The following is a 57293-nucleotide window of genomic DNA, read 5'->3' as shown; positions in this document are numbered from 1 at the left end:
AGACCTTGTCCCCCAGCATAAGCTCAATATCGCGCCGAGCCATGGAGCCGATTTTCTTCAGCATGGATCCGCCTTTACCGATTATAATGCCTTTTTGGCTGTCACGCTCCACCATGATAGTCGCTCGGATATGGACCTTGTCCGTCTCCTCGTCTCGCTTCATACTGTCAACAACCACCGCGACTGAGTGGGGAATTTCCTCCCGCGTCAGCATCAAAACCTTCTCCCGAATCATCTCTGACACTAGAAAGCGCTCTGGATGGTCGGTAATCTGGTCTTCTGGGAAATACTGGAAGCCTTCCTCCAAATTCTCACTGAGGATGTCAACCAGACGGGAAACATTATTACCCTGCAGGGCTGAAATCGGCACGATTTCTTTGAAGTCCATCTGCTGACGGAAATCATCAATTTGCGCTAAAAGCTGATCCGGATGGACTTTATCAATCTTATTAACCACCAAAATAACTGGCACCTTAGCCGCTTTCAAGCGCTCGATAATCATGTCATCGCCCTTGCCACGCGGCTCATCAGCCGGCACCATGAAGAGGACAGTATCCACCTCACGCAGGGTACTGTAAGCTGCTTCTACCATGAAATCACCTAGAGCCGTCTTGGGCTTGTGGATTCCCGGCGTGTCGATAAAGACAATCTGCTCCTTATCCGTCGTGTAAATCCCCATAATTTTATTGCGTGTGGTCTGAGCCTTATCGCTCATGATGGCAATCTTTTGCCCCATAACATGATTCAAAAAGGTTGATTTCCCAACATTAGGACGTCCTAAAATAGCTACAAAACCTGATTTAAAAGTCATTATTTTACCTCTATTATTTCCATAAAAACAGCAGAAAATCGGCAGTCTCCCCCGATTTTCAAATCTTTAAAAAATCCAATCCCAAATCTTGGGAACAAAAATAATCAGTCCCGTCACAACAGCAAAGCCAGACACGACCAGAACAGCTCCCGCCGCCATATCCTTGGCATTCTTTGCCCGCATAGAAAAGTGGTAATCGCTGGCCAGATCCACGACATTTTCAATAGCAGAATTGACAATCTCAAAGGCAATGACCAGAAAAATGCTCAAAAAGAGAAAGAGCCATTCTATCGCGGACAAGTCAAAAATCAGTCCCGCAACTATCACTGCCAAAGCCGAAATGACATGCTTGCGCAGATTGCGCTCCTCTTTAAAGGCTGTAAAAATACCGGTTAAAGCAAATTCCAGACTCGAGACCACATCTCGGTTTTTCCATTTGCGTTTGTTATTTCCTTGTGAGTCCATAAGCAGTTAAAATTTCTTCCTGTAAACCAAACATTTCTGCTTCTTCTTCCGGCGTATAGTGATCATAGCCGTTGATATGCAGAAAACCATGCACTGCCAAAAAGCCCATCTCCCGCTCAAAGCTGTGGCCGTATTCTTCAGCCTGCTCACGGGCCTTGTCCACTGAAATGAACAGCTCGCCGATATAGGCGTCAAAATCTTCCAGCATCTCAGCTAGCTCAGGGTGGTCCAGTAAATCCTCCTCGTCAACAGCGATGTCCAGCTCAGGCTTATACTCCAAGCTAATCACATCCGTCGGCCGATCCGTATCTCTATATTCTAAGTTGAGTTCATGACTGCGCTCATTGCTGACAAAAGTCACAGCCATTTCCTTCTTTTCTTTGCCCGTTTTCTGGGCCGCAAACTCCAAAATTTCCTGAGTCTGTTTAAGAATCTCTTCCGAAACCTGACCCGTTTCATCTACCATTTCGATATACATATCTTACCCGCTTTGCTAGTATTACCTTATTATATCATATTTTGGCTCACTTTAGGGAGACGAGGGCAGGGTTTTGGAAAATAGCAGAGCAGATTTGTCAACCTCTCACCGCAAAGACAAAAGCAGCTATTTTTATTTTGTCCCTCCTCAAAACTTTGCCTTTCACTACTTACTATCATTGACAAAAAGAAAAGGCTGGGAAAACCCAACCTTATCCTACAAGATGCTAATTGCCGGGATCGAACCGGCGACCTCATCCTTACCATGGATGCGCTCTGCCAACTGAGCTAAATCAGCGTACCTATCTAATATATCATGTAGATAGGTGCTTGTCAATATCCTTTCTCATTTTTTTACAAAATAATCTTCCTTAGTCAGATAGTAATGGATCCGCGTCACAATGCGGCCTTTCTCATGCTTGTCTAGTGATGCGTAAGGCTCTTCGTGGGAATATTTCATACCAGACTTGACCATAACCCTGCCAGATTCTGGATTGTCCACATCGTGCAGCGCCACAAGTTTGTTCATCCCGATTTCCTCAAAAGCCAGCTTGATGACTGCGCGGTTGGCCTCTGTCGTGTAGCCCTGATTCCAGTATTTTTTATTGATTACATAGTCGATAGCCGCCGTTTTCAAGTCCAGCCTGATCTTATGCAGATCAATCGTCCCGATGAATTTGCCGCTATCTTTCAATTCTATTCCCCAGCGCCCCAGAGGATTGGCCAGATAAAAGAGAGCGATATTATTGCGTGTTTCTTCCAGGCTTTTATTTGTCTCAAAAGTATAGCGAGTATTTTCCTCCTCCGAAGCATACTCAAACATCGCCGAGGCATCGTCCAAGGTCACCGGACGCAGAATCAGCCGCTCAGTTTCCAGTCTGGCATGATGAGCCAGTTTGACATAGATATTTTCCATCAGGACCTCCTAGATTTTCTTAACAGAATAGCACAATTCACTGATGAAAGCAAACCACTCTGATTTTTTCTTGATTTTTGAAACGTTTTCCTATACAATAAAAACATCTTAAAAAAGGAGCATATTTTTTATGTTAATCGGTATTCCAAAAGAAATCAAAAACAATGAAAATCGTGTAGCTCTGACACCAGCTGGTGTTCATAGTCTCGTTGGCAAAGGCCATGAAGTTCTGATTGAGACGAATGCTGGTCTGGGATCTGGCTTTGCCGATGCTGACTATGAAAAGCAAGGTGCAAAAATCGTCTCTACTGCTGCAGAAGCTTGGGCAGCTGAGCTCGTGGTCAAGGTCAAAGAACCTCTGGCAGCTGAATATGGATTCCTCCGTGATGACCTCTTGCTCTTTACCTACCTGCATATGGCTGCCGCTCCTGAGCTAGCAGATGCTATGACTAGTGCTAAGACAACTGGTCTGGCCTACGAAACTGTTCGCGATCAAGATGGACAACTGCCACTCTTGGTACCTATGAGTGAGGTAGCGGGCCGGATGGCTGTCCAAATCGGAGCCCACTTCTTGACTAAGAGAGAAGGCGGATCTGGCGTACTTCTCGGTGGTGTACCGGGCGTTCCGAAAGGGAAAGTTACCATCATCGGCGGCGGTGTTGTAGGAACTCATGCTGCTCGCATTGCTCTAGGACTAGGTGCCCAAGTGACTATTCTGGATATCAGCGCTAAGCGTTTGTCTATCCTAGAAGATGTCTTTGGCCATCAAATCCAGACCCTCATGTCTAATCCTTTCAATATCGAAGCCAGCGTTCGAGAAGCAGATGTCGTGATCGGTGCTGTTCTTATCCCTGGAGCCAAGGCTCCGAAACTGGTAACAGACGATATGGTTAAGCAAATGCGTCCAGGCTCTGTTATTGTAGACGTAGCCGTTGACCAAGGCGGTGTCATTGAAACAGCCGACCGAGTGACGACCCACACCGAGCCTGTCTATGAAAAACACGGTGTCCTCCACTATGCAGTTGCTAATATCCCTGGGGCCGTAGCCCGTACCTCTACTATCGCCCTTACTAATGTCACCCTTCCTTATGTGGAGGCTTTGGCAGGGAAAGGCTTCAAACAAGCCATTGCAGATGACCAAGGCCTGCGCCAAGGTGTCACAACCTACCAAGGTCACATCACCAGTCAACCAGTTGCAGAAGGTCTCAACAAAGACTACACATCTATTGACGAACTCGTTTAGTTGAAAATTTCAACTTTAAAATCAATCCCACAAAAAAGAGCAGAAATAAATCTGCTCTTTTCGTATGTTATTCTGTTTCTTCTATATCTGATTCACTAGCTTTAACAGGAGCTGGTTCGTAAGCTCTAATAATCTCCGCTACCACTGGATGACGAACGACATCCTTAGCTGAGAAATGGACAAAGTCAATCTGCGAAATGTTTTTCAATTTCTCTTGAGCGTCAATAAGCCCAGATTTGACATTGCGAGGCAGATCGACCTGACTGATGTCTCCATTGACAATCATCTTGGACTGAAAGCCCAGACGTGTCAGAAACATCTTCATCTGCATGATGGTGGTATTCTGTGCCTCGTCCAGAATCACAAAGGCATCATCCAGCGTCCGCCCACGCATATAGGCTAAAGGTGCAATCTCAATGATTTCTCGCTCCATAAGGCGCGTCGTCTGGTCCTTGCCCAAAATCTGATACAAGGCATCATAGACCGGACGCAGATATGGATCCACCTTCTCCTTAAGGTCACCAGGCAGAAAGCCCAGACTCTCACCAGCTTCAACCGCTGGCCTTGTGAGGATAATTCGCTTGACCTGCCCACGCTTGAGAGCTGTCACGGCCAAGGTCACCGCCAGAAAGGTCTTCCCTGTTCCGGCTGGCCCGATACCAAAGACAATATCATGATTTTTAACACTGTCAACATAGATCTTCTGCCCCAGAGTCTTGACCCGAATCGGCTTGCCATAGCTGTCCTTGATGATTTCTTCTTCGTAAAGAGCTACAAACTTATCAATTTCATCATTTTTGACCATGGTAATGGCTGTCACAACATCGGGTGTGCCAATTGTCATGCCACGATTGACCAAGACCAAGAGAGCCTGAATGACCTTTCGAGTCTCCTCGCAGGCAGCCTCCGTACCCAAAATCTGCACAATCTCGGTTCGGGCATGGATGGTTACCTTCAATTCCTGCTCCATTAGGCGCAGATGGCGTTCATTAGAGCCAAAAAGATGAAAGGCATCATCTGGATGGCCCAGTTGCAATTCTACTGAATGTTCCTGCAAACAAAGAACCTCTCTATTTTTTTTATTAAATGAATTACCTTTATTATATCAAAGCAAGCAGAAAATGACTATCCCTAGCCACTATCCACTTAATGGGCTTGATATTCTTCCCAAATAGCATCAAACTCGCCAAGGTTAAAGGAAAAATTTGCATGCTCCTCTAGAAATCGACTGACCTCATCAAAATCATCCGTATGCTTGGGAAAGGCTGTATCCTGAAAAGCCAAATCCGCCAAAATAGCCTTTGGCTCCTTGCTCTTAGGATTGCGCTCTGTCATCAGCCAGCTGTAAAAAGATTTTCTCATAAGTTCCTTTCATTTCTTTAAGATCGTATCCTTCCAGGCATAAACTCTAGATACGTGATTCTTTATCCTCACACCAACTCCGTTCCAGTCGGGTCCTGCTTGATTTTACCAGCCTTCATCAGCCCACCCAGAGCTTTTTTAAACTGGCCTTTGGAAATGCCAAAGGTAGCCTTGATGTCGTCTGGTGAAGACTTATCGTTCAAGGTCATGAAGCCGCCATTGCTCTCCAGATAGGTCAGAATCATCTGGGCATCGTTTTCCAGCATTTCAAAGGAACGAGGCTTGAGGGAGAGGTTAAGCGTGCAGTCTACTTCACGGAAGCCAATCACCCGTGCGTCCAAGACCTGCCCGAGACGAGGCTCTGCATAACGCTCGCTTGGATGAATGAAGCCCAGCATATTATTCTCCGGCAGGTAGACAAAAGTGCCAGAAAGCTTGAGCCGATAAACGATGGCTGGCCAGTTTTGATTTTGCATGTTATTGTAGGCAGGACGGGCCAGACGCTGGAAATCCTCCTGATAAGCCAGTTGGCCCCAGATACGGTCTTTCTTATCTACTTCCAGACGGATATAAAGGCGGTCACCCTTTTTTGGCCAGAGTTCCTTGATTTCTGGCAAGATGTCAAGTGACACAACGATTTGCTTGTCCGGCAGACCAGTATCGACAAAGACGCCTAAATCCTTGCGGACCTCCGTTACTGTTCCCCAGCCAAACTGGTCTTGAGTAGCTGTCACTTCAATAGTTGTCAAGCGAAGCTTCTGCTTCATATCGCTGTAGGCAAAGCCTTTGACAGACTGACCTAGCTCATGCGCTCCCTCTTCCTTAGAAAGAGCGTAAACCTGACCATCCTTTTGAACAAAGTAAAAGCGATCATTTTCATCCGTGATGATACCCACAATGAAGCTGGCAAGATTTGTATTCATATAGACCTATTTTCTACCTTGCTTCTTCAAACCGAGCAAGGATTTTTGATGTTAAAACAACTCAGTCAGCCAAAGCCAACTGAGTTTTGATTCTGATAAAAATGTTAAACTTCTAAAAGTTCTTTTTCTTTATTTGCTGTCATCTCATCGATATGTTTGACAGCATCGTCCGTTACTTTTTGAATATCCTTTTCCAAGGTCTTCAAGTCGTCTTCAGTGATTTCTTTAGCTTTTTCTTGCTTCTTAGCTTCGTCCATAGCATCGCGGCGAATGTTACGGATAGCAACTTTAGCATTTTCACCGACCTTTTTCACTTCTTTAGCTAAGTCACGGCGAGTTTCCTCTGTCAGAGCTGGAATGACCAGACGAATCACAGAGCCATCGCTGGCTGGCGTAATCCCGAGGTCAGAAGCATTAAGCGCGCGCTCAATGTCCTTGATAGAAGACTTGTCAAAAGGTGTCACCAAAAGAACACGCGCTTCCGGAATCGTAATCGATGCGATTTGGTTGAGCGGAGTTTCTACTCCATAGTACTCGACATGGATGCGGTCCAAAAGGCTGGCATTAGCGCGGCCTGCACGGATGCTACCAAATTCACGAGCCAGACTTTGGTGCGAGTGGGTCATTCTTTCTTTTGCTTTTTCTACAATTGCATTTGCCATGAGTTTCTAATCTCCGTTCTTATAATTTATTTGATACTGTTGTTCCGATTTGCTCACCGATAACAACGCGTTTGATATTGCCCGTCTCATTCATGTTAAAGACAACCAAGTCAATATCATTGTCCATAGACAAGGTCGAAGCCGTTGAGTCCATAATCCGCAGTCCCTTGCTGATGACATCTCGGTGAGTCAGCTCATCAAACTTAACAGCGGTCTTGTCTTTCTTAGGATCGGCATTGTAAACACCATCCACACCATTTTTAGCCATAAGAATCGCATCTGCTTCAATCTCTGCTGAACGTAAGGCAGCGGTTGTATCAGTTGAAAAATAAGGAGAACCAATACCAGCACCGAAAATGACGATACGGCCTTTTTCCAGATGACGAAGAGCCCGACCTCGGATATAAGGTTCAGCTACCTGCTGCATAGCAATCGCAGTCTGCACGCGCGTATCTACACCGACTTGCTGCAGCGAATCCGCCATTACCAGCGCATTCATGACAGTGCCTAACATACCAGTATAATCGGCCTGCACACGATCCATACCCGCTTCTGCTGCCGGCTCACCCCGCCAAAGGTTTCCACCTCCGATAACCAGAGCAATCTGAACTTCCAAATTGTGAACTTCTTTGATTTCTTCCGCCATCTTCTGAACGGTTTGAATATCAATACCAACGCCTTTTTCACCGGCAAGAGCTTCACCCGACAACTTAATCAAAATACGCTTATACTTAGGTTCTACCATTTTTTTACTCCTTATTTTATCTGTACTATTTTACCACATTTTGAGATTTTTATATAGTTAAATCACCGAAATTTTTCTTTTTTCCTTTTTGTAAAATAGCAGAGCAGATAAGCTCATTTCACAGAAAAACCAGCCCTATCATCAGATAGGACTGGGAATAAATACTTTAATCATCTTTTGCTAGGTCTACTCACTGCTTGAGCGACTGTTTCTTTTCTCGCTTAGCCAAGATTGGCAGGATGACACCCAGACTGATTAAGACGATTGGGGTCAAAATATTGGTCAAGAGAGAGAATTGCCAGCCAGCAGGGTCTGTAGCATAGTCTACTTTGGGAACCATCCCTAAAATGCAGGCAAAGGCTGTAAAGAGGAAACACCAAGCTCCGATGGCAAAACCAACTTTTGGATTTTTGGTAAATTTGTACTCTGCATTCTTGTACTTCTTCCAGGCCTTATTTAACATCATGAAGGCAAGGAAAACCCAGAGATACCGCATTGGCATAACGATAGAGTTGAGATTGGTCATCCATTTGACCAGACCGTCAATTTCTTTGATTCCAAAGATAGGCAGAATAATCAAGAAGCTAACCAAAATCCCTGTCAAGATGTAACCGTTAATGAGGACTCCTTTTGATGTCCGCTTGCGCAGCCAGCTTGGGACAAACTCTTCATCAGCATTATTGAGCATGATTTGCAGCGGAGCGTCGATAGAGAAAGCCAGTGCTGCAATCTGTCCAACCATATTGGTCAGGGCATAGATGACTACTAGTACATTGCCCACTCCCCAGTAGTTGCCCAGCTTTTGGAAGGCTTGATAAGCGCCGTTTCGCATCAAATCCTCAGGAATATTGCTGCCATCAAAAAGCATGCCCATAGCTAGAGAACCCAAGATAGCAGAAGCACCAACCATGACAGCCATAACAATCATCCCCTTTGGAAATTCCTTGGCTGGATTGCGTGTTTGATTAACGTAAGGAGAGATTTTCTCTGCTCCACCGACCGCAAAGACTAAGAGAGAGATAGTCGTGAAATAAGAAAAATCAAAGTTGGGAATATAGGTGCTGAGCTTATCCATATTGGCCGTCGCAAACTGCATGTCAGGCTTGATAAAAGGCGCCCCGACCGCTAAAAGAACGAAGAGGAAGGACATAATCAGCATGGCACTGCCAGCTAGCCCCCCAATCACCTTGAGAGTTGACAGTCCCTTGGTAGACAAGTAGAGAAAGGCACCGAAAATCAGCAAGCTAAGAATAACGATCCAGTGAATATCAAGACCGCTCAAAAAGTCTCCATTCCCCTGAATAGCCCAGCCCAGCGGAATCAAAACTCCCTGTGGCTTTTGAGCCAGATAAGGAATATGCACCACCCAGTAAGTCCAGGCCGCAAAATAAGCCAGCCGCTTGGTAGAGGTTTTCTCCACCCAGTCACTGACACCGCCTCCACTCTCCTTGAAAGTTGATCCAAGCTGCCCCACGATGAGGGCATAGGGAATAAAGTAAATTGCAAGGATAAGAATCCAAGAAACAATTACCGAAATGCCCTGCTGGGAATAGTTGTTTACCACATTTCCCAGACCCCAGACCATATTAAAAGCAATCAGAGATACCATCAGCCAGGTTAGCTGGTTCTGATCTTTTTTCATGACACCGTCTCCTTTTGTTATAAATTAAATTGATTCTATAACATTATAACATGTTTCTTTGCAATTGTAACCGCTATCATCATTTTTATTTCAAAAAAAGAACGACCCGAAGGCAGTTCTATTCAAATTCTTAAAGTGAGTTTACGTCAACCTTGATACCAACACCTTGTGTAGTAGTGATAGTCAGGTTCGTTACGTAAGTACCTTTAGCAGTAGCTGGTTTCGCTTTTTGGATTGTGTCGTTGAAAGCTTTGAAGTTTTCAACCAACTTGTCAGCTTCAAATGAAACTTTACCAATGATAGCTTGTACATTACCTGCACGGTCTGCACGGTAAGTAATCTTACCACCTTTAGACTCTTCAACTGCTTTTGCAACGTCCATTGTTACTGTACCAGTCTTAGGGTTTGGCATCAAGTTACGAGGTCCAAGGACACGTCCAAGGCGACCTACAAGTGCCATCATGTCAGGTGTAGCGATTACTACGTCAAAGTCCAACCAACCGTCGTTGATTTTTGCAACCAGGTCATCTTCACCAACGAAGTCTGCACCAGCAGCTTTCGCTTCTTCTGCTTTAGCACCACGTGCGAAAACAAGAACGCGTGAAGTTTTACCAGTTCCGTTTGGCAATACCATTGCGCCACGGATTTGTTGGTCAGCTTTCTTAACGTCGATGTTCAAGTTGTAAGCAACTTCTACAGTTGCGTCGAATTTTGCAAAGTTAGTTTCTTTTGCAAGTGCTACAGCTTCTTCTACGCTGTATGCTTTTGTGCTGTCGATTTTTTCAAGAGCAGCACGAAGTTGTTTGCTTTTTTTAGCCATTTTATCTTTCTCCTTGTAAGTGGTTCAATCGATTTTCATCTCCCACGTCACTCGTCAATCTGATCAAGTGTAGTGCGGGCAAATGGGATGAGCGTTATTGATTAGTCAACAACAGTGAATCCCATAGAACGAGCAGTACCTTCAATCATACGCATTGCAGACTCGATGTTTGCAGCGTTCAAATCTGGCATCTTAGTTTCAGCAATTTCTTGTACTTGCGCACGAGTAACTGTTGCAACTTTCGTCTTGTTTGGTTCACCAGAACCTTTTTCAACACCTGCAGCTTTCTTCAAAAGAACAGCAGCTGGTGGAGTCTTAGTCACGAAAGTGAATGATTTATCTTCGTATACTGAGATAACAACTGGAATAATCATACCAGCTTGGTCAGCTGTACGAGCGTTGAACTCCTTAGTGAATCCCATGATGTTGATACCGGCTTGACCAAGCGCAGGACCAACTGGTGGAGCTGGAGTAGCTTTACCAGCAGGGATTTGCAATTTTACAAGTTTTTCGACTTTTTTAGCCATTTTTAAATCCTCCTTTGTGGTTTTGGCGGTAAATAAAGATTTTTACCTCCCACAAGTATGCTTTTCGCATACCTTTCTATTATACACTAAACTTTGTTAAATGCAAAGAATTTTATCTTCTTTTTTGAATTTTTTGTGGTAAAATAATCTTATGACACTATTAAAGATTGCTTCGATTTTATTTATCTTTTTAACTTTGATTTTAACCACTATTACAGTGCGAGTTTTTCAATTAAGAAAATACGGTTTAAACTTTGCGGACTTGGCTTTTCCGCTTTTTGTTGTGGAATTTTATATCATTTCAGACAAGGCCTACTATCATAGCTTGCTGCCCCAGCTGACCCTAGCTCTCTCAGTTCTCACTATCGCTATCACCATCTATTTTCTCAAGAAAAAACGAAGCTTCTACTATCCTAAGTTCTTTAAGTTCTTCTGGCGGGCTGGTTTTCTTTTGACCTTCTTCATGTATCTAGCCATGGTCATCGGACTCTTTTTGTAACAATGTCAAATAAAACCCATCGGTTATCAGATAGCCGATGGGTTTTTCATATGTGAGATTCACAAGTCATTCTTTTACCGAGAAAAAGGGACCTTCCGATGCTCCTAGTCTTATTCGTGAATCTCCAGAGGCAGGCCGTCCGGATCAAAGAAGAAAGCCATCTTACGACCGTCGAAGTCGTCATAGCGCAACTCGGTATGAGGAATCTCCAAACGGTCAAATTCCGCTAGCGTTTCTTCGACATTTGTTACTCGGAAAGCCAGATGCCTCAGACCAGTATGCTCAGGATGTGGCAGGGCTGGCCGCTTAGGAGCTTCTTCCTTGATGAAAATTTCCAGAGTCAGATTTCCCTTGCGGACATTAAAGAGAATATCCTGTTTGTCTGGTCGGTGGTGCTCATCCAGCATATCAAAGCCCAGCTTGTCCACATAAAACTCCCTGGTCTTGACATAATCATGACCGATGATAGCTATATGGTGAATGGTGTCTAGTTTCATACCTTCTTTTCCTTCCCTTGGCAATGTGTAAGTAGAGAAAATCTGCCGGCTGACTGCTGGCAGATTTGTTTTTATCAAATGATTATCTTGCTAGCAAACTAGTGAAAATAAAGATTAATTAGTCTGCAAAACCTTTCTTGGCTTGGTTCCTTCGGCTGGACCGATAACGCCAGCTGCTTCAAGTTCTTCCATAAGACGAGTGGCCCGATTAAAGCCGACCGAGAGTCGTCGCTGAATCATAGAAGCGCTAGCTTTCTGAGTCTCGATAATCAAGGCCTTGGCTTCTTCAAAGAGAGGATCGCCTTCATCGTCGCCTCCACCAGGATCAAAATCATTTTCAGATACTTCGCCAGGATCAAAACTGTCATCATAGTCAGCTTCAGCTTGATTCTTGACAAAGGCTACGATTCGCTCCACATCTTCATCTGAGATAAAGGAACCCTGCAAACGAACCGGGTGGTTTTCATCAATAGGCTTAAAGAGCATGTCTCCTCGACCCAAGAGCTTTTCCGCCCCATTTTCATCCAGAATGGTCCGACTGTCTGTCCCGCTGGACACAGCAAAGGCGATCCGAGAGGGTACATTGGCCTTAATCAGACCCGAGATAACATCTACTGACGGTCGCTGGGTAGCCAGAATCATGTGAATCCCAGCCGCACGCGCTTTTTGTCCCAAACGAATAATGGCGTCTTCCACTTCCTTGCTGGCCACCATCATCAGGTCAGCCAGCTCGTCCACGATGACGACGATTAAAGGCAGGGGAACTTGCTTGTACTCTGATTGGGCATTGTACTCAGCTACTTTAGCATTGTAGCCGGCAATGTTGCGGGCACCAACCTTGGAGAAGAGTTCATAGCGGTTTTCCATCTCGTCCACAACTTTCTGCAGGGCGCGGCTGGCCTTGCGAGGATTAGTTACGACTGGGATAAGCAAGTGGGGAATGTCATTATAAACGGACAGCTCCACCATCTTAGGATCCACCATCATAAACTTGACTTCATCAGGTCTGGCCTTCATGAGAATGCTGGCGATAATACCGTTTACGGCCACAGATTTCCCAGAGCCAGTAGAGCCCGCTACCAAGAGATGGGGCATCTTAGCCAAGTCAAAGGAGCGGATAGAGCCGTTGACAGCCTTACCAAGCGGGATTTCTAGGAGCTTACTGGCATCCGTCTTAGACTGGTCCCAAAGTTCTCGGAAAGTTACGGTCGCAACTTCAGAATTGGGCACTTCAATTCCGACTAGGGATTTTCCAGGAATCGGCGCCTCAATCCGTACATCCTTAGCAGCTAGGGCAAGAGCCAAGTCATCAGCCAGATTGGAAATCCGATTGACCCGAACACCGACAGCTGGCTTGACCTCGTACTTAGTGACGGAAGGTCCGATTTCAGCCCGCTCAACAGCAGCCTTGATGCCAAAACTAGCAAAGGTCTCTTCCAAAATCTTAATATTGTCTCGGACAATGCGTTTTTCCTTGGACTGGTTTTTAGGCTTGTCAGGCGCAAAGAGATTGATGGTCGGCAGCTTATAGTCCAGACTTTCCTTAGCGGTAAAATCCACTTCAACATCTGCATCTAAGTCTGCCTCCTCCGTCTCTTCTTCACGACCAAAGTCCAGAGGCTCATGAGGGTCATACTCTCCTAGTTCGTCATAGTCTGTCTCGTCAAAATCCACAGCTGTATCTGACAAGTCCTCGTCATCTAAAATCTCTCCTGTTTCAGGATCGACATCAGGTTCTTCTTGCTCTACTTCAATAGCTTGCATAGCTGCCTGTGCAGCTTTTTCTTCTTGCTCAAGGAAACGGAGCTGTCGCTTTTCTTCCTGCTTCTCTCTCCAATTTTGAAAGGCTACCATAGCCTTTTCTGAAATGTCATAGATAGACCAAGGGCTCATAAGCAGACCGCCTAAAAGAATGAGTAGCAGGCCGAAGAAATAGGAGCCGATATTTGAAAAAAGGAAAGAGATAGGTGCGTATAAGAGAGAACCCAGCAGGCCGCCACCCGCGAAGGAGCTGACCTTAAAGGCTGTCAGATCAGTCAAGACCCTGCCTAGAGTTGTGGATAAGACAGCTGCCCCTTCTAGCTTTAAAACGCTGACAAAATAAGCTTGGAAAATTAACTCCAGTCCCAAAAAGAGGCTGATAAATCCTGAAACCGTCCCCTCGTGCTTGTGCATCCACTTGAAAAAAAAGAGATAGCCAAAGCTGGCCAGAATGGCCAGATAGGCCAAGCTTCCCACCAAGAGGCGAATCATATTATAAATAGTGACCCCAAAGGCGCCCAGCTTAATTGCTGCAAACAAAAGAATAAGAGCCAGCACAAAGGTGGCAATCATTCTCTTTATTGCTTTTTGTCTTTCTAATTCTGCTTTTGTCGGCCGGCGAGTTGTCCGGCCTTTTTTCGTGTTTTTCTTAGTTGCCATAACCCTTATTATACCATATTTGAGCCTTAGATGAGAAATCTTTTATCTAAATCAGAAGCAAAAAAAACTTATTTATCCACGCAAAAAGAACTGGACTAGCCAGTTCTCATTTCACTATCACGTAATTTCTTATTATGCCTCTGGCATAACCGCCCAGGCAATCAAGTAAGCCAAGACACCTGTACCTGCCACACAGACCAAAAGAATCCAAATAACACGAACCAAGGTTGGATCTAAATCAAAGTAGTTTGCGATACCAGCACATACACCAGCGATTTTTTTGTTCTTGACATCTCTTGTCAGTCTTTTCTCCATGGAAAACACTCCTTATTATTTTTAATTTATTTATTTTACCATATTCTTTCATGATGTACAAGGCTGCCTACTACTAAACTTCTTCTGCATTTAAAACTTAATCTTCTCAAAATAAATGTATTCTCTCTACCATTCTCTTGGCAAGTCCAAGCAAAACTCTTGTTCTTGTGTTAGAATAAAAGGAAATTCTAATCAGTTTACAGTAAAAATATAGGAGGAGAATGATAATGCGAGCTGGAGTCATTCTTTACAATCCCCAAACCAAGCAAATACTACTCATCCACCGCTGGAAAAATGGAGAAGAGTATTTCGTGATACCGGGCGGCAGAGCCGAGTCAGGTGAGACTGCAGTCCAAGCAGCTCAGCGAGAAATTCAGGAAGAGCTGGGTTGGAGCTTGTCTGAAAAGCAGCTGCAGCCAGCCTTTACTTTCAGAAATGGCCAACGCCTAGAAATCTATTTCCATGCCAGTATCAGCCATACCTCAGCTCCAATGATCCATGGCGAGGAAGCCCTTCGCAGTCATGCCCAGAACATCTATCAACCTGAATGGTTAGACATAGAAGCAATTCGCAACCTGAACTTACGGCCAGCAGGGCTTAAAAATCTGCTTCTGGATTGTCTGAAACAGGAGGGTTTGAAAAACTAGCTTAATTGTAGTAAAATATCAGTAGTTTACAATCAAATGTGAGAAAGGTTTTATATGAAAAAAATTCTTCTTATCAGCCTCTTATCAGGGCTTGTCTTGGCTGGCTGCTCTGGCAAAGGCAAGAAAGAGGAGACAACTAGCTCCTCCGACCCATCCAGTAGTTCTTCACTAGTGAGCTCTAGCTCTGACCCCGAGGAAACCAGCAAACTCCGTGAGCAATACAAGGATGCCATGACCAACGAAAATGCCAACTTCCCGCAGCTATCTACAGAAGTTGCTGAAGATGAAGCGGAGGTCAAGTTGGTAACGACTGAAGGCGATATCCGCATCAAGCTCTTTCCAAAACAAGCCCCACTGGCCGTTGAAAACTTCCTGACCCATGCCAAAGAAGGCTATTATGACGGCATTATATTCCACCGCGTTATCAATGAATTTATGATTCAGACTGGAGACCCTAAAGGAAACGGCACTGGAGGCGAGTCTATCTGGAAGGGAAAAGACAAGTCTAAAGATTCTGGAAACGGCTTTAAAAATGAGTATTCTCCATATCTCTATAATCTTCGTGGCGCCCTATCCATGGCTAATGCAGGTCCTGATACCAATGGCAGTCAGTTCTTCATTAACCAAAGCAAGAAAGACCTGTCCAGCCAAATGTCTACGGATTCTTTCCCAGCCAAAATCATCGAAGCCTATAAAAACGGTGGAAATCCTAATTTAGATGGCGGAGCTTATACCGTCTTTGGCCAAGTGCTGGAAGGGATGGATGTAGTGGACAAAATCGCTGCCGCAGAAACAGACGATAATGACAAGCCTAAAAAAGATATCAAGATTGAAAAAATCGAGATTATCAAGGACTATGACTTCAGCAAATAAGCTTGCTGCCCAACCAATAAAGGAGGGAAATCAATATGATTATCTGGGGATATAAAGGTTATCAGAAAAACGTAGGCCAGACCCAAAGCAATATCGAGTGTGCCAACTGCCACAATGTCGCACCTTGGGACATTATTGAAACCGGCCGAAAGTTTACACTCTATTGGATTCCTACCTTTCCTTACGGTAGAAAACATTACCTCACCTGCCCTGTCTGCCAGCATGGCAAACAGATTGAGAAGCAGGAAATCGAGCAGTTTTTGAATTATTAGTAACAGAAAGAGACGATTCCCAGTGAATCATCTCTTTTCTTTTTTAAATTTTATCAAGTCAACTGGTTAAAATCCCAAATCTGATCCATCCAGCCTTCATAGAAATCAGGCTCATGGCAGACCATGAGAATGCTACCCTTGTATTCTTTCAGCGCCCGTTTGAGTTCCTCCTTGGCATCGACATCCAGGTGGTTGGTCGGCTCGTCCAGCACCAGAACATTATTTTCTCGGTTCATGAGGAGGCACAGACGGACCTTGGCCTGCTCTCCACCTGAAAGGACCTGGATCTGGCTCTCGATGTGCTTGGCAGTCAGGCCACATCTGGCCAGAGCTGCTCGGACTTCTGCTTGGTTAAGAGCCGGAAAGGCGTTCCAGACTGCTTCCAGCGGTGTCTGACGATTGCCGCCTTCGACTTCCTGCTCGAAATAACCCAGCTCCAGATAGTCCCCGCGCTCGACTTGACCTGCGATAGGCGGGATAATCCCCAGCAGACTCTTGAGCAGGGTCGTTTTCCCAATCCCATTTGCCCCGATGATAGCCACCTTCTGATTGCGTTCAAAAGTCAGGTTAAGGGGCTGGGTCAGCGGTCGGTCGTAACCAATCTGCAAATCTTTGGCTTGGAAGATAAAACGGCCAGGTGTGCGGGCAGGCTTGAAGTCAAAGGTAGGCTTTGGCTTCTCACTCTGCAGCTCAATAATGTCCATCTTATCCAGCTTTTTCTGGCGGGACATGGCCATATTACGGGTCGCTACGCGGGCTTTATTACGCGCCACAAAATCCTTAAGGTCCGCAATTTCTTTCTGCTGGCGCTCGTAAGCTGCTTCCAGCTGAGATTTTTTCATCTCATAGACTTCCTGAAACTGATAGTAGTCGCCAGAATAACGAGTCAAGTGCTGATTTTCCACATGGTAGACGATATTAATCACGTCATTCAGGAAAGGAATATCATGCGAGATCAGAACAAAGGCATTTTCATAGTTCTGTAGGTAAAGTTTGAGCCAATCAATGTGCTCAGCATCCAGATAGTTAGTTGGCTCGTCCAAGAGCAGGATATCCGGTTTTTCCAAAAGCAACTTAGCCAAGAGAACCTTGGTCCGCTGTCCGCCAGATAGCTCCGTCACATCACTCTCCATACCGTAATCCATAACACCCAGTGCCCGTGCGACCTCGTCAATCTTGGCATCTAGAGTATAGAAATCTCGGCTCTCCAAGCGATTCTGCAGCTCACCCACTTCTTCCATCAGGGCATCAACGTCCGCTCCATCCTCAGCCATGCTCATATAGATTTCATTGATGCGCGCCTCTGTCTTGAAAAGCTCATCAAAGGCCGTACGCAAGACATCGCGGACAGATTGGCCTTGCTCCAAAACAGCATGCTGGTCCAGATAGCCAGCCGTCACATACTTGGACCACTCGACCTTACCTTCGTCTGGCAGCATTTTGCCCGTCACAATGCTCATAAAGGTTGACTTTCCCTCGCCATTGGCACCGACCAGGCCGATATGCTCTCCCTTGAGCAGGCGGAAGGATACATCCTCAAAAATAGCCCGGTCTCCGAAACCGTGGCTGAGATTTTTTACTTCTAAGATACTCATTTTTTCTCCTCTGTCATTGATTGCAGTTCCTTGATTATACCATCAAAAGGGATTTTTTGGCAAGACAGAAGAAAAGGAAAAGCGAGCCACTTAAGTCTCGCTTGCCTGTTCTCAATTCGCATGATGCGTATGCTTGGTAATCCACTGGGTCAGTTTGATTTTCAGCCAAAAGCCATAAATACCAAAGGTAATAATGGTCAGGAGCCACCACTTGATCCAATTTCCAAAAAGCTGCATGGCAGTACCGTCAAAGTAAAGACGGTGCCCGTCAATAACTGTATGTTTTATCTTCCAATTATACAGGATACACATGCCCCAAGGTGCACAAATTCCCAGCGTAAATACTGTAATCAAGGTAGCTAAAATCACATGACCGATGTAAGAAAAGAGACCACCATCAAAATAAGACTCTTTGTACATACTATCTCCCCCTTTAAACCAACTCTTTCAGAAATTGAATCAGGGTTTCTGCAGAGCGTTTACCAGCTTCAAGAATAAATTCATCAAAAGTGACATTAGCATCATGACTTGCCGTATCGCTCATGGCGCGAATAACCATAAAAGGCAGGCCGATCGAATGTGTGGCTTGAGCAATAGCTGCGCCTTCCATCTCCACAGCTAAGACATCAGGGAAATGCTCCTTAATGCGATCAATCTTATCTTGACTAGCAACAAAGCTGTCACCTGTCGCAATCAACCCTACTCTTGCATTTTGATGGGTTTTTTCCAAAATTTTCTTCATCTCAGCAACCAGATAGCGGCTCGCTTCAAAATAGAGCGGCTGCCGCGCCATCTGACCGTAGTCATAGCCAAAGGCCGTCACATCCACATCATGGTAGACCAGACGATCTGCGACCACCACATCGCCGATAGCCAGACCTTCTGCCACTGCTCCAGCTGAGCCTGTGTTAATCACGGCTGTGACCTTGAAGTCATTGACCAAAACAGCCACACTCATAGCAGACATGACCTTGCCAATCCCGCTTTCGACTAAGACCACTTCATGATAGCCGATGGAGCCCGTATGATAGACATGGCCCAAACGCAGGTGCTTCTGCGGATTTTTCAAATGCTCCAGCAGAATCTTCAGCTCTTCAGGCATGGCTGCGATAATTCCAATTTTCATATAATACCTCAAATCATCTGATGAAAAAGAAGCTTAGACAGGCTAGGCTTCCTTTTAAGTGCAATATAGCAGGTTTTAAGGCCACCAAATAATAGCAGCAATCAAACCAATAAGCAGGATGACCACCCAAAGGAGAATTTTATTGAGTTTGGCTTGAAAGAGGCTCCGCTTCTGATTTTCAATCCGACGGCTCTTAGTCACGGTCGGATCTACCTCAATGTGCAGAGTCTCATCTGTAAACTCCTCTTGGTTTTGAGCAGTCTGATAGCCAAATTGACTCTGAGACTGCTGAGACCGATTTCCCTCATACCCAAAGCGGTTTTGAGGGCTTTGATAACCAAATTGAGTATCCTGTTGGCTGGACTGCTGCGAGCTATAGGAGCTTCTGCCAGTTGAAAGAATCTTGGTTTCCTCGTCATCCATGAGAGGCGGCCCCGAAATATCCTCACCGCGGTTGGCCCGCTCAATGATTTCATCTGTTAATAAAGCTTTTCCCATTAATCTACGTTCCTATTTATTCAGATTTTTTTGTTCCCAGTACTGAAGGGCAATGATGGTCTTGGCGTCACAGATATCACCGTTTTGCAGCAATTGATGTGCCTCCTCCAGACTGACTTCAAAAAGTTCCAATGTTTCATCCTCGTCTTGGGGACGAGGGTTTTCGACCTTTGTCAAATGACTGGCACTGTAGAGCTTGATTTTCTCATTGCAAAAACCGATGGCAGAGTAGAAATCATAGACCAACTCCAGCTGTCCAGTGTAGCCTGTCTCTTCTTCTAATTCTCGGAGGGCAGCCGTTTGGGGATCTGCATTCTCTCCTAGCTCAAGCTTGCCAGCTGGAATCTCGTAAGAAGTCGCTTCAATGGCCTTGCGGTACTGCTTGACTAAAATCATCTTATTTTCCGGAGTGATAGCAATTACAGCCACCGCACCATTATGAAAAATCAAATCCCGTTGAGCTTGCCCCTTACCCTCTGGCAGCTCTACCTGGTCCTGAACCACTTTAAAAATCGGTCCCTGATAAATCTCTGTCCGTTGGACGGTTTTTTCTTCAAATTCCATGACTGAACCTACTTATTTTGAGGATGATGAGGAAGACGCTTAGCATAATCTTCCTTGTTAATCTGACGGCCACGTCCCAAAGCGATAGCATCTGCTGGTACGTCCTTGGTAATAGTAGAACCCGCACCGACTAGTGAGTTGTCACCTAGCTCAACTGGGGCAATAATAGTCGAGTTGGAACCAACAAAGACATTATTGCCAATGATAGTCTTGTACTTCTTCTGGCCATCATAATTAACCGTAATCGTACCCGCACCAAAGTTGACATTAGCACCGACTTCAGAGTTTCCAATGTAGGTCAAATGACCAGCCTTGGTATTTTCGCCAATTGACGATTCTTTAACTTCTACAAAGTTTCCGACATGGACATCCTTGGCCAGACTAGAACCTGGACGAATGTGAGCATAAGGCCCGACCGTCACTCCATCCGCAACAATTGACTCCTCAATCATGGAGTTGGTGATCACAGTCCGCTCTCCAATGACAGAGTCCACGATGTAGGTACCATTGGTCAGGATAGTCTCTGCCCCAATCTTGGTCTGACCTTTCAGGGTCACATTTGCTTCAACCTGAACCTCAGGCGCAATTTCTACATCCACATCGATGTAGGTCGCATGAGGATTGACAAAGCTGACACCGTTAACCATATGCTGCTGGTTAATCCGGCTACGCATGACACTCTCAGCTGTAGCCAAAGCTACGCGATCATTAACCCCCAGACTCTCATCAAAGTCTTTCAGCGTATAAGCGCCGACTTTTTCACCATTTTCGCGGAAAATACCAATCACATCTGTGATATAGTATTCGCCTTGAGCATTATTGGTATTGATGTTTTTGAGGGCTTCAAAGAGACGAGCATTGTCAAAGACGTAAGTTCCTGTATTGATTTCTTTGATTTGCTGCTCAAAGTCAGAAGCATCCTTCTGCTCAACAATTTTCAATACTTCCTCGTGCTGATTGCGTACGATACGGCCGTAGCCGAAAGGATTATCTGCTTCTGCAGTCAGGATAGTCGCAACATTCTTGTGGTTGATATGGAAATCAATCAGGTTTTTCAGGCTTTCTCCTGTGATCAGGGGAGTGTCACCAGCAATGACCAGCGTCTGACCTGTCAGATTTTCCAAAACAGGCTCTGCCATCATAACGGCATGCCCCGTTCCCAACTGCTCAGTCTGACGGACAAAGTCTGTCTGACCCGCCAAGACTTGCTCGACTAGCTCCGCCTTATGGCCAACAACTGTCACGGTCTTTTCCGGATCGATGGCACTAACACTACGAAAAACATGTTCCAGCATGGAAATTCCTGCAACCTTGTGCAGCACTTTTGGTAAATCTGACTTCATGCGAGTACCCTTACCCGCAGCCAAAATAATCGCGTAATTTGTCATCAATTATCTCTTTTCTGTAGGATATCACCTTTATTATATCACTAAAAGGTAATTTTTAAAAATTTAAAATCAAGCCATCCTCATAAAAATCTGCAACAAAAAAAATTTTGCACAAAAAAATCAGCCTTTAAACAGCTGATTTTGCTTCTTTTTCTTTGATTTTCTTTGGAAGATGGACTTTTGCCTTGCCATAGTCCTTGAAGACAGCCCTCTGCTTGAAGTAAATCAATTCTCCATCTAAAGCTGTATCTTCGTCCAAATCCATAGTCATATCAATAGAGCGGATGGTCCGAGTCTTAGGGTCAACCACAAAGGCAACTTTACACTTCTCAATGTCGATGGTCGTATCATAATGCTCATCATTATAAGCATAGTAGAAGGCATCAATAAGGTCATAGGCCAAATCACCTTCTGCTGTCACCGAAAACTCATAGCCGCCTTCCACTTTTTTCTTAGTTAGTTCTGACTCATTATCTACCATGACCTGCAGCAAAGCCTTAAAGGAGGACATGCCTGAATAACCATTGATATGTTTCCAAGAGTCGGTGTCATCAATGGTCTCAAAGCCGTCTTTTTCTTCCAAGTACATCCGATCTTCGCTGAAATAATGGGTCAGTTCTTGATCATCATAGGTTTCGTAAAGCTTAGCTAAATAAGGTGAATCCGAAACAGTCAGCTGTTTAACCGTCTTGGCTTTTATTTTTTTGTAGCCCTCTAGATAGGTCGACTCAGACAGCCGATTCATGTAGAAACTATCATGATCGAATTTTTTCAAGGATGCATCCACCACAGCCGACAGCTTAAAGCGGGATTCAAGAGCTTCTGCGATTCCTCCAGGTTTAAAGTAGGTATAAAGAAAGGTTCCGCCAATCAGTACAAAGCAGACACAGCCGTAAATGATAAAAAAATGAACCTTCTTCAAAATCAATCCTCCTAGAAGCCTTCTATCGTTTTATAGCTTTTATTATAAGCTTTTTTAGACCTATTTTCAATCTTTTTTCAGAAACGGTCTTTGAAAGACTGTAGCGGAAGAAATGCTAATTGGTTTTTCAAACTCTCAATGTCATTGCCAAATGTATCAACAAGGCAAGTACCTACTGCTTTTCGAATACTTAGTATCTCAGCCCTCTTTCTCATTTTCAGCCAACTGCTGGCGAAGCTTGGTAAACCAGTCCAACTGAAAGCGGGCCGAATCCAGCCCAAATTCGAGCGTCTTCATCTCAAAATAGCCAATCTGGGAAATACTTTCAGCTAAATCAGCCGCCTGACTGGTCTCTATCAGCTCTGTAGCCAGGTGGCTGTTCTGCTCTAGATAGGCTTTTACCTTTTCCTGCTCCTCCGTAAAACGAATCGCGTCTTTGACAGCTTCAAACTCTTGGACTTCAACTTCCAGTCCCTCAATGGTCAAATCCAGCATCTGAAGCTGCTCTTTCTTAGGAAGATAACCCATAAAGAGGAATTTCCCCAAGTCCATATTCTTGTTCTTACTCATGTCGATAGGCGTTTTAAGCCACTCCAAAAACAAGATTCGTCCCGAAGCTGTAATGGCATATTCCTTCTTCATTTTTCCTTTTTCTACATACTCCGAATAAGTCACTGCTCCTTGCTGGGACAGTTTTTTTAAGGATGCTTGGATACTTCCTAGACTGTCGCTGCACATAGAGCTGAAATTTTGCCGCATCACCTGACGAATTTCATAAACTGTAAAATGCTTTATCATGAGTAAGCCTAAAATTAATTTGTCCATTTCTCCTCCAAATCACGATTTCTTTATATACCTAATAGTAACACTTTTGCTTCGATTTATCAAGAATAAACAAAAAGCCTATTCAAAAATAGACTTAAGCTTCATCCAGCGGATAGACCTTGCGAAATTCTTCTAGGACGACACCCGTTTCTTGGGAAAATTCCAAACCGGCTTCCGCCAGACACTCCGTAAAAAATTCCTCATGGACTTGCTGCCAGTAGGCCAAGGATTTGTCTCCTTCTCCTTCCTTAAAAGCGTGTTCGGCTGAAACCTCATTAAAAGGCAGCACAGAGACTTTGGTGATTTCAACGATACAGACTGCCCTATCCTGACTGTCTAAAATGACATCAAAGCTTCCTACCTGCGGCAAGGGCTCATTTTCAAGCTTATAGAGCTCATAGGCCGAAGCCGTCGCTGTCTTCTCACCACGTAGCACCAAATCAGCCAGTTGATCTGCCAAGGAACCAAAGGCCCAGGCGTCAATCGCATCGCCAATCACCGGATTGATTTTCTTATATGCCTGCCACATTTCTTTTGGGGTCATCTTTACTCCTGTCTTTCTAAAGTGAAAATTATTGTTTATAAAAAATCTTCCTACAAAACTGTATCTTTATCAAAATCCATAAAGTCATCATGATCATAATAGTAAAGCAGAGCCTGTAAACACTCTTGGTCAGTTGCTCCTGATTTCTGCTCCATGACAGACAAGAGAACATCCACAACGTTTTCACCGTAATAAATCAGCTCTAGACCCTGTTCTCTTACCTGTTCTGGATAAACATCCTTGTCATCCACCACTTGAGGATAATCAGCAAGCAAGTAGCTGTCCTGAAAATTCAGTTCTCCATTTTCCCTAGCATACAAACAGAAATCATTATCTAGCTCTTCCGATTTTACAGCCTTCATGATGTCTTTTAAGCAATAGCTTTGGTTTTTCTTCATTGGTCAAAAGTCCCTTTCCATTCATAAGCCGGATAAGCTCCTAGGCACTGATAGCCCAAGCTTTCTGCAACTTTTTTGGAGGCTTCATTGTGCGCATCCCAGAGAGGAAAGAGTGAGCGTTTTTGAGCTTCTAAAATCATCTGGGCACCCAAGATTTTGGCCAAGCCCTGCCTTTGATAGGCTGGCTTGGTAGCAATTTCAATCTCAAGAGCTCCATGATAGACCAATCCTGTCGATACGCCAGCGATGATTTCCTCTCCTGAATAGAGTAAAAAACCAAAGCCACCCGCCGCTTGAAAATGGTCAAAATCGGAAAAGTCACCCTGCAAATCCTGAGACCAGACTTCCTCAGCCAAACGCTCATAACCCTCCTCATCAATCGGACAGAGGTAGTAGTTTGCAGGTAGACTGATTTGCCATTTCTCCAAAGTCTCTGTGTCAAACTCAGCACTGTCCGCAAAAGCATAGCGAGTGAATCGGTGCAGCTCACTCTGACTATCCAGAAACTCTTGCCAACTGCGCTTCTCGGAGATAATGACCTTGTCAGCTAAACTATATTTTTTGCTAAATTCCTGCCACAAATCCGGATCCACCTGACCAGCCGGAAAGATGAAATTTCCTAGTTGGTAAAGGCAGGATGTCTCAGGCGCGTTCATAAAGAACTGCCCTAGACCAGCATCCAAGCCATAAATCACCATATTTTTGGTCCAGTATTGGAAAAAAATATTTTTCACCTTCATTTTTTGTCTTCTTTCAGATGCAGTTCATTGATTTTATTCGTCCAGATATAGCCGTCAAAGCCTTCGGGAATATCTTTTAGACTATGGATATGATCGAAACCTTCTGATAAATCGCTGCCACCAGCTGTTAGCTCAACCCGTGTATTGACTGCTTCCATTCTTTCCATAAATTTATTTGGCCAACCCCATAAGAATCTGGCATATTTCAAAGGAATACGCAGCTCTGCATTTTTCATTTCCTCAGGGATATAGCCCGTAAAGCCCAATAGTTCATATTGGATAAGAGCCTTAAGCATGCGCTTCTTCGACAAGAGCTTGAGGCTGCTGCTTTGACTGCGCAACCAATGAACGCCTTCCTCGCTTGCCCCGCAGACACTGAGTTTATTTAGCCTTTCGGGCGAAAGCATTTTTAGTTTCTCCCACAAGACTTTATAGGTTTCTAATTTCCCGTCTTTGACCTCAATCACAAACTCCTTGTCGGGAAAAGACTCAAAAACCTCATCTATTGTGGGCATCTGACCGACTCCTTTTCCTCTAAAAGGATAGGTTTTTCCGCCATCAGCCGTATAACCGTAACCGATATCCATCTTTTTGAGCTCAGCCATCGTGTAGTCCTGAATTTCTCCCTCAATGCCAGTTTTGAATTCGAGAGTTGCATCATGAAAGACTGCCAGTTGCTTGTCTTTGGACAATTTCACATCAAACTCCACTGCATCCGCTCCTAGGTCAAAAGCCGCCTGCATCGAAGAAATGGTGTTCTCCAGATAGGGATGCGTAGGCGGGTCAATCATGGCTGCCGTATTGCTGTCCCAGTCCGCTTTAGATTCATCGAAAGTCTGCGCAAGTCCTCGATGGGCTAGGATTTTATATTCCTGTCTCTCTTTATTAGAAAAGAGGCTTGTATTGTTTAACCAGATAAGAAATAGCAGAGCTAGACAAAGCAGATAAACTCTCTTGCGTTTTTCCCATTTAAACATTCTATTTCCTTACTTCAAACTCCAGCCGCCGTCGATTTTGATAATCTCGCCCTGCATAGCAGATGCCTTACCACTGGCTAGAAAGAGGCTGATGTCTGCCACTTCCTGAGGATCCAGCCAGCGCTTGATCGGCGTTTCCTCAGCAACCCAGTCTGCTAGTCCGCCTGGCTCAAAATCTGTGGCAGTCATGGCTGTCTTGACTGCGCCTGGTGCTAAGCCAAACACTTGGATATTTTTATCCGCATAGTCTAAGGCTATCTGCTTGGTCAGGCCAGCCAGAGCATGCTTAGAGGCTGTATAGGCAACACCGCCTCCGCCAGCCAGAAAGCTAGCAATTGAGCACATGTTAATGATGATACCAGACTTTTTCTCCAGCATTTTCTGCAGGTAAAAGCGGGTGATTTTCATGGTAGCGGTCAGATTGAGCGTAAAAATATGGTCCCAGTCCTCGTCGCTGGTCTCGTGCAGGGGACGATAATCGTCCAAGATACCTGCTGTATTGCAGAGAATATCCACCTCAGGTAAGCTAGTAAAGAGTGGTGTCAAATCCCCAGTCAAATCCAACTTGACAAAACGAAGCTCATTTAGAAAGCCAGGATTTTCATCCTTGTCCACCCCGTAAACTCGGTAACCATTTTCCAAAAAGCTCTGGGCTTGAGCTCTACCAATACCAGAGCTAGCCCCCGTCACTAGTACTGTTTTAGTCATCTACTTCCACCCAATCTGTCGCAAGGACATCACAAGGAGTCGGACTCCACATGGAGAAACCCTCCCCTTCACCTGAAACATTGATGAGGAAATAAGGTGTCACTTCAAGAGCCACCCCATTCTGCTCAATCGTGTCAAAGAGCTGGACGTAGTTCTCTGCTCCACCCCAACCTGTACGAACATACTTTTTCTTGGCCTTAAGGCCTGGTAAAATTTCTTCAAATGTCATGGTTTTCTCCTTTATCTTCTATAAACCTTGATTTGATAAGGTTTTCTAACCTCTGAAATGAGATGGTTTTTTAAATTTGTTCACCTTTTTGCGGACTCATTGGCCATTTATAGCTTTTTCGTAGTACGAAACGGCCTTTCTATTCGATTTTAAAAGGTCGGTCGATAAAAAAATTATACCAGAGATAAAAACAAGCGTTTAAAAGGGCTTATATTGCGTTTTAAGACATAGAACTATTCTCCTGACAAGGTTTCGAGTTTGTCTTTTTTATCGTTTATTCTTTCTTCCATTATGGCGATTTTCTCTTGATAGTCATTGACTTTTGAAAGGTCGCTATTCCTGTCATTCACATAGTAGTTAATCTTGTTTTGGATTTCTTGTGCAGAAGCAGGGGCGTTGAATGAATTGAAAAAGTCAATCATTTTCTTGCAGTATTTAGCGTGCGCTTTGTAATATTTCAATTCCATCCGGTACAGTTCCAATTCAAAATGCTCTTTATTCCAATTTGGAAAGTCAATATCAAGATTGGTCGGATACTGTTTCACAGAATGAATTTCCCACAACGCTTTGTACTTCTCATATAACTCTTGTCCTTTTTCTGTCAGTAAGGTTTTATCTCCTACATCAGCAATTAGACCTTTTGACTTGAAAATGCGAGTTAGTTTCTCTGTGTTTAAATTATAGTCAGAAAAGAAATACTTTGGAATAGAGACAGTCGATTTTCTTCCGTTCTTTGGTTTTCCCCACCAGACTAACAAAAGCAGTTCTCTAAGTTTAAAATTTTCATCAGTAACATAAGTATCACTATAATTTGGGAAAGTATGATCTCGGCCGTATATTTTAGAAATATCAGGGTCGCTGCTCAAAAGTCTATAATACTCTGGAGTGTAATAGTCTATTCCCCTAATACTATAACTGCTGGGTGCTATCTTATCCCGTTTACCAAACAGTGCGCTAAAAAATCCCATAATAACCTCCTAATGCCCACCAACGAATTTCAGCTACTCATCTTGTATCATGACTTCATCGGTGGTTGTTTTAATTTATTTTTCTACAAAAGTAGTCCAGCGCTAAAACTGGCTCATTCTCTCCCTTTCGTCATCTAGTGACTGCTGCAATAAGTTAGCCAGTCCTTGGATGTTTTGAGCAGCTAAAAGCTCCATATATTCCGCCCTATCATCCTTGCTGATGATGATTGGAGCATCTAGGTACTTCATAGCCAAGTACATCAGAACCAAGCGGCCAGTACGTCCATTCCCATCACTAAACGGATGAATACGCTCGAACTGGATATGCGTATCAGCAAGTATCTCTACTATCTCGCGTTCACTCTTTGCCGCATCTAGTCTATAAGCTGTATTGTCCGCCCATTGAGTCATCAAAAAAGGCGTTTCCTCTGGTGAAGCCGTCTTAAACTCCACCCCTATGATGGCATTCTGAACAGCTTTAAACTGCCCTCTATCGTGCTGCAGGCGGTCTGTTAATAGCGCATGGAAATCTTGCACCAGCCCCACAGTCACGAGAGCGTTATTAGCCAAGCTATCCAGCAACGAAGAAAAGGCCTGTTTGTGGTTCTCTATCTCATAGAACTCTCTAATACTCTTGTGCTTTCCTGGCAAGGTGCTTTCCAAGATGATGCTGACCGTTTCAGGAAGAGATATAGTATTGCCCTCAATCCCGCTAGAATGGTAGGCTATACGGACCAAAATATCATCCAGATAATCTTGTTTATAGGTCATTTTGTTTCCTTTCACTACTCTTTAGTGTATTTGATATAGCTGACTTGTTTAAGTTTTAGAAATTATGCGCTTCAGAAGAAACCATTTCTTCATAATCTTCCAGGTCGTTTTTCATGTCATAAAAATCGTAAGGCGCCTCATAATGCTAGTCCTTAGCAATTTCTAAAGCATGCTGCTGGGTTAGTGGTTCGATTTTATTTCTCATTTTTTTTCACCTCCTCAGGGTGGGCTTCTCGCCATGCTAAATAGTCATCAAATGACTTGATTTGTGTTTTCTCACCTGTTGCAGAATCTGTCGCATACACCTCCATCACATCCTGTCCCTTAGGCGCAAACCAGTGTAAAAGATTATCAAACCATTCTTTTTGGTTATACTGTTGAGGCCGGAAATAAAGTCGAGTCATATCCTTCATATTCTTAGCTACTTCTGGATATAGCTGAGCAAAATTGGTATCAGAAATATCAATTTTATTTCGATAATGATAATCATCTGGCATAATAGCTCCATCACTTTCCCAAAGATGGTGCTTAGCTAGCTGATTTTCCAGACTATCAGAAAGACCACCTGGAAGAAAACTCACTTCATTTCTATATGGATCATCTTTTATCGTAGAAATTATTTTCGCCTCTATATCTTCCGTACTTAGTTTTTCTTTCTCTACATCAAACCAAAATTCTTTCTCACTATAACTATGATTTTGATAACTCCTTAATTCTCTAGAAAAATAATCTTTCCCGTTCCCATAGTAGTCAGTCAGCACTTCGTCATTACGATATCCCTCAGAGGGATTAATAAAAGAATATAAATCTATTTCCTTTTTATCTAGCTCAGTACTGTTTAAATCATAGCTAATGATTTTATAAAATTCATCTTTTTCAATTGGCGGAGATTCTTGACCTGATTTTACATCAAGTGAATGGACAGCTATGGTTGAAACATAATTTTGTCCATAGTAAATATGACCATAATTATCTTTCTCCCCTACAGCAACCAATACAAACTTATTATTATCGAAAAGCTGAATGCTTTTGAATTTTGTTTCTTGTCTATTGACATAAACTTTAGTATTTATTCTAATAACCCATAAGGTGAGCAGACCTAAAGCTCNCAACAAAAGAATACTCAATAAAACATACATTATCTTCTTTTTTCTCATGACCGTCTATTTTTTTCTCCTTAAATTCTCTAAAATCCCCAATAAAAGCGTTTTTGGTCTGCTTTTTCGCTGCAACCAAGACTGCGATAAAATTCATGGGCTGAAGACCGTGAAATGCCTGAATTAATCCGAATCCCTATGTAGCCTGCCGCTTTTGCCTCTTCACGCAAAGCTTGCATCAGCGCTCTGCCATGTCCCTGCCCTTGAAAATCCTGAGCGACGGCCAAAGCCAAGAGATTGAGCAAGGACGGGAAATAGAGACAGTCGTAGCTAGCAGCATGAGCGTAGCCTATGACCTGACCGTCTTCTTCAACTACCAAAATCAAATGCTGGTCATTCTCTAGTAACTTTTTCAGTTGAGCCTCTGTCGCTTCCCTATCGAAACCATAGCCCAGTCACTCAGCATTAAGCCGCTGAATAGCTCCAGCGTCTCTTAGTTTTACTTTACGAATCATCTGTCACCTCGTTCCTCTCTTTATTATAGCAGAAAAGCAGTCTTTTTGACTGCTTTCAATGAACTATTCTCCCATCTGTCCCTTCAACCAAGACTCCGCCTCTTCTAAAGGCTGGTCTGTTAGGACATCGGGCTGAATGGCCTCATTCTCATAAAGCTTGCCCGTGCGATCTAGGATACTCGAGGTAGTCAAGAGCAAAACCGCTCCATCATATAGTTGATAATAATTATTTCCCGTAGTATAGCTTGCCGTTGGCTGACCAAATATTTTAACATTTTCCAGTCCCTTAAAAGCTAAAACAGTCATCTCTCCTGAGCTACCTGTCTTCCCATTGGTAAGGACAGCTATTGGCACTTTCTTTGCTTTCTCATCAGTCTGCTCCAGACCAAGCTGCTTAAGAATATCTGACCGAGAAATCGCGCTCTTGCTTCCATTTTTATAAACAAATTGGAAGAGGTCTTCATCAGGCAAAAGAGAGGACAGGCCCGCAATCATCGGATACATATTCCCGCCGGTATTGTCTCTCAAATCCACAAGAACCGCCTGATAGTCATCCTTTTTAAGAGCTGCTGAAAGTTTCTTGGCATAAGCTTTCGCTGCCTGTGCATCACCTGTGAAAGCAGGAACTTTTAAATAGAGAACTCCCTCTCGATTCTGCACTTCAGGCTGGTTTTTGCTTTCCGACCAATTTTCGGGATTATCCTGTGGACTTAAAAAATAAGAATGCTTCCCGCCAGCCTTTTTGGTTAATTCTTCCAAAACAGGATAGGTATCTTGATAAGTCTTAGCTGATTCAAGCTTCTCCAAGGCTTTCTTCTTCTCATTCTCCCAGTCTTTGTCAGTATAAAGACCGAAATCAAGTTTTTTCACAACCGAGCGAGCGTAGTCCTGCGGACTAGGTGGGAAAAGAAAAATGCCATAGTCTGGACCAAAGTAGGCCAGAAAACCCATTAAAAGAGCAAGCAAAACCAATACTGTTCCCAAGCAACCTAAAAGGACTTTTTTCATAATTGCACAACCTTTCTTGTGAGGATTTCTGAGCTGATTATAGCAAAATAGAGACACGTTTTCCATGTCTCTACCTTACATTTATCATCGTCAATCTTACATTTTTGTAAGATTATTTTAATCTACAGAAGCTTATTTCCATTTCTCACTCTTAGAGAATGCAATCATCAAACCAGACCCAGCTAGAACTGCCAGAATAACAAGACAGATATTTTTCAGTGGATAGAGCCAGTCTTTATTTTTCTCATGCCAAGTTGTCTTCCAAAGCCGAACATACTCAGCATGCATATCTTCAGGCTGGTTCAGCTGAATATTGATCACAATCGCCAGTAAGATCAGGGCGATAAAAGCAAGGGCAAAGAGCCAGATTTTCTTCTTTTGGGTTAGATTAAGGTTCTTCATTCTTTTCTACTTTTACTTTCTTTTTAATAGCAATACTCTATCCCTACTTCTCTTTTGAAGCCACTTCTGAGTTTCGATAGCCATAGAAGGCATAGATGAGACTTCCCAGCGCTAGGGCAATTCCAAAGGCTTGCCAGGTTTCCTTGGTATACTGGGTCATGAAGGACAGGCAGATGATAATAGATAAGATCGGTGTCAGAGGTACTAGAGGGGTTTTGAATTCTCCAGCTTTGGGCATTCCTTTGTCTTTCCGCAATTTCAAGACTGCCACAGCCAATAAAATCAGATAGGCCAAGGTACAGATATTGAGGAAAGAGGCGATGCTAGCCAAGGGGAAGATACCGGCACAGACAGCTGAGGCAATCCCTACTAAAATCGTTGCATTCTTTGGCACCCGACTGGTCTCTGTCAATTTCTTGAAAGAGCGAGGCAAGAGACCATCACGCGCAATACTGTAAATCATCCGCGACAAAGCATAGGTCATGGAGATGCAGACCGTAATCAGTGTCAAAATAGCGACGACAGAGATATAGTTAGCTGCCCAGCCAAGTCCGACGCTGCGCAGGGCAAAGGCCACCGCATCTGAGACATCCAGCTTGCTATAGTGGACAATCCCAGTCAAGACCAAGGTCACCAAAATATAGAGAATGGTCACAATGCTCAAGGATAAAACGATCCCACGCGGAACGTTCTTTTGGGGCTCTTTGATTTCATCGACCGCCATGGAAATGGACTCAAAGCCCAGAAAAGCAAAGAACATGAGTGAAGCCCCAGCCATGATGCCGACTTTGCCGCCATAAATTTCCCCAAAGCCAAAAGGTGAAAAGTTAGACCAATTTTCTGGCTTGATGAAGAAAAATCCTGCAATGATAAAGAGTGCCAAGGCTGAGAATTTCAAGACCACCAAGGCTGAGTTGAAGCGCAGGGCTGCCTTGGAATTCAGAAGGACAACCCCTGTAACAAAGACCAAGACCAGAATGGGCAGCAAATCCACATAAGTACCTGCTTTTGGATTGAAGGTACCATTCAGGGCTGCCGGCAGCTGGATACCAAAGCCGCTGAGCAATCCTTTCAGATAAGAGCCCCAGCCAGAGGCAACACCTGAGATAGCGGTCATGAACTCCATGATGGTCAGCCAGCCAGCCAGCCAAGCAGGAAATTCTCCTAGAACCGCATAAATATAACTGTAGGCTCCACCATTGGCCGGAATCCGTGAGGCAAACTCAGCGTAAAAAAGAGCCGAAATACTCACACAAAGAGCTGAAATGACAATCGAAACGGTCAGAGCAGGCCCAGCATATTTGGCTGCCCCAGTCCCTGTGATGGTGAAAATCCCAGTTCCTACCATGGCTCCAATACCAAGCAAAATCAGATCTGGAATTTTCAAGTGACGGCGCATGCCCGTTCTGTCCTTGCTGGCATCTTTTTTTCTAAATATATTCATCTATTCTTATTCTCCTAATTGCATTAACGTCCTATTTTATCATATTTCCGCCCTTTTAGGAATCTTTCTCAGAAATTTTCCGATAAAAGAAAGGCTGAGAGAAATCTCAGCCTAAGTCTTTAAAATAGATGAAAGGTATATGATGCCTGTCTCTGCTATCACATAGCCACAATTTTGCGATAGCTGCGAGAAGTAATGAGAAAGACACCGACATATACTGCAATAAACAGAGCACAAACACCCAGAGTCACTACTAACATAAGTGTGGCATTCAGCACCCCTAAAGCAGATAAAATCAAGCTCAACATGTGATAGGCAAAAGCCAAATGAAGAAAGGCAAAGATTAGGGGTAGGAAGAAGACAGTCTGTACTTGTTTACGAATGGTCTTTCTAGTCTGTTGCTCGTCTAAGCCGACTTTCTGCAGGATGATGAAGCGGTCACGGTCTTCGTAACCTTCGGAAATTTGCTTGTAGTAGATAACCAGCACTGTTCCCATCATGAAGACAATAGATAGGAAAATCCCTATAAAGAAGACACCACCCAGCATACCCTTAATCTCAAGTATGCCAATCACACCAGTTTGACCGTGGACACCTCCAGCACCTTCTGGCAGGGACTGATTGTAGTCAGCCATTTTCTTTTGATAGATTGTATCCAGATCAGCCTTTTCACCTTCTGAAGCTTCAATATCCAGACTACCATAGAGCACAGGATTAATAGCTTGTTGCTCCATCTGCGGAGCCAAGAGTTGACTAGGGTCCTTGGCTACTAGATACAGTCCTTTAGGAATGATGATATTATACTCATCTGGAATCCTGTGAAAGATAAAATCTTCAGACAGGACTTTCTTGATCGTCAAGTTTTGGCCAGCCAGCTGCAGAGGCTGCTTATAATCCAGATCCACTCCCTTGTTAAAGACAGCAATCTCATTTTCCTGCAAAGACAGATCCTTTCCTGTCAACTTTTCGTAATCCTCGCTGGAAAACATCAAGATATAGGTATTGGGTGACACAGCCCATTGTCCCTTAGGATAAATATCTAGGCTGTTACCCTCTTTCTTCTTGACACCCATTGAATAAAACTGATAGGTCTCCTGTTGCTTGACCTTCAGCTGATTCTCTGCTACAAACTCTGTCAAGACCTGATCCAGCTGTTCTTTTTTTGCATTCACCCCGCCATTGATAGAGAAATCATGCGGAAACATGAGTTTTTGCATATATTCCGCGCCAGAATAGATGTTCATACCGGCAGAGAAGGTCACTAGAACCATAGTCGATAGGATGGAAATAGTAGCCAGTCCTACTGCATTTTTCTTCATCCGGTAAATAAGATTTGAGACGGAAATCATATTATTTGGCTGGTAGTAATACTTTTTATTCTTTTGCAGAAGCTGCAGAAAGACTGTAATACCAGCATTAAAGAGCAGGTAGGTTCCTAAAATGACCAAGAGGACTGCTCCAAAAAAGATGAAGATTGCTTCCATAGGATTCCGCACGGTCTGAGCCAGATAGTAGCCGTAGAGCAGAGCTGCCAGACCAATAAAGGTCTGTGGCAGTAAAAACCGGCTCTTCTTCTCTCCGCTGGCCTTTTCCTTAGACATCTTCAGGGAATCAAAACGCAGAATTCGCCAACCATTAACAAAGACCAAGCCTGCAAAAATAAAGCCATAGAAAATAAAAACAAGAATCAAGACCGGTAGCTGGAAAGTTGAAGCCAAAACCACCTTGGTCCCCATGAGCTTGAGCAAAAAGGCATAAATCAGCTGGTCAAAGAGAACACCAATAGTCAGCCCCAAGCTTACAGCCACTAGCCCGAAAATCAGAAGCTCAATAAAGGTCATAACAAAGAGATGACGCTTATTAAGACCTAGCATACCGTAAAGTCCCAGCTCCTTGGAGCGATTCTTCATAACAAATTGATTGGCATAAAAGACAATAATTCCAGCTGTGATGTTCACAATAACAACCCCTAGAACCAAAACGAGGATAACTGAGCTGGCACCTGTCATTTTGGATAGATTGGGATTAAAAGCCAAGGAGTTGAAAATATAAGAAATGGCTACAGCCACACAGGTAGCTAGTGCAAAAGGATAATAGAGACGGCGGTTCTTAATCAGATTGGATACCGCCAATTTTGCTGCTAATCGAAACACTAGTCCTTCACCTCACTTGCCATAACTGTCAGAGTATCAGAAATCTCTTGGAACATCTGCCGCTCAGTCTTGTCGCCTCGAAAGATTTGGTTGTAGAGAATCCCATCCTTGATAAAGAGCACCCGCTTGGCGCGGCTAGCCGCTGCCGTTGAGTGGGTCACCATGAGAATGGTCTGACCGCGGGCATTGATGTCGTCAAAGACATCCAGCAATGCAGCCGAAGACTTGGAATCCAAGGCTCCCGTCGGTTCGTCCGCCAGCAGAATCTCAGGGTCTGTGATGATAGCCCGAGCTACTGCAACCCTCTGCTTCTGACCACCGGAAATCTCATAAGGAAACTTCTCTTGCAGCTTGTTAATCCCCAGCTCATTGCAGGTTGTGACCAGCTTTTGCATCATCTCGGTAATGGGACGACGAGAGAGGACCAAAGGCAGGAGAATATTATCCTTGACCGACAAGGTATCCAACAGATTGAAATCCTGAAAAACAAACCCTAATTTCTCTCGGCGGAAGCTGGACGCCTGGCTGTTTTTGATGGTTGCTGTGTCAGTTCCGTTGAGAAAGACGCGTCCCTCAGTCGGCTTGTCCAGCATAGCTAAGATGTTGAGCAAGGTGGATTTCCCAGAGCCTGACTCCCCCATGATGGCGACATATTCGCCTTTTTCTACCGTAAAGTGAATATCTTTCAGCGCCTCCACTTGGCTGCCCTGAAAGCGGGTTTTATAAATTTTTTTCACATGCTGTACGTCTAATAATGTCATACTCGAACCTCTTCTTTATTTAACTTGATACTACTATCATACCGGAAAGACAGACAAGTTTCCATAACCTAATCTTTCATTTTGCCCGCCAATCTTACATTTTTGTCATCTTGTACTCCAAGTCGGATAAAGAGAAAAGTAAACTGACCTTTCTCTTATCCTTAAATACTGGAATCTCTCAGTGACTGTACTGCAGCCAGAAATAATATTGACTGGAAGCGCAGCCTAGGCGAGTCTTCTCGATTTCTTCCTTGGAAATCTTTTGAGCTTTAGGTTTACTTTGGCGATGGTTAAAAAGATTGATTTTCATAGCGGGCCTCCTTCTTGAAATCTGATTTTTAGTTTGGAAGATAGTTATCTTCTTTTTCTTTACACTTATAGGATACCGAATTCCCAAACTAACTGCCATAAGATAACCTTTCATTTTAGCCTTTAAACTTACATTTTTGTCACTTATAAAAAATAGTTTTCGATTGCCCTTAAACTGCGTCAATAGGCATAAATTCAACGATACCTATTGCTTTCTTTCATCAAGGACATAAAAAACCGGAATTTGTTTCCGGTTTTCATGATATATTTTCTAAATTTAAAGATATAGAAGTTTTCTTCCAGAGGAGGTTCAGACTTCTGTCAATACTATCTTGAGCAGGCTATTCTTACTGCCCCTCATCCCCAAATTTACCAGTATGAAGGTGGGTAATACTGTCATGACCAGGTAGAGGAGGCAGCCCACCAGAGTCCTTACGGCTGAACACTTCAAGCAAGCCCGGTGTCAATTGAGAATTTTTCAACTGCTCAGGGCTAATCTCATGGACAATTTCTGCTCCTTGTCCCGTCTGTACTTTATAGCCAAACAGCGGGTCAATCAAGGTACCACGGCCGATTGCAACCAAATCCGCAGCCGTATCCTCAATAGCAGCTTCTGCATCTTCCTGACTAAAGACACCACCGATTGTAATCAGTTTGGTTTGCTCATCCATCACTTCCTTAAAATGATCTACATAGGTCTTGTCAGATCCTGCAGGTTTTGAAGCGTAGCCAGCCAAAAGCGACAAATGGATGTAGTCTAGTTCGTGCTTGACTATCTCCTTGACCAAAAGTTTGGCTTCTTCATAAGTATAGCCTACTTGATCTTCATGGATTTCATCTGGGCTAATCCGATAGCCAATAATAAAATCTTCTGGCGCATACATGGCCGCAACACGCTTCACTTCCTCGACTACCGCCAAAGGAAAGGCCATACGTTTTTCCAAAGTTCCGCCCCATCTGTCCTGACGAACATTGGATGTGCTAGAAAAGAATTGCTGCAGCAGATAGTGGTTGGCACCATGGATTTCCACTCCTGAAAAACCAGCTTGAACTGCACGTTTGACTGCTCGACCAAAATCCTTGATAATTTCAAGGATTTCTTCATCGGTCAATTCTCTCACCGGATAAGGCAGAAAAGAAAAATCTAAAGCACTTGGAGCCAATACTTCCTCACCCTTCAAAGCAAGGCCGGAAGCTGCTATCCCACCATGATGAAGCTGCAAAATCGCTTTATTGCCATCTTTTTGAAGGGCAGTAGCTAATTTTCTCTCCCCTTCGATGTGGTCATCAGAGTAAATACCTAATTGAACTGGATAGCCAGTCTGGTAACAAGGTCCTCCTGATGGACTGACATAATGAAATTCAGTAATCAAAAGACTGGCTGCCTGAGAGCGTGCTCCGTAGTATCGCAAAGTATCATCAGACACAAATCCTCCTTCTAAGCCACTGAAAGTATACATAGGGGACAGCACCAAACGGTTGGTTAATTTGGCACCGTGACGCAATTGAATCGGGTCTATAATTTGTTTAGACATAGTAAAAATATCCTTTCTTCTTTGACAACTATTATAGAAGATTCAGAGGCAAAAACAAGGGCTTTTCAGTAAGTGGTATTAACCATCAGGTATCCGGTAAGAAAACGATGGTCAGTTGCATAAAAAAACAAGCGTCAATTTTCATTGACACTTGTTTTCTGTTTTATTTTTTTAAACGAATCCCAAAATAAACCCCACAACCAACTATTAGAATCAGACCGAAAGCAAGTAGCGTAAAGCTGATTTCTGTACCTGTGAAAGGCAGAATTTTCTTCGTCTTCCCCTTATCTCCAGGTTTATCTTGGTCTTTTTCCATTGGTTTATCTTGATTTGATTTTTTCGGATCTGGTTCATCTGTTTTTTTAGACGGATCCTTGTCTGGGCCAGTCGGTTTCGTTTGGTCAGTTACGACTAACGTCCCATCCTTGTATTCTACTGTATTTCCATCAGCATTTACAACTGTTACTGTGCCATCGAGATTCACTTGGAACACAATGTCGGTAACAGCTAGGTAACCGGTTGGGGCTGCAGCTTCATGGAAGGTATATACTCCAGGAGCTAATCCAAGCTCATGCGATGTATTTGCTTCTGAAGTCCATTTCGCTACAGGATTGCCAGTTGCCTCTTTGCCTTGGAAAATTTGAATCTCTGCACCAGCAATTTCAGTACCGCCAATGTTGACCTTACTAAAGGTCACCTTACGTGCAAGATCATCGTCCTTATCGGTTACTGTAACAGTTGAGCCGTTTGTTACGACCTTGTTCTCTTCGCCCTTAGCGTCTTTCTCGCCAACATTTGTCACTTCCAATGTACCGTCTGTTTTGACTTGGAATGTGATGTCGGTCACTTTAAGATAACCGGTTGGGGCGGCTTCCTCATGGAAAGTGTAAGTACCAGGTGCTAAGTTGATATCCTTAGACTTACCAGCTTCAGATGTCCAGCTTTCTACAGGATTGCCAGTTGCCTCTTTGCCTTGGAAAATTTGAATCTCTGCACCAGCAATTTCAGTACCGCCAATGTTGACCTTACTGAAGGTTACCTTACGTGGAAGATCATCGTCCTTATCCGTTACTGTAACAGTTGAGCCGTTGGTTACGACCTTGTTCTCTTCACCCTTAGAGTCTTTCTCTCCGATATTGGTTACTTCTACTGTTCCGTCAGTTTTTACTTGGAAAGTAATGTCTGTCACTTTGAGGTAGCCTGTTGGGGCTGCTTCCTCATGGAAAGTATAAGTACCTGGAGTCAAGTTTAATTCTTTAGACTTACCAGCTTCAGAAGTCCAGCTTTCGACTGCTTGGCCTTCAGCTTTTTCGCCCTTATAAATCTTGATTTCAGCACCGGCAATCTCAGTACCGCCTAGGTTGACCTTACTGAAGGTTACCTTACGTGGAAGGTCATCGTCTTTATCGGTTACAGTCACTTTGGAACCATCGGTTACAACCTTGTTGTCTTCACCCTTGGAGTCTTTCTCGCCAACGTTTGTCACTTCCACTGTGCCGTCATGCTTGACTTGGAAGGTGATGTCCGTTACTTTGAGGTAGCCGGTTGGTGCGGCTTCCTCATGGAAGGTGTAAGTAGCTGGTGCCAAGTTTAGTTCTTTAGACTTACCAGCTTCCGAAGTCCAGCTTTCTACTGGATTGCCTTCTGCCTTGTCGCCCTTGTAGATCTTGATTTGAGCTCCTGCGATTTCTTCTCCACCAAGGTTGACCTTACTGAAGGTAATCTTACGTGGAAGGTCATCATCCTTATCGGTTACTGTAACAGTTGAGCCGTTTGTCACGACCTTGTTTTCTTCACCCTTAGAGTCTTTCTCTCCTACACTAGTCACTTCCACTGCGCCGTCATGTTTGACTTGGAAAGTGATGTCGGTCACTTTGAGGTAGCCTGTTGGGGCTGCTTCCTCATGGAAGGTGTAAGTGCCAGGCGCCAAGTTGATATCCTTAGACTGATTAGTCTCGGATGTCCAGCTTTCTACTGCTTGGCCTTCAGCTTTATCGCCCTTGTAGATCTTGATCTGAGCACCGGCGATTTCTGTACCTCCAAGGTTGACCTTACTGAAAGTTACCTTACGTGGAAGATCATCATCCTTATCGGTCACTGTAACAGTTGAGCCGTTTGTTACGACCTTGTTCTCTTCACCTTTAGAGTCCTTCTCACCAACATTTGTCACTTCTACTGTGCCGTCAGTTTTCACTTGGAATGTGATGTCGGTTACTTTGAGGTAACCGGTTGGAGCGGCTTCCTCATGGAAGGTGTAAGTGCCAGGCGCCAAGTTGATATCCTTAGACTTACCAGCTTCAGAAGTCCAGCTTTCGACTGCTGTGCCTTCAGCCTTGTTGCCCTTGTAAATCTTGATCTCTGCACCAGCGATTTCTGTTCCACCAAGGTTGACCTTGCTGAAAGTCACCTTACGTGGGAGATCATCATCCTTATCGGTCACTGTAACAGTTGAACCGTTTGTTACGACCTTGTTCTCTTCGCCCTTAGCGTCTTTCTCGCCAACGTTTGTCACTTCTACTGTTCCGTCAGTTTTTACTTGGAAAGTAATGTCTGTTACTTTGAGGTAGCCGGTTGGGGCTGCTTCCTCATGGAAAGTATAAGTACCTGGAGTCAAGTTTAATTCTTTAGACTTACCAGCTTCAGAAGTCCAGCTTTCGACTGCTTGGCCTTCAGCTTTTTCGCCCTTATAAATCTTGATTTCAGCACCGGCAATCTCAGTACCGCCTAGGTTGACCTTACTGAAGGTTACCTTACGTGGAAGGTCATCGTCTTTATCCGTTACTGTAACAGTTGAGCCGTTGGTTACGACTTTGTTCTCTTCACCCTTGGAGTCTTTCTCTCCGACATTGGTCACTTCTACTGTTCCATCAGTTTTGACTTGGAAAGTAATGTCAGTAACTTTAAGGTAGCCGGTCGGTGCCGCTTCCTCATGGAAGGTATAAGTGCCAGGTGCCAAGTTGATGTTCTTAGACTGATTAGCCTCGGATGTCCAGCTTTCGACTGATTGGCCTTCGGCTTTCTCGCCCTTGTAGATCTTGATTTCAGCACCTGCAATTTCAGTACCGCCGAGGTTGACCTTACTGAAGGTTACCTTACGTGGAAGATCATCGTCTTTATCCGTTACTGTAACAGTTGAGCCGTTGGTTACGACCTTGTTGTCTTCACCCTTAGAGTCTTTCTCACCAACATTGGTCACTTCCACTGTTCCGTCTGTTTTGACTTGGAAAGTGATGTCGGTTACTTTGAGGTAACCTGTTGGTGCGGCTTCCTCATGGAAAGTGTAAGTGCCAGGTGCTAAGTTGATGTCCTTAGACTGATTAGCCTCGGAAGTCCAGCTTTCAACGGCTGCACCTTCAGCTTTGTCTCCCTTGTAGATCTTAATCTCTGCGCCAGCAATCTCAGTACCGCCGAGGTTGACCTTACTGAAAGTAATGGCTTTCAGACTATTGTCCTCTTTATCGGTTACAGTAAGAACCAAGCCATTTGCTTCAACAGAATCTGTTGCACCTTTAGCATCAACTGTAATGGTACCATCAAAATGAACTGTGAACTTAATATCTTCTACAGCTACAAATCCAGCAGGAGCAAGGCTTTCTTTCAGAGAATAGGTCCCTGGAGCTAACTTAACCACCTTAGATGCGTTGGCTTCGGAAGTCCACTCTGCAAGAGGTTTAGCTTCAGGACGAATCCGACTGCCTTTGTAGAGTTTCAATTTCGCCCCTGGGATTTCCTTCCCGTTTGGATCTACTTTCTTGATCGTCACATCACGTTCTGAGTCGTCATCCTTGTCTGTTACCTTCAAAGTTGCTCCGTCAGTCACAACCTTGTTGTTTTCACCTTTAGAGTCTTTCTCGCCGACATTGGTCACTTCCACTGTGCCGTCATGTTTGACTTGGAAAGTGATGTCGGTTACTTTCAGGTAACCAGTTGGAGCTGCTTCCTCATGGAAGGTGTAAATACCAGGCTCCAAATTGATTGCTTTAGACTGATTAGCTTCGGAAGTCCAGCTTTCTACTGCTTGACCCTGCGCTTTGTTGCCCTTGAAAATCTTAATTTGAGCGCCAGCAATTTCTGTACCGCCTAGGTTGACCTTACTGAAGGTAATGGCTTTAGGACTATTGTCCTCCTTGTCGGTAATCGTCAGAATTGACCCTGCTGCTTGAACAGTATCTTCTGCTCCTTTTTTCACAAGAGCAACAGTACCATTAGCACCTACTGTAAATGTGATATCTTCAACATATTGATAACCCGCAGGAGCATTCGCTTCAGTCAGTGTATAGGTTCCTGGAGACAATTTTATCACTTTAGAAGTATTTTCTTCTGAAGTCCAGTCTGCAACAGGAGCTTCTTCCTGGTCAACATGATCACCTTTATAGATTTTCAGTTGCGCACCAGGAATTTCTTTCCCGTTTGGATCTACTTTTTTGAAAGTTACATCCTGCTCGGTTACCGTCTTCTTATTGACGATCTCGCGTGATACAGATTTGTCTGTTCCAAAATCCTGGGAACCAATCTTAATTTCCTCAGTTAATTTATCATATCCTGTAGGAGGAGTCACTTCACGGATGGTATAATCATCGCGCAACAAGTCACCCAAGTTGGCATTCCCGTTAGAATCTGTGGTTAATTTTCCGACAACTGCTCCGCTTCGATCACGAACAACTTCAAACTCAGCACCTTGCAGATTTTCACCATTTTCATTGACCTTATGGAGCTTAATGGTGAAAACATAGCCTTCTCCAACACCGCCAGCAATCTGATAAGAGCGATTTTCAGCTGATGTCGTTGTTTGACCACCGTTATAGGTCATGGTAGCACTATTGGAAACGCGCTCGCCATCAACAAGATCGTAATCTGCTTTTGTCTTATAGTCCAACAAATACCCGAAACCATCCATGTCGCCAAGGTCAATCGTGAATCCATCACCAGCGGCATTTTCAGTGATTTTTGATTGGAAATTAGCTGTCACGTCTTCTGTTGAATCCCGCACCCAATCTCCATTATTCCAGCGCCAAGCAATTTTATAGACTCGAATTGAGTCTCTCATGATTTTAAAATTAGGCGAGGTAATCTTATCAGTTATCGTTACTCCGGTATAATGCTCCATATTGCGGTTAATCGCAATATTGTAATGAACTTCATTCTTACCGTCTTCCGCTGCCTGATAAGAGCTCTTCTCAATTTTTGAGTCATATCTTTTGGGCGGTCCATTATAATGGACGATTCCCGGATACAACATCCGACCTCCTACGGTAAATCCACCATTCAAGTCACCTTCTTGTCTCACAACATCATGGTCAACTCGTGCATAGAAGAAGAATTCTCCTTGGACACCAGACTTTTGCTCAACATAATTTGTATAGGTCAAAGTAATGGTCTTGTTGGTTGAATCCAAAAATCCATTTGCCACAACGTTATCCGAGCTGTCCTTAAGTTCAATAGCTGAAGAGTTCCCAAAAGCATACTCAGAAGGCAAGGTGATTTTTGTCGTGTCTCCTTGATGTACTTGGTTATCCGGCAAGACAAACTTTGCGTAAACTCGAAAAGTTTCCCAAATATCAATTCCCTGCGTCAAATCACCACCTGAAGAATTCTTCAGGCTCATCTCAGTGATAACATCACCAAACTCAGCTGCTTGCACCTGAGTAAGAGGAGCTACTGATGGCAAAATGACTCCTAAACAAAGAATAATAAGGTGGAGCAATGCTCTAATCCTTTTGTTCATGCAATTTTCCTTTCTCACAATATTCAGTTTTAAATGTACAATGTAATTGTATACTAACTGAGCTTCCCCATCTTGTCAGTGCCCACTTGCTAAAAAGCGAACATTATAGATACATTACATCTTCATTTTATCATACTATAAGAAAAATGGCTATACACAAAAGTAGATTTTTTTAACATTTGTTTACCTTTTTGTCATTTAGAAAAGGTAGACGATTTGCATAGTTCATTTGCAAATCAGACCAATATTGCTAAGGTCAATCGTGTCTGACAATCAATGTCCCCAATAACGCAGAAAAACCGGAAACAAAGTCCGGTTCTTCTGATTATTTCCTAAACGTCAGGGCATAAAATTTTCCGTCCCAGAGGAGTTTCAACTCCTTCTCTTTGACACCGGCCGGTATAGCGGCCTCAATTTCTCCTAAATCAACAGTAGCGTCCTTAAAATAGTCCTTGCTGAAGTGGTTCTTCTTATATTGCTGGTCCACATAGTCTGCCGTCTCGTCTGAGATCATAATCTTAGTCTCTGGCTTAGCCACTCGCAGCATTTCCTGCATAGCCTTAGCCTTATCGCTAAAGAAATTAATCCCGCCGATATGATAGACGATGTCAAAGCTATTATCCGCAAAGGGTAGGTCCTCCGCACAAGCATGAAAGAGCTGCAGATTGGTCTTCTTGGCGCAGGATTTCTGGCATTTTTTCAGCATGCCTATGGAAATATCTGCCCCGACAAAGTCTAGGCTTTTCATGTCAATATTCTCAGGGATGTAGCGCAGGTCTTGACCAGTCCCGATAGAGACATAAAGGATAGATAGATGATCCTTCCATTCTATTTCTGCCATCTGGTCCTTTCTCAGCTTGTCAATAGCCTTGCCATGGAGAAGTGGCCCCATCCATTTCTCACCAAAATCATACCAGCGAGCCAAGCGATTGTACATGGTCATATACTTGGCATTGTCACCTGAGACATAGTCCGGATTCAGCGCCAGATAGATGTCTCCATCTTTTTGAAAATCCTCTAACTTCAAACCTGGCTTCAGCTTCTCTTGAATTTTTGTACCTGTCATATCTTCTGTCTCCTTTTTCTATTTGCCATTTATTATAGAGGATTCTGAGACAAAAACAAGAGTTTTTCCGTAAGTGGCTGCCCAGCATGAGTAACTGGAAGAAATTGCTAAGTAAGCTGCAAAAAAACTAGACAAAAAATGTGCAAACAAAAGAAGATAAAGCATTCTGCCCTATCTTCTCTTTATTTATTTGCTCAGTCGAGTCTTATGGTAAAGTCCTAAAAGAGTCAGGACTACCAGACCAGCAAGAACTAGTCCAAGACTTTCAGCAGAGCCAGTCGCAGGAAGAACCTTTTTAGATTTTCCTTGACCGTCTGCTACTTTATCAAAAGCAGATGATTGATTTGGCTTAATACCGCCTTGAACTGCTTTATCAGGGGTACCAGGTTCAGCTGGTGCCGCTTGGTCAGTAATGAACAACTTACCATCTGTATATTCTACAGCATTGCTATTAGCGTCTAGAACTGTTACAGTGCCATCTTCATTGACTTGGAAGATAATATCAGTCACAGCCAGATAACCTGTCGGAGCCGCTTCCTCATGGAAGGTGTAAACACCTGGCTCTAGGTTAATTTCTTTAGATTTGTCAGCTTCTGAAGTCCAAGATGCGACAGGACTGCCCTTGCTTTCCCGCCCCTTGAAAATTTGAATCTGAGCACCGGCAATTTCCTCACCAGCTAGATTGACCTTACTGAACGTTACCTGTTTATCCGTTGGAGTTTGAATTTGCTTATTGACCACATTGACTGCAACCAATCTGCTATCTCCAGAATCTCCAGATGCCGGACTGCCTACTTTCAAAGTCTTACCAAAATCCGTCGGACTGATGGTAATATCCTCTGTCAGGCGATCGTAACCAGCTGGAGCAGTCGTTTCACGCAGGATATAAGTGTCGCGCAGAAGATTACCAACTTCCGCATTCCCATCTGCATCTGTCGTGATTGTGCCAACCACCTTATTGGTCGCTTTCCGCACCACTTCAAAGACTGCACCGCTCAGAGAAGCATTAGACTCATCTGTCTTGTGGACCTTAACCTTGAAGTTATAGCCTTCGGACTTTCCGCCAGCAATCTGATAAGAGTACTCGTTGGTGACAGACACTGTCTCGGTATTGTTGTAGTTCATGGTAGCCTTATTTCCTACAACCTCTCCATCAGCCAAATCATAGTCGGCCAGCGTCTTGTACTCAACTAGGTAGCCGAAGCCTTCTACATCTCCGAAGTTGATTGTCAAGCTATCACCTTCAGCGCCAAAGGCCATTTTAGACTGGAAGTCTGCTGTTACGTCTTCAGTCGAATCACGCGCCCAATCTCCATTATTCCAGCGCCAAGAAACCTTATAAACTCGTACAGAGTCTTGAACAATCTTAGCGTTTGTATCACCCAGCTTGTCAGTCACAGAGACATTTTTGTAGTTCCCCATGTTACGGTTAATAGCCACATTGTAGCGGATTTCATTCTTAGCATCGGCATCCCACTGAAAAGCACTCTTTTCTAGCAGAGACTCATACTTTTTCGGCGGCCCATTATAGTGAATGCTGCCGGCTGGAATCCTATTATTGCCTACAGTGAAAGTAGCTGGAATATCCCTTTCCTCTGTGACAACTTCGTGGTCAATCCGCGAATAGAAGAAAAACTCGCCTCTGACACTGGACTTCTGCTCCACATAGTCTGTGTATGTCAATGTGATGGTCTTGGCATTGCTATCCAGGACTCCATTAGCCACCAGAGCTCCGTTTTCATCCTTGAGCTCAATAGCTGAGGAATTCCCAAAGGTAAATTCATTCGGCAAATGAATCACTGTCGTATCACCCGCATGGGCCTGGTTGTCTGGCAAGGCAAACTTAGCATAGACACGGAAGGTCTGCCAGATATCCACACCGTTGGTCAGCTGTTCACCAGAGTTAGTGGTGAGGTGCATCTCAGTGATGACATCATTGAGTTCCGCCGCCTGAGCCTTAAGGGTTCCGGCTAGGAAAGGCAGGAACACGCCTAGACAGAGAATGATGAGCTGAAACCATACTCTCAGTTTTTTATTCATGCAATCTTCCTTTCTCACAAGTAAAATTTGTTTAAAAGTACAGCGTATTGGCCAGCCAGATGAACACGTTCATTTCATGTTTTTCTGCCTTTTTGACAAACACTGGAAAGACAATACTAATTCATTGTACCATATTGACTATTAAAAAACTATAGGAATGCTCACAGGGGTTTATCATAAAAAAGGAGAAAGAAGATGTTAGTCTTCTCTCTCCTTTATGGTAAGCAAAACAGGCCAAATAATGAACAGATAAGCTGAAATCATTGAACAAATTCAGCTCTTCTATTTTGACAAAAAGTCAATCTTTCTGTGACGCACTGGAAGTTGCATCTACTTGATTCTGATGTATTTCTTCTTGTTTGGAAGAATTTCTTTCCGTCTCATCTGAAGTGTCGGGCTCTTTCTGTGTATGCCCGCAGGCCGTTAAGATAAAGACAGAAATCAGAGCCAGAAACAAGCTCCCAATTTTCTTGAACCTAGACATACGAGTCCTCCATTTATGCGAAACTTGATGAGACTAGCACTCCGCCAAAAATGCCTGCACAGTCTTGACATCTTCTGGACTACCGCCTTGGTCAATATCGCAGATATGGTGGAGCCCATATTTTTCGATAATCAAGGCAGTCGCCCCGCAGAAAGTCCGACCATGTTTAACAGAGTCACCATTGTTAACAAAACCTTTAATCAGCCCAGGATGTTTCTTGATAAAGCGTTTGGTAGACCATGGAATTTTCCCAGCACCAGCATTTCGAGTAATGAGAATACAGGGCTCTTCCAGTTTTTCCCTGATAGTCTGGGTCGGATAGCCCAGTGATTCTGCAAATCGTTTTCCAACACCAGTATTTGAATCATAAACTACAATCATCTTCATCACCTACTTTCTTAAAAAAAGGATAGCAAACCAAGCCGCAAAGCCTAAAACCACGACATCTGAGATGAGCATAAGCATGAACTCCAAATCTGGCATCATGTGAATGTACATCAGCAATGACAGAGTTGTCAAAGCCAGTGCCGTCAGCTTAACAACTGCCGGCAAGCCCGGAATCAAAGCTGCTCCGATCAGGACAACGATGAGACCTCCGACTAAAAATGACTGAAAATCCACACTTAAACTAAAACCAACGGTCACACCGCCGTAACCAATGGTCAAAAGACCAATCAGCACCAGACAGATACCCAAAATAGCCAATCCGCTCATGGCAAATCCTCCTTGCTTATTCATTCTTTTCCTCACTTTCTTTTTTGAATAAACTGTTAAAAGCATTCATTCACTTCTTGACAAAAAATAATGTACTTTATCCAATAACATTTCTTCCAATTCCCGAATCACAGGACATAAGACATCACCTCCTTTGTTTGTGAATGAATGGTTTTGTAAATTCATTCATACCTGCTTTTAAGAAAAGGAATTTCCTCTATTTGGAAAAAATCCCCTTAACAAAATATTTCACTAAAGTCTCAAGACTATCGAAGTAGCCTGAAAATTCCTGCTCTGTGACATGCATGTCTATGTAATAAATCAAGTCATAAACCTTCATGATCTCAGCTATTTTCTCCCTCGAAAACCCCTCTTCCTGCAAGCGCTGGCTGAAGGTCTGAATCAGAAACTGATGAAAGGCATTGGACGCTCGGCCGGAATCCTGATTATAGTAATCGTGCAGAATCTGAGAAATGCCTGGCTTGTTCCACTCAGCCAGAATTTTATTGGGTGAAATCAATTCAAAAGTGACTGCAAAAAGCTGTTCAACGATTGCCTCGGGCTCGCCCTGCCAGTCTACGCGTTGCATGATTTCCTCACGTATACGGCTATTTTCAGCTACATAAACCTCCAAGAAGATAGCTTCCTTGGACTCATAATACTTATAAAAGGATCCGACAGCCATATGGCTCTTCTTAGCAATATCAGAAATTCCAGCTGCCTTATAGCCTTTTTCCGCAAAGACTTCCCTAGCCGCAGCCAGCAGCTCATTTTTTTTATCCATTTCCATGCCTCTTTTATGAATGAATTTATCTTTATGTTCATTCACATTTTAACACATTCTTGCCATTTGTCAAGCATTTATGCTATACTATACAAAAAAGATAGTTTGCTAATCAAATTATTTTTTTATATTATATTTTGGAGGTTGAGCTATGCTCAAGGAAAGACGTAACCAGGGTACCATCGCCCTACTGGTAATTACTTTTATTTTTCTAGCGGTTGCTGCAGTGATGGGCTTTATCCAATACCAAAAAGTCAACACCAAGACTGCCTATGACCGAAATAGCGAGCCTGGAGCAGATTCAGCAGTCTATGCTGAAGTGTCATATATTTTCCCAGAGGCTCTGATTGAAGTAGAAGATAATACCCAGGTTTGGCTGGTTGCTTACCAAGACGGATATGTTGGTCTACAGGCTAAAAAGGGAGACAAACAGATTGCCCAGCTCTTGGAAAAAGAGAAAAAGGGCGAGCTGGAAAAAAATCCTGTCCGAATCGTTGGCTCCTATGTTAATGCTAACTCCCCTAAAAAAAATCAGGGATATATCTCTAATTATGGCAGCCTCGTTCGCGGTCTCCTAGCAGACAATCCCGAAGTCATCACAGTAATGTCAAGCAGCTCCTATATCTCTATCACTGAATTTGAATCTGACAATCTTGCATCCATGTTCTACATTCTGTTTTTGCTTGGACTATGTGTTGTCTTTGTCGTCATTGCAATCATCGGCCGCAAGAAAAATATCGCTGCCTACGAAGAAATCTATGCAGCCTATCCAGAAGCCAAGGACAATCTCAATATCCTGCTGGAGCAAGCTTCTTTCCACGATGATGTGCTGAAAATTGCTGTTTATAAAGACCATCTCATTACCTACTATCGAGGTTTCAAGGCGATTGATCTCAAACAGGTCGTCCATCTCTACCACCACATTCTCACCATGCATCGCGGCTTCGTTGCTTCAAACAGAAACTCAACCTTAGTTGCTATTCGAAACAATCAAAAGAAATACCAAATGCTTTTTAAGAATATTGGTAAAACAACAGACACCAAACTCCAGTCAACCTTTGACTACCTCTACAACCACTTCCCTCATATCAGATTGGGAGTGTAATAGCACATAAAACTCAAGCTAGAAAATCTAGCTTGAGTTTTTTAGATACAAAAAAAGTCCCATAAGACCTATACTGGAGGCTACTAACAACCTTATCAAGGTAATCAAGCGCAATGCCTTCGGCTTTCGGAACTTTGACAATTTTAAAACTAGAATCCTCATCGCTTTGAATATCAAAAAGGAGAGGACTGATTTAGTCCTCTCCAGGATATGACTTTTCGTTAACTGACTACAGTTGACAAAGAGCCAATTAAAAAACAAACAAGTTCTCAATAAAACTTGCTTGCGTCTTGGATACATTAGTGTTTTCTACGATTTTTCAAGGCCTCGTTGATTTTTTTGGTTTTAATCATCGAATCGACGGAGACAAGAAACCAGACCAAGAGGTAAATCAAAATTAATTTTAGCCAGAAGGACCAACCGAAAATCATATTTCCCCAACCATTGCAGACCACAGCCAGACAAACGATGGTCGCTGTCACTACAAAGTGGCAGAAAAGTAGGAAAGGAAATGGAAAGCGATCTGTCGCATCAAGGATATAGCTTGCTACTCCAATCAAGGCGCTGACAAGGAGGACACTGAGAATAGAGCTAGGAGTCAGCAAAAATGTTTTTCCTGAGAACAGGGCTACCAGCAGAAAGACCAAACTACCTGTTCTCAGACCATCCTGCATACCGATAAGAATTTTTTTAAAGGTCATAATTTTTCTCCTAAATTCCCAAATAGTCCATAAGCAGCTTGACATATCGGCGGCTGACATCGGTTTTGAGCTGATTAGTTAGCTTGGCAGTCATATTGCCCGAAAAGCTATCCGACAAGGATTCCAGATGATCGATGTTAACGACTGCATGCCGCGACACCTGAATGAAATTGCGACTATTGATACGATTTTGAAAACGAGTCAGCGTTTCTGTCGTTGTATAAATGCCCTCGGTACTGTAAATCATCAGGGTTGTCTGATTAATATCGGCCAGGATAATGTCTTCCGTCTTAAGCATAACCAGCTTATCATCCGACTTAATAGGCAGGACACCACTTGGACCAGCCTTATAGTGTTCCAGATAGTCTAGGACGGTCTTGGCCTCGCCAGCCAGCTGATCAGCTCTCACGACCACCAGTGGGTCTTGGGAGGAAATCTGAGCATCTTCTTCAAATCTTGTCTGCAAACCTAAATCTCCTACTTTCTTTACTTAAAGCTCATCCGTCGATTCAGCAACCAATTTTGACCTAGCCAGAACAGGGCTGCTGCCGTGAGCACTACTCCAACTATATAGTATGTTTCTTGGCTTGTCAAGAGCTTTTGCCATTCGATACGGATACCTAGGAGCTTCTCAAAGTCTTGCTGGAGCTGACTCTGGTCCGCAAAAACTTCAGTCAGAGACTCCTTCATCAGGACTTGTCTGAAGAGGGAGGCCATGTAGGTTGAGGGAGTCAGTTTCATGAGATTTTGAGCAAGGCTGGGTAGAGTCCCAATCGGAATATAGGTTCCTACTAGAAAACCAGAGGCCGCACCGATGACCGTTGAGTATTGACCCAAGGAATTTACCGATTTAAAATATGGAACAACTAGCGCATTGAGGAGGCTAGCCAGCAAGCTATTGAGCAGCATGAGGCAGACCAGCTGGGGAAGAAGCGCGCTATTAAAGGAAATCTTGTCCGCTAGGATAAAGTAGGTCAGCATGACAGCAAACATGAAGACTTGCATGACAAAGCCAATCACAAAGTCACTGATTAAGTAGCTAAACTGCAAGCCCCATTGCCCCAAATCTGTGATAAAGAGGTCGGCAGTCACCTTTCTTTCTTGGTCTTCGGTCTGTTGCGAAAAAGCTGCTAGGGTAGTTGTCAAGGCGGTGACAGCTAGTGTTCCGCTAATCAACCAGAAGTCGAGCAACTCTTTAGCATGGCTACTTTCTGACCAAGACCCTTTCATGTTGTCCTTTAGAAAGACCAGATATAAAACAAAGGGAATAATCGCTCCGAAGAGGGACAAAATTACCCCACTGCGGTTGCGGAAATAAAGTAAAAAATTACGTTTTATCAAAGCGAGCATATTAGCGTACCTCTCTTCCTGTCAGTGCCATAAAGGCATCGTCCATTGTTCCGGGTTGGAATTCAAATTGTTCGATATAGGGACCAGCCTGAGCCAATAAGATCAGAGCTTCTTGAGTCGTTTTAGGGTGGAGGATAAATTCCCCTTCCTTGACTTGCTCCCAAGCGCAGCCTCTTGGCAAGCTTTTCTCTAAACCTGCTGCATCTTGACTTAAAATACGTAAAACATTGCGGGCATAGTTTCCCTTAATCTGGTCTGCAGAGCCTTTGGCAATGACCTGACCATGATCTACGATATAGATCTTATCCGCATCATCAGTTTCATTGAGATAGTGGGTTGTCAAGACAATGGTCATCTGCTCTTCTTTCTGAATTTGCTTGAGCAGGCTCCAGATACTCTCCCGAGTCTGAATGTCCAGGCCTGTCGTAGGCTCATCTAGAAAAAGCAGGTCGGGACTGTTGAGCAAGGCTCGAGCAATATCCACCCGACGCTTTTGGCCGCCAGAAAGTGTCCCGTAGTGCTGGCTGGCAAAGGCTGACAAGCCCAGCTGAGAGACCAAGCGTTCGATTCTACCTGTCGGCATCTCCTTGTACTGCTTGGCTCTGATAGTCAGATTTTCCAAAACTGTCAGCCGAGCGTCCAATACACTGTTTTGGAAAACCACACCCAGCCTAAGCTTTTCAGCATAGCAAATCTGCCCAGATGTCGGCCGCAAGAGACCTATTAGCATCTGAATGGTCGTGGATTTTCCTGCGCCATTAGGGCCTAGAATAGCTGTAAAACTGCCTCTCTCAATCTGAATATCGAGACCATTGACAGCTACTTTATCGCCATAAACCTTGCTAAGATTTTTCGTTTCTACTAACATGATTTTTCTCCTTTTCTTTACTTCTGAGACTATGATAGCAAGTCTTTTTTGAAAAATCTCGGCTTTTTGGACAAGCGGTAAAATGAGGGAGATGAGAGGTGAAAATCCAGACGTCAAAAAATCCCCGACCATTCGGTCAGGGAAGTTTATTAGCGGGCGACAATCTTGCGGTAGCTACGTGAAGTAAGAAGAAATACCAGAATATAGGTCAAGAGGAAGACTCCGCAAGTTGCAAGTGTTGTCTGAATCAAAAGAGGAAGATTGGTCACACCTAGTAGGGCAACTATCAAGCGCAACATGTGAAAGACCGCTGCTACATGTAGAAAAGCAAAGATGAGAGGTAGGAAGAAAACAGTCAAAATCTGCTTGCGAATGGTACTTCTAGTCTGCTTTTCATCTAAACCAACTTTTTGCAAGATGATAAAGCCATCTCGGTCTTCATATCCTTCAGAGATTTGCTTGTAGTAAATTACGAGAACAGCTCCTAGAAGGAAGATAACCGAGAGGAAGACACCGATGAAGAGCAAGGTTCCAGTAAGTTCCTGATAGCTCTTTTCTGCACTATAACGGTCACTAGCCATTGCGAAGCTACTATCTTGAGCTTGTTCCTGATCCAAAGTGTCCCTCCACCCCAGTTGGACTTGCTCGACAAACTTTTTACTGCCCTTAGTCTCTGAAGCAACTCCAATGTAGTAGTAATGATCCACATCGAGATTAACCTCTTTGCTATCATTGACCACCATATAGAGACCCTGCTCCATGGTTACATCGTTTGGATTAGGAATTTCCCCATGCGTGAAATTCGACGATAAAAGCTGCTTAATCTTCCAGTCCTTACCATTCACTCGGAGAGGCTTATCCTTATTCAAGGAAATATTTTTCCCGTAAACCAGGGTTTCATCGTCTGCTAAGTCTATCTTTTCCCCTGTCATTTTTTCATAATCCTGACGATTGATGACCGTAATCGTGCCGGCAGACTTGGTCAAGATACTTGTATCTGACTCCAGCTCTCTTTGCATTGGAACTGTCACATCATTACCAGCCAGTTTCATGATGAATGCTGATTGGTAGAGATAGGTAGTATAGCTTGGCTTCTTCAGACCTGTGTCCTGAGCGACTTGCTGGACCTTGTCCAACAGAGCCTCCTTCTGATCGGCCGATTTCGGCAAGACGATGCTGACATTGTAATCCTTTGGATGCAAGGTAGTAATATAATCCCGACCTCCAACATAGATATTGATTGTGCCAACCAGAGTCACTAAGAGCATGGTAGATAGAATGGAGATAGTTGCCAATCCTGCTGCATTTTTACGCATCCGCGAGATAAGATTGGAAACAGAAATGAAATTCTGCGTTTTGTAGTAGTAGCCTTTGCGCTTTTTGAGAAATTGCAATAGTGTAATCGAACCTGCATTAAAAAGCAGATAAGTTGCTAGGATAACCATGATCACAGCTATAAAGAAATTGCCTATAGCAGCGACAGGTTTGGTAACGGTCAAAGCCATATAATAAGCCACACCCATGAGCAGGAGCCCCAGCAATGTTTGCAGAAAAAGGAAGCGTCCTTTCTTCTCGCCTGCTTTCTTTTCTTTCATTAGGTTAAGAGAGCTATAGCGTAGAAGTCGGGTAGAGTTGAGCAACAAAATCACCGCAAAAGCGACACCTAGACTGATTAGAGTCATCCCGACGTTCTGCCATTGGAAGGTCGAGTCAAGAACTGCCGGCATTCCCATCAATTTCAAAAGGACTGCGTAGAGCATCTTATCTAAAGCTAGGCCAGACAAGATACCCAGACCAACTGTAGCCAGATAAAAGACACAGAGTTCAAAGAAGGTCATGACTAGCAGATGCTTTTTCTCCATGCCTAGCAGACTATAGACTCCCAACTCTCGGGATCGGTTTTTCATGACGAAGCTATTAGCATAGGTAATGAGGATAAGGACGGCAATCTGAATGACATGGATACCAAACTGCAAGGTCATGCGAGCTGCCGAACCGCCATAAGAGGCCTCCATATTGGGGCTATGAGCCAGTGAGACAAAACTATACAAAATCGCTGTTGCTAGTACCGTCGCCAAAGCAAATGGATAATACAAACTGCGATTTTTAACCAGATTGGAAAAAGCCAGTTTACTCGTTAGTTTGAACATAATTGCCCACCTCACTTGCCATAACTGTCAGAGTATCAGAAATCTCTTGGAACATCTGTCGCTCGGTCTTGTCGCCACGGAAGATTTGGTTGTAGAGAATCCCATCCTTGATAAAGAGCACCCGCTTGGCGCGGCTAGCCGCTGCCGTCGAGTGGGTTACCATAAGAATGGTCTGACCGCGCGCATTAATGTCGTCAAAGACATCCAACAGGGCTGCCGAAGACTTGGAATCCAAGGCTCCCGTCGGCTCGTCCGCCAGCAGAATCTCAGGATCTGTGATGATGGCTCGAGCTACTGCAACCCGCTGCTTCTGGCCTCCAGAAATCTCATAAGGAAACTTCTCTTGCAGCTTGTTAATCCCCAGCTCATTGCAGGTGGTGACCAGCTTTTGCATCATCTCGGTAATGGGACGGCGAGAGAGAACCAGAGGCAGGAGAATATTATCCTTGACCGACAGAGTATCCAACAGATTGAAATCCTGAAAGACAAAACCTAATTTCTCCCTACGGAAGCTGGAAGCCTGACTGTTTTTGATGGTTGCTGTGTCAGTTCCGTTGAGAAAGACGCGGCCCTCAGTCGGCTTGTCCAACATAGCTAAGATGTTGAGCAGGGTGGATTTCCCAGAGCCTGATTCCCCCATGATGGCGACATATTCGCCCTTTTCTACCGTAAAGTGAATGTCCTTCAGTGCCTCTACTTGACTACCCTGAAAACGGGTTTTATAAATCTTTTTCACATGTTGTACGTCTAATAATGTCATCTTGCTTCCTTTCTGTCTAGCAGGCACCTATCAATGCCCCGCTTTTAACAATATTTATAAACTGCATCCTAATTGATAAGTCTATTTTATCTCAATACCAACCGCCCTGCCATAACCTAAGCTTACATTTTAAAGTGTAATCTTACACTTTTGTAAGATGAGATGAGCTTCATTTTACCCAAAAGGCAATCAAAGCAATTAGCCAAAGGTGGGCTGGATAAAAAATATAGAAGAAATATTTGCTCCACTTGCTGCTGGATCCTCGCTCACCATTATATAAGTGCAAGAGAGGAAGAACAGTGATAAAGAGCCAGTCTGAATTATAGAGCAGCATAGATATCGTGTCCTGCAAGGTTGGATAAATTTGAATACTCATGGCAAAGAGAACTCCCGCCCAAACTACATAGGACAAGTTTCTGAAAAAGACTTGATTTCTAAAAAGGTAGGTCAAGAGCATGAAAGGAAGCAGAGCCATGCCGCCTTCGCTAAAGACAAGCCCAGCCAGCAAGACCAAGACTCCAGCAGTCAGCCGCAAACCACGCTTCCTATCCTTAGCAGCTCCTCCATTGTCAGAAAAGCCAAAGAAAAGACTCAGCATGAGAACCCCGCAGGCCAAGGTCAGGAAGATATTGTGAGTGAGGTAAATGCCCTTCTCCTGAAAGAGAAGCGTCAAGATACAGTTTCCTGTTTGCATCAGGGCTGCCCAAAAGAAGAGCCGCATATTGTAAGCCAGGCGGTTGCGAGTGTGGAGAAAACCTTCCACTGCCATGAAGGCAAATGCTGCTCCGACACAGCGGGTTAGGGCATGCAAGACGCCATCCCAGCCGTCCGGCACCAGCCCCGGTATCTGGCTGATATGGTCAAAAACCATAAGAAATGCCATGAAGAGCTTCAACTGAAAAGCATTTATACCTTTTGATTTCATTTTTTTGTCTCCTTCTTATTTCTTGCCTCTATGATAATAAAAAAGAAAGGTCAGTACCATAACCTAACCTTTCATTTGCTAGTTTTATTCTTACAATTTTGTAAGTTAGTAATGTTATAAATACTCCTCAATTCACAGAGTTTCCTATATCTTAATTAGAAATACTTTTAACAATCAAAATTCGAATACCTTCCATTAAATTTATACATTCATCATTCTGTTCCTCTCCATCAATAGGAACAGAAGACTGTCTATATAAAAACACTACTTCACTAAGTTGATTTACTAACTCTTTTGCTTTATCATTTTGCATTTGGTTTATTTTATCACAAAATTTTTTATCTTTCAAAAGCACGATACCTAAAAATGAACTCAAAAGAATTTGAAAGCATATTATGGTTGTTTCTGATTGTCTCTCAGTAAGAGGTGGAGAATCAATAAGCCTATCCACTTCATCAGACAAAAAGGCTCGCAGGTTTTCTAATTCATTTTTTAACAAGCATCTTGTTAATTTATTGATAATAAGCTGGCATTCTTCAATACTTATTGAAGTTCCAATAAATAACATTTTAAACTTTTCAAGTTTATAGTTGGAATTTTTGTTTAATTGTTCAATTTCAACCATAATCTCTTGATAAAGTTGCTTAGATATATATTCATTAGCATATCCAAATTTTATATAGAAATGGCACTTTTCTTCAACTGTGAAATAATATTTATTAGTATATTCTTCGAACAATCTAAATTTTTCTTCTTCTGTTTCTTCCTTATTTCTAAAAACATCTAGGATTGATTGTATTAATTGAATTCGAATATTAGGATTACTTTTTATTGTCGAAAAAATATAATTCAAAATCGGATCATCGTCGTCTTTATTTAACTGGGCATTTTGAACATAGTAATAGAAATCTAAATCCATTGTTTCCTCTAATAGCTTACCCTTCAATTTTTCAGGATCTCTCAAAATCTCATCAGCTTCATTCTTAAATAAATTGGGGACATAATCATCTAAAAAATACATTTTAGC

General features: G+C 43.6%; 60 protein-coding genes, 1 tRNA gene and 3 pseudogenes (1 of these 64 running past the window's edge). 7 read left to right on the top strand and 57 right to left on the bottom strand.

Going from position 1 to position 57293, the window contains the following annotated elements:
- The 5 genes from era to D8886_RS05175 all read right to left on the bottom strand — a co-directional run.
- Window positions 1-811 carry the 5' portion of a GTPase Era gene (era, locus tag D8886_RS05195; protein ID WP_002931140.1) on the bottom strand. Its footprint begins 89 nt before the window's first position, so 811 of the gene's 900 nt are visible here — the first part of the coding sequence; it begins with the start codon at window positions 809-811; its stop codon lies off the left edge, out of view.
- A gap of 66 nt (window positions 812-877) precedes the next feature.
- On the bottom strand, window positions 878-1276 hold the full coding sequence (locus tag D8886_RS05190; protein ID WP_125434439.1) for a diacylglycerol kinase family protein: 399 nt from the start codon (window positions 1274-1276) through the stop codon (window positions 878-880).
- On the bottom strand, window positions 1257-1754 hold the full coding sequence (ybeY, locus tag D8886_RS05185; RefSeq protein WP_125434438.1) for an rRNA maturation RNase YbeY: 498 nt from the start codon (window positions 1752-1754) through the stop codon (window positions 1257-1259). The genes D8886_RS05190 and ybeY overlap by 20 nt, the downstream gene beginning before the upstream one ends.
- Window positions 1755-1978: 224 nt before the next feature.
- A tRNA-Thr gene (locus tag D8886_RS05180) sits at window positions 1979-2051 on the bottom strand.
- A gap of 48 nt (window positions 2052-2099) precedes the next feature.
- Window positions 2100-2669, bottom strand: a complete 570-nt coding sequence (locus D8886_RS05175) for a GNAT family N-acetyltransferase (RefSeq protein ID WP_125434437.1) — start codon at window positions 2667-2669, stop codon at window positions 2100-2102.
- Window positions 2670-2799: 130 nt separating this feature from the next.
- Between D8886_RS05175 and ald the strand changes: the two genes are divergently transcribed.
- On the top strand, window positions 2800-3912 hold the full coding sequence (gene ald / locus D8886_RS05170) for an alanine dehydrogenase (protein WP_125434436.1): 1113 nt from the start codon (window positions 2800-2802) through the stop codon (window positions 3910-3912).
- Window positions 3913-3979: 67 nt separating this feature from the next.
- On the opposite strand, the gene D8886_RS05165 is transcribed toward ald, so the two are convergent.
- The 8 genes from D8886_RS05165 to rplK form a co-directional block, all read right to left on the bottom strand.
- Window positions 3980-4969 (bottom strand): PhoH family protein, encoded by a 990-nt coding sequence (locus D8886_RS05165; protein WP_142999459.1) that lies wholly within the window; start codon window positions 4967-4969, stop codon window positions 3980-3982.
- An 89-nt stretch (window positions 4970-5058) separates the two neighbouring features.
- Window positions 5059-5274, bottom strand: coding sequence for a YozE family protein (locus D8886_RS05160; protein ID WP_002894860.1), 216 nt, complete (start codon window positions 5272-5274; stop codon window positions 5059-5061).
- 68 nt (window positions 5275-5342) lie between these two features.
- Window positions 5343-6197: an RNA-binding virulence regulatory protein CvfB gene (gene cvfB, locus D8886_RS05155; RefSeq protein ID WP_125434435.1), complete on the bottom strand. Its 855-nt coding sequence runs from the start codon at window positions 6195-6197 to the stop codon at window positions 5343-5345.
- A gap of 104 nt (window positions 6198-6301) precedes the next feature.
- Window positions 6302-6859, bottom strand: a complete 558-nt coding sequence (frr, locus tag D8886_RS05150) for a ribosome recycling factor (RefSeq protein ID WP_125342347.1) — start codon at window positions 6857-6859, stop codon at window positions 6302-6304.
- A gap of 19 nt (window positions 6860-6878) precedes the next feature.
- On the bottom strand, window positions 6879-7604 hold the full coding sequence (gene pyrH, locus D8886_RS05145; protein ID WP_125434434.1) for a UMP kinase: 726 nt from the start codon (window positions 7602-7604) through the stop codon (window positions 6879-6881).
- 190 nt (window positions 7605-7794) lie between these two features.
- A complete protein-coding gene (locus D8886_RS05140) occupies window positions 7795-9246 on the bottom strand; it encodes an APC family permease (RefSeq protein ID WP_125434433.1) in 1452 nt (483 codons plus the stop codon).
- 130 nt (window positions 9247-9376) lie between these two features.
- Window positions 9377-10066, bottom strand: a complete 690-nt coding sequence (gene rplA / locus D8886_RS05135; protein ID WP_002894855.1) for a 50S ribosomal protein L1 — start codon at window positions 10064-10066, stop codon at window positions 9377-9379.
- Window positions 10067-10167: 101 nt separating this feature from the next.
- Window positions 10168-10593 carry a 50S ribosomal protein L11 gene (rplK, locus tag D8886_RS05130; RefSeq protein WP_002894851.1) on the bottom strand — a complete coding sequence of 142 codons (426 nt, stop codon included), beginning with the start codon at window positions 10591-10593 and terminating at the stop codon, window positions 10168-10170.
- Between the two features lie 151 nt (window positions 10594-10744).
- On the opposite strand from rplK, the gene D8886_RS05125 reads away from it, so the two are divergent.
- Window positions 10745-11092 carry a DUF3397 domain-containing protein gene (locus D8886_RS05125; RefSeq protein ID WP_125434432.1) on the top strand — a complete coding sequence of 116 codons (348 nt, stop codon included), beginning with the start codon at window positions 10745-10747 and terminating at the stop codon, window positions 11090-11092.
- Between the two features lie 110 nt (window positions 11093-11202).
- Here the strand turns inward: D8886_RS05125 and gloA2 are convergent, their stop codons facing one another.
- The 3 genes from gloA2 to D8886_RS05110 all read right to left on the bottom strand — a co-directional run bounded on the left by gloA2 (window position 11203) and on the right by D8886_RS05110 (window position 14325).
- On the bottom strand, window positions 11203-11589 hold the full coding sequence (gene gloA2 / locus D8886_RS05120) for an SMU1112c/YaeR family gloxylase I-like metalloprotein (RefSeq protein WP_125434449.1): 387 nt from the start codon (window positions 11587-11589) through the stop codon (window positions 11203-11205).
- Window positions 11590-11703: 114 nt separating this feature from the next.
- On the bottom strand, window positions 11704-14010 hold the full coding sequence (locus D8886_RS05115) for a DNA translocase FtsK (protein WP_125434431.1): 2307 nt from the start codon (window positions 14008-14010) through the stop codon (window positions 11704-11706).
- A gap of 132 nt (window positions 14011-14142) precedes the next feature.
- Window positions 14143-14325 (bottom strand): PspC domain-containing protein, encoded by a 183-nt coding sequence (locus D8886_RS05110; RefSeq protein ID WP_002894843.1) that lies wholly within the window; start codon window positions 14323-14325, stop codon window positions 14143-14145.
- 227 nt (window positions 14326-14552) lie between these two features.
- Here D8886_RS05110 and D8886_RS05105 point away from each other — a divergent pair, with 227 nt between their 5' ends.
- From D8886_RS05105 to D8886_RS05095, 3 genes are read left to right on the top strand one after another with little or no spacing between them, the layout of a single operon-like run.
- The gene (locus D8886_RS05105; protein ID WP_125434448.1) at window positions 14553-14972 is read left to right on the top strand and encodes an NUDIX hydrolase; all 420 of its coding nucleotides are present in this window, start codon (window positions 14553-14555) and stop codon (window positions 14970-14972) included.
- A gap of 54 nt (window positions 14973-15026) precedes the next feature.
- On the top strand, window positions 15027-15845 hold the full coding sequence (locus tag D8886_RS05100) for a peptidylprolyl isomerase (protein WP_125434430.1): 819 nt from the start codon (window positions 15027-15029) through the stop codon (window positions 15843-15845).
- A 35-nt stretch (window positions 15846-15880) separates the two neighbouring features.
- The gene (locus D8886_RS05095) at window positions 15881-16117 is read left to right on the top strand and encodes a zinc-ribbon domain-containing protein (RefSeq protein ID WP_002897142.1); all 237 of its coding nucleotides are present in this window, start codon (window positions 15881-15883) and stop codon (window positions 16115-16117) included.
- 53 nt (window positions 16118-16170) lie between these two features.
- On the opposite strand, the gene D8886_RS05090 is transcribed toward D8886_RS05095, so the two are convergent.
- The 33 genes and pseudogenes from D8886_RS05090 to D8886_RS04920 all read right to left on the bottom strand — a co-directional run bounded on the left by D8886_RS05090 (window position 16171) and on the right by D8886_RS04920 (window position 48452).
- On the bottom strand, window positions 16171-17712 hold the full coding sequence (locus tag D8886_RS05090; RefSeq protein ID WP_125434429.1) for an ABC-F family ATP-binding cassette domain-containing protein: 1542 nt from the start codon (window positions 17710-17712) through the stop codon (window positions 16171-16173).
- 111 nt (window positions 17713-17823) lie between these two features.
- Window positions 17824-18132: a DUF898 family protein gene (locus D8886_RS05085; protein WP_125434428.1), complete on the bottom strand. Its 309-nt coding sequence runs from the start codon at window positions 18130-18132 to the stop codon at window positions 17824-17826.
- Between the two features lie 13 nt (window positions 18133-18145).
- Window positions 18146-18838, bottom strand: coding sequence for a 5'-methylthioadenosine/adenosylhomocysteine nucleosidase (locus D8886_RS05080; protein WP_125434427.1), 693 nt, complete (start codon window positions 18836-18838; stop codon window positions 18146-18148).
- Between the two features lie 75 nt (window positions 18839-18913).
- Entirely contained in the window at window positions 18914-19336 is a 423-nt protein-coding gene (macP, locus tag D8886_RS05075) for a cell wall synthase accessory phosphoprotein MacP (protein WP_125434426.1), read from the bottom strand.
- A gap of 12 nt (window positions 19337-19348) precedes the next feature.
- Window positions 19349-19900, bottom strand: a complete 552-nt coding sequence (locus D8886_RS05070; protein ID WP_125434425.1) for an NUDIX hydrolase — start codon at window positions 19898-19900, stop codon at window positions 19349-19351.
- Window positions 19901-19908: 8 nt separating this feature from the next.
- The gene (gene glmU / locus D8886_RS05065) at window positions 19909-21288 is read right to left on the bottom strand and encodes a bifunctional UDP-N-acetylglucosamine diphosphorylase/glucosamine-1-phosphate N-acetyltransferase GlmU (RefSeq protein ID WP_125434424.1); all 1380 of its coding nucleotides are present in this window, start codon (window positions 21286-21288) and stop codon (window positions 19909-19911) included.
- A 127-nt stretch (window positions 21289-21415) separates the two neighbouring features.
- Window positions 21416-22210: a hypothetical protein gene (locus D8886_RS05060; protein ID WP_125434423.1), complete on the bottom strand. Its 795-nt coding sequence runs from the start codon at window positions 22208-22210 to the stop codon at window positions 21416-21418.
- Window positions 22211-22408: 198 nt separating this feature from the next.
- A complete protein-coding gene (locus D8886_RS05050; RefSeq protein WP_125434421.1) occupies window positions 22409-23035 on the bottom strand; it encodes a PadR family transcriptional regulator in 627 nt (208 codons plus the stop codon).
- Between the two features lie 94 nt (window positions 23036-23129).
- Window positions 23130-23579, bottom strand: a complete 450-nt coding sequence (locus tag D8886_RS05045; protein WP_125434420.1) for an ASCH domain-containing protein — start codon at window positions 23577-23579, stop codon at window positions 23130-23132.
- A 50-nt stretch (window positions 23580-23629) separates the two neighbouring features.
- On the bottom strand, window positions 23630-23977 hold the full coding sequence (locus tag D8886_RS05040) for a DUF7716 domain-containing protein (RefSeq protein ID WP_125434419.1): 348 nt from the start codon (window positions 23975-23977) through the stop codon (window positions 23630-23632).
- Window positions 23974-24717: a GNAT family N-acetyltransferase gene (locus D8886_RS05035; protein WP_125434418.1), complete on the bottom strand. Its 744-nt coding sequence runs from the start codon at window positions 24715-24717 to the stop codon at window positions 23974-23976. Before D8886_RS05035 ends, D8886_RS05040 begins: the two co-directional genes overlap by 4 nt.
- Complete coding sequence (locus tag D8886_RS05030) at window positions 24714-25694, bottom strand: glycerophosphodiester phosphodiesterase family protein (RefSeq protein WP_009659332.1); 981 nt, start codon at window positions 25692-25694, stop codon at window positions 24714-24716. The genes D8886_RS05035 and D8886_RS05030 overlap by 4 nt, the downstream gene beginning before the upstream one ends.
- A gap of 9 nt (window positions 25695-25703) precedes the next feature.
- Window positions 25704-26402 (bottom strand): 3-oxoacyl-ACP reductase, encoded by a 699-nt coding sequence (locus tag D8886_RS05025; RefSeq protein WP_009659322.1) that lies wholly within the window; start codon window positions 26400-26402, stop codon window positions 25704-25706.
- Window positions 26395-26631 (bottom strand): DUF2829 domain-containing protein, encoded by a 237-nt coding sequence (locus D8886_RS05020; protein ID WP_002899859.1) that lies wholly within the window; start codon window positions 26629-26631, stop codon window positions 26395-26397. The genes D8886_RS05025 and D8886_RS05020 overlap by 8 nt, the downstream gene beginning before the upstream one ends.
- 233 nt (window positions 26632-26864) lie before the next feature.
- A complete protein-coding gene (locus tag D8886_RS05015; RefSeq protein WP_125434417.1) occupies window positions 26865-27599 on the bottom strand; it encodes a hypothetical protein in 735 nt (244 codons plus the stop codon).
- Window positions 27600-27701: 102 nt separating this feature from the next.
- Complete coding sequence (locus D8886_RS05010; RefSeq protein ID WP_125434416.1) at window positions 27702-28370, bottom strand: Fic family protein; 669 nt, start codon at window positions 28368-28370, stop codon at window positions 27702-27704.
- Window positions 28371-28437: 67 nt separating this feature from the next.
- A pseudogene (locus D8886_RS05005) lies at window positions 28438-28575 on the bottom strand (GNAT family N-acetyltransferase); the annotation flags it as partial.
- A complete protein-coding gene (locus D8886_RS05000) occupies window positions 28565-29527 on the bottom strand; it encodes a hypothetical protein (RefSeq protein WP_125434415.1) in 963 nt (320 codons plus the stop codon). The pseudogene D8886_RS05005 and the gene D8886_RS05000, both read right to left, overlap by 11 nt.
- A gap of 29 nt (window positions 29528-29556) precedes the next feature.
- Window positions 29557-29922: a GNAT family N-acetyltransferase gene (locus D8886_RS04995; RefSeq protein WP_260469495.1), complete on the bottom strand. Its 366-nt coding sequence runs from the start codon at window positions 29920-29922 to the stop codon at window positions 29557-29559.
- Window positions 29923-30045: 123 nt separating this feature from the next.
- Window positions 30046-31056 carry a S41 family peptidase gene (locus D8886_RS04990; RefSeq protein WP_125434414.1) on the bottom strand — a complete coding sequence of 337 codons (1011 nt, stop codon included), beginning with the start codon at window positions 31054-31056 and terminating at the stop codon, window positions 30046-30048.
- 66 nt (window positions 31057-31122) lie between these two features.
- A complete protein-coding gene (locus D8886_RS04985) occupies window positions 31123-31392 on the bottom strand; it encodes a hypothetical protein (RefSeq protein WP_125434413.1) in 270 nt (89 codons plus the stop codon).
- A gap of 43 nt (window positions 31393-31435) precedes the next feature.
- Complete coding sequence (locus D8886_RS04980) at window positions 31436-32836, bottom strand: amino acid permease (RefSeq protein WP_125434412.1); 1401 nt, start codon at window positions 32834-32836, stop codon at window positions 31436-31438.
- A gap of 158 nt (window positions 32837-32994) precedes the next feature.
- On the bottom strand, window positions 32995-34989 hold the full coding sequence (locus D8886_RS04975) for an ABC transporter permease (RefSeq protein WP_125434411.1): 1995 nt from the start codon (window positions 34987-34989) through the stop codon (window positions 32995-32997).
- Window positions 34989-35750 (bottom strand): ABC transporter ATP-binding protein, encoded by a 762-nt coding sequence (locus tag D8886_RS04970; RefSeq protein ID WP_002894797.1) that lies wholly within the window; start codon window positions 35748-35750, stop codon window positions 34989-34991. The genes D8886_RS04975 and D8886_RS04970 overlap by 1 nt, the downstream gene beginning before the upstream one ends.
- Before the next feature lie 178 nt (window positions 35751-35928).
- Window positions 35929-36060, bottom strand: coding sequence for a hypothetical protein (locus D8886_RS11810; RefSeq protein WP_009659231.1), 132 nt, complete (start codon window positions 36058-36060; stop codon window positions 35929-35931).
- Between the two features lie 346 nt (window positions 36061-36406).
- Entirely contained in the window at window positions 36407-37594 is a 1188-nt protein-coding gene (locus D8886_RS04960) for an NADH-dependent flavin oxidoreductase (protein WP_125434410.1), read from the bottom strand.
- Between the two features lie 163 nt (window positions 37595-37757).
- Window positions 37758-43319 (bottom strand): SpaA isopeptide-forming pilin-related protein, encoded by a 5562-nt coding sequence (locus D8886_RS04955; RefSeq protein WP_125434409.1) that lies wholly within the window; start codon window positions 43317-43319, stop codon window positions 37758-37760.
- Between the two features lie 325 nt (window positions 43320-43644).
- The gene (locus D8886_RS04950) at window positions 43645-44385 is read right to left on the bottom strand and encodes a class I SAM-dependent methyltransferase (RefSeq protein ID WP_125434408.1); all 741 of its coding nucleotides are present in this window, start codon (window positions 44383-44385) and stop codon (window positions 43645-43647) included.
- Between the two features lie 186 nt (window positions 44386-44571).
- Entirely contained in the window at window positions 44572-46425 is a 1854-nt protein-coding gene (locus D8886_RS04940) for a SpaA isopeptide-forming pilin-related protein (RefSeq protein WP_125434407.1), read from the bottom strand.
- A gap of 298 nt (window positions 46426-46723) precedes the next feature.
- Window positions 46724-46909, bottom strand: coding sequence for a hypothetical protein (locus D8886_RS04935; protein WP_072074358.1), 186 nt, complete (start codon window positions 46907-46909; stop codon window positions 46724-46726).
- A 33-nt stretch (window positions 46910-46942) separates the two neighbouring features.
- On the bottom strand, window positions 46943-47299 hold the full coding sequence (locus tag D8886_RS04930) for a class Ib ribonucleoside-diphosphate reductase assembly flavoprotein NrdI (RefSeq protein WP_185761254.1): 357 nt from the start codon (window positions 47297-47299) through the stop codon (window positions 46943-46945).
- Window positions 47300-47647 (bottom strand): hypothetical protein, encoded by a 348-nt coding sequence (locus D8886_RS04925; protein ID WP_032909680.1) that lies wholly within the window; start codon window positions 47645-47647, stop codon window positions 47300-47302. It lies immediately after the preceding gene.
- A 193-nt stretch (window positions 47648-47840) separates the two neighbouring features.
- Entirely contained in the window at window positions 47841-48452 is a 612-nt protein-coding gene (locus D8886_RS04920) for a TetR/AcrR family transcriptional regulator (protein ID WP_125434405.1), read from the bottom strand.
- Between the two features lie 106 nt (window positions 48453-48558).
- Here D8886_RS04920 and D8886_RS04915 point away from each other — a divergent pair, with 106 nt between their 5' ends.
- A complete protein-coding gene (locus tag D8886_RS04915; RefSeq protein ID WP_125434404.1) occupies window positions 48559-49512 on the top strand; it encodes a hypothetical protein in 954 nt (317 codons plus the stop codon).
- Between the two features lie 73 nt (window positions 49513-49585).
- A pseudogene (locus D8886_RS04910) lies at window positions 49586-49726 on the top strand (transposase); the annotation flags it as partial.
- 85 nt (window positions 49727-49811) lie between these two features.
- Here the strand turns inward: D8886_RS04910 and D8886_RS04905 are convergent.
- The 8 genes and pseudogenes from D8886_RS04905 to D8886_RS11805 form a co-directional block, all read right to left on the bottom strand.
- Window positions 49812-50213, bottom strand: a complete 402-nt coding sequence (locus tag D8886_RS04905; protein ID WP_125434403.1) for a DUF3021 domain-containing protein — start codon at window positions 50211-50213, stop codon at window positions 49812-49814.
- A 10-nt stretch (window positions 50214-50223) separates the two neighbouring features.
- On the bottom strand, window positions 50224-50679 hold the full coding sequence (locus D8886_RS04900) for a LytTR family DNA-binding domain-containing protein (RefSeq protein WP_125434402.1): 456 nt from the start codon (window positions 50677-50679) through the stop codon (window positions 50224-50226).
- Window positions 50680-50699: 20 nt separating this feature from the next.
- Window positions 50700-51563: an ABC transporter permease gene (locus D8886_RS04895; RefSeq protein ID WP_125434401.1), complete on the bottom strand. Its 864-nt coding sequence runs from the start codon at window positions 51561-51563 to the stop codon at window positions 50700-50702.
- Between the two features lies 1 nt (window position 51564).
- Complete coding sequence (locus D8886_RS04890) at window positions 51565-52431, bottom strand: ABC transporter ATP-binding protein (RefSeq protein ID WP_125434400.1); 867 nt, start codon at window positions 52429-52431, stop codon at window positions 51565-51567.
- Window positions 52432-52580: 149 nt separating this feature from the next.
- On the bottom strand, window positions 52581-54581 hold the full coding sequence (locus tag D8886_RS04885) for an ABC transporter permease (protein ID WP_125434399.1): 2001 nt from the start codon (window positions 54579-54581) through the stop codon (window positions 52581-52583).
- Window positions 54562-55341: an ABC transporter ATP-binding protein gene (locus D8886_RS04880; protein ID WP_002899832.1), complete on the bottom strand. Its 780-nt coding sequence runs from the start codon at window positions 55339-55341 to the stop codon at window positions 54562-54564. The genes D8886_RS04885 and D8886_RS04880 overlap by 20 nt, the downstream gene beginning before the upstream one ends.
- Window positions 55342-55510: 169 nt before the next feature.
- Window positions 55511-56266, bottom strand: coding sequence for a TraX family protein (locus D8886_RS04875; RefSeq protein ID WP_125434398.1), 756 nt, complete (start codon window positions 56264-56266; stop codon window positions 55511-55513).
- A gap of 151 nt (window positions 56267-56417) precedes the next feature.
- Window positions 56418-57293, bottom strand: a pseudogene (locus tag D8886_RS11805) (hypothetical protein); the annotation flags it as partial.

The organism is Streptococcus sanguinis, from assembly GCF_003943655.1.
In the GTDB taxonomy this organism is placed as follows: Bacteria; Bacillota; Bacilli; order Lactobacillales; family Streptococcaceae; genus Streptococcus; species Streptococcus sanguinis_F.
The sequence above is the reverse complement of the archived record's forward strand: the minus strand, read 5'-3'. Positions and strand labels throughout refer to the sequence as shown.

Excerpts from the sequence above, each read along its gene's own strand:
- D8886_RS04880 (WP_002899832.1), bottom strand. The coding sequence starts at position 55,341 with ATGACATTATTAGACGTACAACATGTGAAAAAGATTTATAAAACCCGT.
- D8886_RS05015 (WP_125434417.1), bottom strand. The coding sequence starts at position 27,599 with ATGGGATTTTTTAGCGCACTGTTTGGTAAACGGGATAAGATAGCACCC.
- D8886_RS05025 (WP_009659322.1), bottom strand. The coding sequence starts at position 26,402 with ATGACTAAAACAGTACTAGTGACGGGGGCTAGCTCTGGTATTGGTAGA.
- frr (WP_125342347.1), bottom strand. The coding sequence starts at position 6,859 with ATGGCAAATGCAATTGTAGAAAAAGCAAAAGAAAGAATGACCCACTCG.
- D8886_RS04895 (WP_125434401.1), bottom strand. The coding sequence starts at position 51,563 with ATGCTCGCTTTGATAAAACGTAATTTTTTACTTTATTTCCGCAACCGC.
- D8886_RS05035 (WP_125434418.1), bottom strand. The coding sequence starts at position 24,717 with ATGAAGGTGAAAAATATTTTTTTCCAATACTGGACCAAAAATATGGTG.
- D8886_RS04875 (WP_125434398.1), bottom strand. The coding sequence starts at position 56,266 with ATGAAATCAAAAGGTATAAATGCTTTTCAGTTGAAGCTCTTCATGGCA.
- rplA (WP_002894855.1), bottom strand. The coding sequence starts at position 10,066 with ATGGCTAAAAAAAGCAAACAACTTCGTGCTGCTCTTGAAAAAATCGAC.
- macP (WP_125434426.1), bottom strand. The coding sequence starts at position 19,336 with ATGGGAAAAGCTTTATTAACAGATGAAATCATTGAGCGGGCCAACCGC.
- gloA2 (WP_125434449.1), bottom strand. The coding sequence starts at position 11,589 with ATGAAACTAGACACCATTCACCATATAGCTATCATCGGTCATGATTAT.
- D8886_RS05010 (WP_125434416.1), bottom strand. The coding sequence starts at position 28,370 with ATGACCTATAAACAAGATTATCTGGATGATATTTTGGTCCGTATAGCC.
- D8886_RS04980 (WP_125434412.1), bottom strand. The coding sequence starts at position 32,836 with ATGAATATATTTAGAAAAAAAGATGCCAGCAAGGACAGAACGGGCATG.
- D8886_RS05115 (WP_125434431.1), bottom strand. The coding sequence starts at position 14,010 with ATGGCAACTAAGAAAAACACGAAAAAAGGCCGGACAACTCGCCGGCCG.
- D8886_RS04925 (WP_032909680.1), bottom strand. The coding sequence starts at position 47,647 with ATGAATAAGCAAGGAGGATTTGCCATGAGCGGATTGGCTATTTTGGGT.
- D8886_RS05045 (WP_125434420.1), bottom strand. The coding sequence starts at position 23,579 with ATGACCCCAAAAGAAATGTGGCAGGCATATAAGAAAATCAATCCGGTG.
- D8886_RS05030 (WP_009659332.1), bottom strand. The coding sequence starts at position 25,694 with ATGTTTAAATGGGAAAAACGCAAGAGAGTTTATCTGCTTTGTCTAGCT.
- rplK (WP_002894851.1), bottom strand. The coding sequence starts at position 10,593 with ATGGCTAAAAAAGTCGAAAAACTTGTAAAATTGCAAATCCCTGCTGGT.
- D8886_RS04955 (WP_125434409.1), bottom strand. The coding sequence starts at position 43,319 with ATGAACAAAAGGATTAGAGCATTGCTCCACCTTATTATTCTTTGTTTA.
- D8886_RS04905 (WP_125434403.1), bottom strand. The coding sequence starts at position 50,213 with ATGACCTTTAAAAAAATTCTTATCGGTATGCAGGATGGTCTGAGAACA.
- cvfB (WP_125434435.1), bottom strand. The coding sequence starts at position 6,197 with ATGAATACAAATCTTGCCAGCTTCATTGTGGGTATCATCACGGATGAA.
- D8886_RS05190 (WP_125434439.1), bottom strand. The coding sequence starts at position 1,276 with ATGGACTCACAAGGAAATAACAAACGCAAATGGAAAAACCGAGATGTG.
- D8886_RS05125 (WP_125434432.1), top strand. The coding sequence starts at position 10,745 with ATGACACTATTAAAGATTGCTTCGATTTTATTTATCTTTTTAACTTTG.
- D8886_RS04950 (WP_125434408.1), bottom strand. The coding sequence starts at position 44,385 with ATGACAGGTACAAAAATTCAAGAGAAGCTGAAGCCAGGTTTGAAGTTA.
- D8886_RS05095 (WP_002897142.1), top strand. The coding sequence starts at position 15,881 with ATGATTATCTGGGGATATAAAGGTTATCAGAAAAACGTAGGCCAGACC.
- glmU (WP_125434424.1), bottom strand. The coding sequence starts at position 21,288 with ATGACAAATTACGCGATTATTTTGGCTGCGGGTAAGGGTACTCGCATG.
- D8886_RS05090 (WP_125434429.1), bottom strand. The coding sequence starts at position 17,712 with ATGAGTATCTTAGAAGTAAAAAATCTCAGCCACGGTTTCGGAGACCGG.
- D8886_RS04935 (WP_072074358.1), bottom strand. The coding sequence starts at position 46,909 with ATGTCTAGGTTCAAGAAAATTGGGAGCTTGTTTCTGGCTCTGATTTCT.
- D8886_RS04990 (WP_125434414.1), bottom strand. The coding sequence starts at position 31,056 with ATGGAAAACGTGTCTCTATTTTGCTATAATCAGCTCAGAAATCCTCAC.
- D8886_RS11810 (WP_009659231.1), bottom strand. The coding sequence starts at position 36,060 with ATGAAAATCAATCTTTTTAACCATCGCCAAAGTAAACCTAAAGCTCAA.
- D8886_RS05160 (WP_002894860.1), bottom strand. The coding sequence starts at position 5,274 with ATGAGAAAATCTTTTTACAGCTGGCTGATGACAGAGCGCAATCCTAAG.
- D8886_RS04985 (WP_125434413.1), bottom strand. The coding sequence starts at position 31,392 with ATGAAGAACCTTAATCTAACCCAAAAGAAGAAAATCTGGCTCTTTGCC.
- D8886_RS04960 (WP_125434410.1), bottom strand. The coding sequence starts at position 37,594 with ATGTCTAAACAAATTATAGACCCGATTCAATTGCGTCACGGTGCCAAA.
- D8886_RS04890 (WP_125434400.1), bottom strand. The coding sequence starts at position 52,431 with ATGTTAGTAGAAACGAAAAATCTTAGCAAGGTTTATGGCGATAAAGTA.
- D8886_RS05100 (WP_125434430.1), top strand. The coding sequence starts at position 15,027 with ATGAAAAAAATTCTTCTTATCAGCCTCTTATCAGGGCTTGTCTTGGCT.
- D8886_RS05080 (WP_125434427.1), bottom strand. The coding sequence starts at position 18,838 with ATGAAAATTGGAATTATCGCAGCCATGCCTGAAGAGCTGAAGATTCTG.
- D8886_RS05110 (WP_002894843.1), bottom strand. The coding sequence starts at position 14,325 with ATGGAGAAAAGACTGACAAGAGATGTCAAGAACAAAAAAATCGCTGGT.
- ald (WP_125434436.1), top strand. The coding sequence starts at position 2,800 with ATGTTAATCGGTATTCCAAAAGAAATCAAAAACAATGAAAATCGTGTA.
- D8886_RS04915 (WP_125434404.1), top strand. The coding sequence starts at position 48,559 with ATGCTCAAGGAAAGACGTAACCAGGGTACCATCGCCCTACTGGTAATT.
- D8886_RS05040 (WP_125434419.1), bottom strand. The coding sequence starts at position 23,977 with ATGAAGAAAAACCAAAGCTATTGCTTAAAAGACATCATGAAGGCTGTA.
- D8886_RS05105 (WP_125434448.1), top strand. The coding sequence starts at position 14,553 with ATGCGAGCTGGAGTCATTCTTTACAATCCCCAAACCAAGCAAATACTA.
- D8886_RS04940 (WP_125434407.1), bottom strand. The coding sequence starts at position 46,425 with ATGAATAAAAAACTGAGAGTATGGTTTCAGCTCATCATTCTCTGTCTA.
- D8886_RS04970 (WP_002894797.1), bottom strand. The coding sequence starts at position 35,750 with ATGACATTATTAGACGTACAGCATGTGAAAAAAATTTATAAAACCCGC.
- ybeY (WP_125434438.1), bottom strand. The coding sequence starts at position 1,754 with ATGTATATCGAAATGGTAGATGAAACGGGTCAGGTTTCGGAAGAGATT.
- D8886_RS05175 (WP_125434437.1), bottom strand. The coding sequence starts at position 2,669 with ATGGAAAATATCTATGTCAAACTGGCTCATCATGCCAGACTGGAAACT.
- D8886_RS05050 (WP_125434421.1), bottom strand. The coding sequence starts at position 23,035 with ATGGACAAATTAATTTTAGGCTTACTCATGATAAAGCATTTTACAGTT.
- D8886_RS05070 (WP_125434425.1), bottom strand. The coding sequence starts at position 19,900 with ATGGAATTTGAAGAAAAAACCGTCCAACGGACAGAGATTTATCAGGGA.
- D8886_RS05020 (WP_002899859.1), bottom strand. The coding sequence starts at position 26,631 with ATGACATTTGAAGAAATTTTACCAGGCCTTAAGGCCAAGAAAAAGTAT.
- D8886_RS05140 (WP_125434433.1), bottom strand. The coding sequence starts at position 9,246 with ATGAAAAAAGATCAGAACCAGCTAACCTGGCTGATGGTATCTCTGATT.
- pyrH (WP_125434434.1), bottom strand. The coding sequence starts at position 7,604 with ATGGTAGAACCTAAGTATAAGCGTATTTTGATTAAGTTGTCGGGTGAA.
- D8886_RS04885 (WP_125434399.1), bottom strand. The coding sequence starts at position 54,581 with ATGTTCAAACTAACGAGTAAACTGGCTTTTTCCAATCTGGTTAAAAAT.
- D8886_RS05085 (WP_125434428.1), bottom strand. The coding sequence starts at position 18,132 with ATGTACAAAGAGTCTTATTTTGATGGTGGTCTCTTTTCTTACATCGGT.